Source organism: Castellaniella sp. (assembly GCF_047971665.1).
Classification (GTDB): Bacteria; Pseudomonadota; Gammaproteobacteria; order Burkholderiales; family Burkholderiaceae_B; genus Castellaniella.
Map to the genome: position 1 here is coordinate 1 of NZ_JBKEAA010000030.1, position 44,561 is coordinate 44,561.

Annotated in this window: 51 protein-coding genes, 2 tRNA genes and 1 pseudogene; 24 read left to right on the plus strand and 30 right to left on the minus strand. The window is 62.8% G+C overall.

The features are described from left to right. From ACK5JE_RS11705 to ACK5JE_RS11790, 18 genes and pseudogenes are all read left to right on the plus strand, one after another. Window positions 1–208: pseudogene (locus ACK5JE_RS11705) on the plus strand (GntR family transcriptional regulator); the annotation flags it as partial. A 269-nt stretch (window positions 209–477) separates the two neighbouring features. Then, on the plus strand, window positions 478–1,896 hold the full coding sequence (locus ACK5JE_RS11710; protein WP_416801888.1) for a tyrosine-type recombinase/integrase: 1,419 nt from the start codon (window positions 478–480) through the stop codon (window positions 1,894–1,896). A gap of 510 nt (window positions 1,897–2,406) precedes the next feature. Beyond that, complete coding sequence (locus ACK5JE_RS11715) at window positions 2,407–2,619, plus strand: helix-turn-helix transcriptional regulator (RefSeq protein WP_416801889.1); 213 nt, start codon at window positions 2,407–2,409, stop codon at window positions 2,617–2,619. A 10-nt stretch (window positions 2,620–2,629) separates the two neighbouring features. Further along, window positions 2,630–2,893, plus strand: coding sequence for a hypothetical protein (locus ACK5JE_RS11720; protein WP_416801890.1), 264 nt, complete (start codon window positions 2,630–2,632; stop codon window positions 2,891–2,893). Further along, window positions 2,886–3,197 carry a hypothetical protein gene (locus ACK5JE_RS11725; RefSeq protein WP_416801891.1) on the plus strand — a complete coding sequence of 104 codons (312 nt, stop codon included), beginning with the start codon at window positions 2,886–2,888 and terminating at the stop codon, window positions 3,195–3,197. The genes ACK5JE_RS11720 and ACK5JE_RS11725 overlap by 8 nt, the downstream gene beginning before the upstream one ends. After that, a complete protein-coding gene (locus tag ACK5JE_RS11730; protein ID WP_416801892.1) occupies window positions 3,190–3,396 on the plus strand; it encodes a hypothetical protein in 207 nt (68 codons plus the stop codon). Before ACK5JE_RS11725 ends, ACK5JE_RS11730 begins: the two co-directional genes overlap by 8 nt. Beyond that, complete coding sequence (locus tag ACK5JE_RS11735) at window positions 3,393–3,611, plus strand: hypothetical protein (RefSeq protein ID WP_416801893.1); 219 nt, start codon at window positions 3,393–3,395, stop codon at window positions 3,609–3,611. The genes ACK5JE_RS11730 and ACK5JE_RS11735 overlap by 4 nt, the downstream gene beginning before the upstream one ends. Window positions 3,612–3,622: 11 nt before the next feature. Then, window positions 3,623–3,820 carry a Lar family restriction alleviation protein gene (locus tag ACK5JE_RS11740; protein WP_416801933.1) on the plus strand — a complete coding sequence of 66 codons (198 nt, stop codon included), beginning with the start codon at window positions 3,623–3,625 and terminating at the stop codon, window positions 3,818–3,820. Then, window positions 3,807–4,319, plus strand: coding sequence for a hypothetical protein (locus ACK5JE_RS11745; RefSeq protein ID WP_416801894.1), 513 nt, complete (start codon window positions 3,807–3,809; stop codon window positions 4,317–4,319). Before ACK5JE_RS11740 ends, ACK5JE_RS11745 begins: the two co-directional genes overlap by 14 nt. Window positions 4,320–4,606: 287 nt before the next feature. Then, window positions 4,607–5,830: a phage major capsid protein gene (locus tag ACK5JE_RS11750; RefSeq protein WP_416801895.1), complete on the plus strand. Its 1,224-nt coding sequence runs from the start codon at window positions 4,607–4,609 to the stop codon at window positions 5,828–5,830. Beyond that, window positions 5,830–6,378 carry an HK97 family phage prohead protease gene (locus tag ACK5JE_RS11755; protein WP_416801896.1) on the plus strand — a complete coding sequence of 183 codons (549 nt, stop codon included), beginning with the start codon at window positions 5,830–5,832 and terminating at the stop codon, window positions 6,376–6,378. The genes ACK5JE_RS11750 and ACK5JE_RS11755 overlap by 1 nt, the downstream gene beginning before the upstream one ends. Then, entirely contained in the window at window positions 6,375–7,565 is a 1,191-nt protein-coding gene (locus tag ACK5JE_RS11760; RefSeq protein ID WP_416801897.1) for a phage portal protein, read from the plus strand. The genes ACK5JE_RS11755 and ACK5JE_RS11760 overlap by 4 nt, the downstream gene beginning before the upstream one ends. Continuing rightward, the gene (locus ACK5JE_RS11765) at window positions 7,562–7,990 is read left to right on the plus strand and encodes an HNH endonuclease (RefSeq protein WP_416801898.1); all 429 of its coding nucleotides are present in this window, start codon (window positions 7,562–7,564) and stop codon (window positions 7,988–7,990) included. The genes ACK5JE_RS11760 and ACK5JE_RS11765 overlap by 4 nt, the downstream gene beginning before the upstream one ends. Window positions 7,991–7,998: 8 nt before the next feature. Next, a complete protein-coding gene (locus ACK5JE_RS11770; protein WP_416801899.1) occupies window positions 7,999–8,460 on the plus strand; it encodes a TerS protein in 462 nt (153 codons plus the stop codon). Next, window positions 8,457–9,956: a terminase large subunit gene (locus ACK5JE_RS11775; protein WP_416801900.1), complete on the plus strand. Its 1,500-nt coding sequence runs from the start codon at window positions 8,457–8,459 to the stop codon at window positions 9,954–9,956. The genes ACK5JE_RS11770 and ACK5JE_RS11775 overlap by 4 nt, the downstream gene beginning before the upstream one ends. 212 nt (window positions 9,957–10,168) lie before the next feature. Continuing rightward, window positions 10,169–10,480, plus strand: a complete 312-nt coding sequence (locus tag ACK5JE_RS11780; RefSeq protein WP_416801901.1) for a phage head closure protein — start codon at window positions 10,169–10,171, stop codon at window positions 10,478–10,480. Further along, complete coding sequence (locus ACK5JE_RS11785) at window positions 10,477–10,752, plus strand: head-tail connector protein (RefSeq protein WP_416801902.1); 276 nt, start codon at window positions 10,477–10,479, stop codon at window positions 10,750–10,752. The genes ACK5JE_RS11780 and ACK5JE_RS11785 overlap by 4 nt, the downstream gene beginning before the upstream one ends. A gap of 166 nt (window positions 10,753–10,918) precedes the next feature. Beyond that, window positions 10,919–11,161 carry a hypothetical protein gene (locus tag ACK5JE_RS11790; protein ID WP_416801903.1) on the plus strand — a complete coding sequence of 81 codons (243 nt, stop codon included), beginning with the start codon at window positions 10,919–10,921 and terminating at the stop codon, window positions 11,159–11,161. 90 nt (window positions 11,162–11,251) lie between these two features. Here ACK5JE_RS11790 and ACK5JE_RS11795 read toward each other — a convergent pair. The 9 genes from ACK5JE_RS11795 to ACK5JE_RS11835 all read right to left on the minus strand — a co-directional run bounded on the left by ACK5JE_RS11795 (window position 11,252) and on the right by ACK5JE_RS11835 (window position 19,686). Next, window positions 11,252–11,328: transfer RNA gene (locus ACK5JE_RS11795), tRNA-Pro, on the minus strand. A 94-nt stretch (window positions 11,329–11,422) separates the two neighbouring features. Next, window positions 11,423–11,983, minus strand: coding sequence for a putative Fe-S cluster assembly protein SufT (gene sufT / locus ACK5JE_RS11800; RefSeq protein ID WP_416801934.1), 561 nt, complete (start codon window positions 11,981–11,983; stop codon window positions 11,423–11,425). Between the two features lie 20 nt (window positions 11,984–12,003). Then, a complete protein-coding gene (gene sufU, locus ACK5JE_RS11805) occupies window positions 12,004–12,456 on the minus strand; it encodes a Fe-S cluster assembly sulfur transfer protein SufU (RefSeq protein ID WP_416801904.1) in 453 nt (150 codons plus the stop codon). 3 nt (window positions 12,457–12,459) lie between these two features. Beyond that, the gene (locus ACK5JE_RS11810; RefSeq protein WP_416801905.1) at window positions 12,460–13,737 is read right to left on the minus strand and encodes a cysteine desulfurase; all 1,278 of its coding nucleotides are present in this window, start codon (window positions 13,735–13,737) and stop codon (window positions 12,460–12,462) included. Further along, window positions 13,734–15,083 carry a Fe-S cluster assembly protein SufD gene (sufD, locus tag ACK5JE_RS11815; protein WP_416801906.1) on the minus strand — a complete coding sequence of 450 codons (1,350 nt, stop codon included), beginning with the start codon at window positions 15,081–15,083 and terminating at the stop codon, window positions 13,734–13,736. Before sufD ends, ACK5JE_RS11810 begins: the two co-directional genes overlap by 4 nt. Continuing rightward, a complete protein-coding gene (gene sufC / locus ACK5JE_RS11820) occupies window positions 15,080–15,865 on the minus strand; it encodes a Fe-S cluster assembly ATPase SufC (protein WP_416801907.1) in 786 nt (261 codons plus the stop codon). Before sufC ends, sufD begins: the two co-directional genes overlap by 4 nt. A gap of 11 nt (window positions 15,866–15,876) precedes the next feature. Further along, window positions 15,877–17,325 carry a Fe-S cluster assembly protein SufB gene (sufB, locus tag ACK5JE_RS11825; protein ID WP_416801908.1) on the minus strand — a complete coding sequence of 483 codons (1,449 nt, stop codon included), beginning with the start codon at window positions 17,323–17,325 and terminating at the stop codon, window positions 15,877–15,879. Next, window positions 17,322–17,834: an SUF system Fe-S cluster assembly regulator gene (locus ACK5JE_RS11830; RefSeq protein WP_416801909.1), complete on the minus strand. Its 513-nt coding sequence runs from the start codon at window positions 17,832–17,834 to the stop codon at window positions 17,322–17,324. The genes sufB and ACK5JE_RS11830 overlap by 4 nt, the downstream gene beginning before the upstream one ends. A gap of 58 nt (window positions 17,835–17,892) precedes the next feature. Continuing rightward, window positions 17,893–19,686, minus strand: a complete 1,794-nt coding sequence (locus ACK5JE_RS11835) for an ABCB family ABC transporter ATP-binding protein/permease (RefSeq protein WP_416801910.1) — start codon at window positions 19,684–19,686, stop codon at window positions 17,893–17,895. A 132-nt stretch (window positions 19,687–19,818) separates the two neighbouring features. On the opposite strand from ACK5JE_RS11835, the gene ACK5JE_RS11840 reads away from it, so the two are divergent. Next, window positions 19,819–20,346, plus strand: coding sequence for a sigma factor (locus tag ACK5JE_RS11840; RefSeq protein WP_416801911.1), 528 nt, complete (start codon window positions 19,819–19,821; stop codon window positions 20,344–20,346). Next, the gene (locus ACK5JE_RS11845; RefSeq protein WP_416801912.1) at window positions 20,343–20,813 is read left to right on the plus strand and encodes a hypothetical protein; all 471 of its coding nucleotides are present in this window, start codon (window positions 20,343–20,345) and stop codon (window positions 20,811–20,813) included. Before ACK5JE_RS11840 ends, ACK5JE_RS11845 begins: the two co-directional genes overlap by 4 nt. Window positions 20,814–20,881: 68 nt before the next feature. Here ACK5JE_RS11845 and ACK5JE_RS11850 read toward each other — a convergent pair whose 3' ends face one another. The 9 genes from ACK5JE_RS11850 to ACK5JE_RS11890 form a co-directional block, all read right to left on the minus strand. Further along, window positions 20,882–21,304: a MerR family transcriptional regulator gene (locus ACK5JE_RS11850; protein WP_416801913.1), complete on the minus strand. Its 423-nt coding sequence runs from the start codon at window positions 21,302–21,304 to the stop codon at window positions 20,882–20,884. Next, window positions 21,301–21,609 (minus strand): integration host factor subunit alpha, encoded by a 309-nt coding sequence (locus ACK5JE_RS11855; RefSeq protein WP_416801914.1) that lies wholly within the window; start codon window positions 21,607–21,609, stop codon window positions 21,301–21,303. The genes ACK5JE_RS11850 and ACK5JE_RS11855 overlap by 4 nt, the downstream gene beginning before the upstream one ends. Window positions 21,610–21,621: 12 nt before the next feature. Further along, a complete protein-coding gene (gene pheT, locus ACK5JE_RS11860; RefSeq protein WP_416801915.1) occupies window positions 21,622–24,027 on the minus strand; it encodes a phenylalanine--tRNA ligase subunit beta in 2,406 nt (801 codons plus the stop codon). A 38-nt stretch (window positions 24,028–24,065) separates the two neighbouring features. Next, window positions 24,066–25,088, minus strand: a complete 1,023-nt coding sequence (pheS, locus tag ACK5JE_RS11865; RefSeq protein WP_416801916.1) for a phenylalanine--tRNA ligase subunit alpha — start codon at window positions 25,086–25,088, stop codon at window positions 24,066–24,068. 78 nt (window positions 25,089–25,166) lie between these two features. Beyond that, entirely contained in the window at window positions 25,167–25,526 is a 360-nt protein-coding gene (rplT, locus tag ACK5JE_RS11870; RefSeq protein ID WP_043682169.1) for a 50S ribosomal protein L20, read from the minus strand. Between the two features lie 13 nt (window positions 25,527–25,539). After that, window positions 25,540–25,737, minus strand: a complete 198-nt coding sequence (gene rpmI, locus ACK5JE_RS11875; protein ID WP_043682165.1) for a 50S ribosomal protein L35 — start codon at window positions 25,735–25,737, stop codon at window positions 25,540–25,542. Window positions 25,738–26,155: 418 nt separating this feature from the next. Beyond that, entirely contained in the window at window positions 26,156–26,389 is a 234-nt protein-coding gene (locus tag ACK5JE_RS11880) for an accessory factor UbiK family protein (protein WP_416801917.1), read from the minus strand. A 95-nt stretch (window positions 26,390–26,484) separates the two neighbouring features. Then, the gene (locus ACK5JE_RS11885; RefSeq protein WP_416801918.1) at window positions 26,485–28,002 is read right to left on the minus strand and encodes a YifB family Mg chelatase-like AAA ATPase; all 1,518 of its coding nucleotides are present in this window, start codon (window positions 28,000–28,002) and stop codon (window positions 26,485–26,487) included. Window positions 28,003–28,168: 166 nt separating this feature from the next. Continuing rightward, the gene (locus ACK5JE_RS11890; RefSeq protein WP_416801919.1) at window positions 28,169–28,624 is read right to left on the minus strand and encodes a hypothetical protein; all 456 of its coding nucleotides are present in this window, start codon (window positions 28,622–28,624) and stop codon (window positions 28,169–28,171) included. Window positions 28,625–29,113: 489 nt separating this feature from the next. Between ACK5JE_RS11890 and ACK5JE_RS11895 the strand changes: the two genes are divergently transcribed. Both ACK5JE_RS11895 and ACK5JE_RS11900 read left to right on the plus strand, forming a co-directional pair. Beyond that, window positions 29,114–29,452: a P-II family nitrogen regulator gene (locus tag ACK5JE_RS11895; protein ID WP_416801920.1), complete on the plus strand. Its 339-nt coding sequence runs from the start codon at window positions 29,114–29,116 to the stop codon at window positions 29,450–29,452. A 26-nt stretch (window positions 29,453–29,478) separates the two neighbouring features. After that, complete coding sequence (locus ACK5JE_RS11900; RefSeq protein WP_416801921.1) at window positions 29,479–30,708, plus strand: ammonium transporter; 1,230 nt, start codon at window positions 29,479–29,481, stop codon at window positions 30,706–30,708. Between the two features lie 42 nt (window positions 30,709–30,750). Here the strand turns inward: ACK5JE_RS11900 and ptsP are convergent, their stop codons facing one another. The 12 genes from ptsP to ACK5JE_RS11960 all read right to left on the minus strand — a co-directional run bounded on the left by ptsP (window position 30,751) and on the right by ACK5JE_RS11960 (window position 40,709). After that, window positions 30,751–32,442 carry a phosphoenolpyruvate--protein phosphotransferase gene (gene ptsP, locus ACK5JE_RS11905; protein ID WP_416801935.1) on the minus strand — a complete coding sequence of 564 codons (1,692 nt, stop codon included), beginning with the start codon at window positions 32,440–32,442 and terminating at the stop codon, window positions 30,751–30,753. Window positions 32,443–32,519: 77 nt separating this feature from the next. Next, on the minus strand, window positions 32,520–32,789 hold the full coding sequence (locus ACK5JE_RS11910) for an HPr family phosphocarrier protein (protein WP_416801922.1): 270 nt from the start codon (window positions 32,787–32,789) through the stop codon (window positions 32,520–32,522). A 12-nt stretch (window positions 32,790–32,801) separates the two neighbouring features. After that, window positions 32,802–33,215: a PTS sugar transporter subunit IIA gene (locus ACK5JE_RS11915; RefSeq protein ID WP_416801923.1), complete on the minus strand. Its 414-nt coding sequence runs from the start codon at window positions 33,213–33,215 to the stop codon at window positions 32,802–32,804. After that, window positions 33,212–34,183 carry a glutathione synthase gene (gene gshB / locus ACK5JE_RS11920; protein WP_416801924.1) on the minus strand — a complete coding sequence of 324 codons (972 nt, stop codon included), beginning with the start codon at window positions 34,181–34,183 and terminating at the stop codon, window positions 33,212–33,214. The genes ACK5JE_RS11915 and gshB overlap by 4 nt, the downstream gene beginning before the upstream one ends. A gap of 132 nt (window positions 34,184–34,315) precedes the next feature. Beyond that, on the minus strand, window positions 34,316–34,840 hold the full coding sequence (gene infC / locus ACK5JE_RS11925; protein WP_416801936.1) for a translation initiation factor IF-3: 525 nt from the start codon (window positions 34,838–34,840) through the stop codon (window positions 34,316–34,318). Between the two features lie 35 nt (window positions 34,841–34,875). Further along, on the minus strand, window positions 34,876–36,822 hold the full coding sequence (gene thrS, locus ACK5JE_RS11930) for a threonine--tRNA ligase (RefSeq protein WP_416801925.1): 1,947 nt from the start codon (window positions 36,820–36,822) through the stop codon (window positions 34,876–34,878). A gap of 228 nt (window positions 36,823–37,050) precedes the next feature. Continuing rightward, on the minus strand, window positions 37,051–37,302 hold the full coding sequence (locus tag ACK5JE_RS11935; RefSeq protein ID WP_416801926.1) for a hypothetical protein: 252 nt from the start codon (window positions 37,300–37,302) through the stop codon (window positions 37,051–37,053). Window positions 37,303–37,459: 157 nt separating this feature from the next. Beyond that, window positions 37,460–37,536: transfer RNA gene (locus tag ACK5JE_RS11940), tRNA-Val, on the minus strand. A gap of 40 nt (window positions 37,537–37,576) precedes the next feature. Next, window positions 37,577–38,347 carry a spermidine synthase gene (locus ACK5JE_RS11945; RefSeq protein ID WP_416801927.1) on the minus strand — a complete coding sequence of 257 codons (771 nt, stop codon included), beginning with the start codon at window positions 38,345–38,347 and terminating at the stop codon, window positions 37,577–37,579. Between the two features lie 3 nt (window positions 38,348–38,350). Further along, window positions 38,351–39,532 carry an acetyl-CoA C-acyltransferase family protein gene (locus ACK5JE_RS11950; protein WP_416801928.1) on the minus strand — a complete coding sequence of 394 codons (1,182 nt, stop codon included), beginning with the start codon at window positions 39,530–39,532 and terminating at the stop codon, window positions 38,351–38,353. Window positions 39,533–39,672: 140 nt separating this feature from the next. Continuing rightward, window positions 39,673–40,212: a YcnI family protein gene (locus ACK5JE_RS11955; RefSeq protein WP_416801929.1), complete on the minus strand. Its 540-nt coding sequence runs from the start codon at window positions 40,210–40,212 to the stop codon at window positions 39,673–39,675. A gap of 11 nt (window positions 40,213–40,223) precedes the next feature. After that, window positions 40,224–40,709 (minus strand): DUF2946 family protein, encoded by a 486-nt coding sequence (locus ACK5JE_RS11960; RefSeq protein ID WP_416801930.1) that lies wholly within the window; start codon window positions 40,707–40,709, stop codon window positions 40,224–40,226. Window positions 40,710–40,814: 105 nt separating this feature from the next. Between ACK5JE_RS11960 and ACK5JE_RS11965 the strand changes: the two genes are divergently transcribed. Together ACK5JE_RS11965 and ACK5JE_RS11970 are read left to right on the plus strand one after the other, a co-directional pair. Then, window positions 40,815–41,213 (plus strand): ACT domain-containing protein, encoded by a 399-nt coding sequence (locus ACK5JE_RS11965; RefSeq protein WP_416801931.1) that lies wholly within the window; start codon window positions 40,815–40,817, stop codon window positions 41,211–41,213. A 501-nt stretch (window positions 41,214–41,714) separates the two neighbouring features. After that, window positions 41,715–44,561, plus strand: a 2,847-nt coding sequence (locus tag ACK5JE_RS11970) for an autotransporter outer membrane beta-barrel domain-containing protein (protein ID WP_416801932.1), incomplete at its 3' end; no start/stop codon positions are given.

Sequence of the window (44,561 nt, forward strand, 5' to 3'; positions counted from 1 at the left end):
GATCGGCCCGATCCTGAACTACGACTTGCGTTCGGGGTCCGTCAGAACCCAGAAAAAGGTGGCTGTCGTCTACCACGAGGCCCTGATCAATGCCCTCGAATCAAAAGACATCGCAGCCGCGCGCCAAGCGTTGCAAGAGGATATCAAGACCTCATACAACTACATCGTGAGCCAGCGCTACGCCCCCCGGGCGGCATCCGGCCACTGAGCCCCAAGAACAAGGGCCCGCAGAGAAAACTCTGCAGGCCCTCGATAATGCTGGTCGGGACGGCGGGATTCGAACTCGCTACCCCTTGCACCCCATGCGCTTAAATACTGGATTCCAACGGACGATAAAAAACCACTGCGGAACAATTAAAACCTAGTATTCATGCGGCTTTACGGCTATCATAGCGTCCATATTCATCCTTTACTGTCCGCCAACAGCCAGCAAATCCGGTGGGGTAAAAGTGGGGTAAAAATGGAAATGAGGGTGCCATGAGCAAGATTACCGTCAAGGAACTGGAAGCCCTGAGCGCCGCTGACGATGGCAAAATTCTGCGTGAAGAAGGCGGTATCGTGGGCCGCGTGCGTGCGGGAGCCAGGGGCATAACGGTATGGTTCCGCTATGACGCCAAGCTGAACGGGATAAAGCGGGATTATTCTTTAGGCACTTGGCCCAAAAAGTCCCTTGCTGACATCCGTGCCGAGCGCGACCGCATACGCGTGTTGGTGGCCGATGGGATTGACCCGAACGCCGCCAAAAAGGCCGAACGCATCCAGAAGCAGCAAGCCATCGAGGAAACCATCCGGCAGGCCGAGCAGGAACGCATCGAGAACCAGACTGTCAAAGACCTGTTTGATACCTGGATCGCGGATGGCGTGGCACGGCAGGATGGAAACGCCGAACTCAAGCGCCTGTTCAGCAAGGACGTGCTGCCCGTCATCGGCAAAAAACCGCTGCGCGAACTGAGTGATAAAGACATCCTGACCATGCTGCGCCGGATGCTCAAGCGTGGCGTCACACGTCAGGCCGTCATTGCCTACAACGATGTCAATCAGATGCTGGCCTGGGGCGAAAAGCGCCAGCCGTGGCGTGGCCTGCTGATCGACGGCAACCCCTGCGATCTGGTGGACGTGGGCAAGCTCCTGCCCGCCGACTACGAGGAAGAACGCGACCGCATCCTGTCACCTGCCGAGATCCGCGAACTGAGAGACATTTACGAGCGCATGGATACTGACTACGCGGCTGCGACCAACAAGCGCAGTGCAACCCGGCCTGTGGATCCGCGAACCCGCATAGCCCTGTGGCTGTGCCTGGGGACAATCTGCCGCATCGGTGAACTGCTGATGGCCCGCTGGGAGCATGTGGACCTGGATGCTGGCGTCTGGTTTATCCCGCGTGAGAACGTGAAAGGCCATCGAGGGAAAAAGCAGGAACACTTCGTTTTCCTGAACGATTTCAGCAAGCGCCAGTTTCAGGCATTGAAAGAACTTACAGGCGAATCAGCGTGGTGCTTTCCGGCGAAAAACCGCAAGAGTGAAGAAACCCATGTGTGCCTGAAATCCGTCTCGAAACAGTGCGGTGATCGACAGGTGCGATTCAAAAACCGCAGCAAGCCATTGAAGGGCCGCGCCTTCGATAATTCCCTGGTGCTGGCCGGTGGTGCCAATGACGAATGGACACCCCACGATCTGAGGCGCACGGGGGCCAGCATGATGCAGGGGCTTGGCGTATCGCTGGATGTGATTGATCGGTGCCAGAATCACCTGCTGGCGGGCAAGGTGCGCCGTGTATACCTACGCCACGACTATGAGGCCGAAAAGACCGAGGCATGGCGCAAGCTGGGCAACAGACTGGAAGCGATCTTGGCCGGGGGCGCTGAGATAATCGAGATTCGAGCGACGGCGCAATAAAAGAAAATGGAAACTAGGTGTAACTTTTTTCTGAATGAGCGACTAAATTATCAAGTCAGTACTATCACCTAAACGATATCAAAATCACCGAAAGCGGTGGTTTCTATTGGACAATATGAGACGCCGATGGACTGTAACGGATTGATATGGAAGGAGATTACGTCCCGAGAGTGACGGACTGAAAATCCGTTGCATGGGCGAAAACCCTAGCGCGATTCGAGATATTGCACTTCTTTGAACTTGTCCGCGATAATTAGACCAGCCGCGACACTGTATGAATCCATAGTTGTTTTGGTGTGGCGGTAGGTGCTGGGAAAAGGGCGGCAACCCTTCCCCCAGCGAGTTTTGTAGCAGAGCAGCTACACCCCGAAGGGTAACGCGCGTTACGCGCGTAACGCTATGGTAGGCGTTATCACGATAACCAGTCAACAAATAGTTTAGCTGATAGCTAGACCTGCCTACCGAAGCGCCACCTCGACGGGTGTTGCATTTTTGTATGGAGCAATCCACATGCAACCCCAGCAACAAAATCAACAAATCACCCTTCTCCGCCTGCCCGCCGTCATGGCTCGCATCGGCTATGGCCGGTCCAAAGTCTACGACATGATCGGCAAGGGCGAATTCCCCCCGCCCATCAAGATGGGAGCGCGTACCGTCGCATGGCCGTCTGACCAAATCGACACTTGGATTGCCGAACGCATCCAGTCCGCCCAAAACGCGTAAGGGGGCGATCATGAACGAGAAAGATTTGATCGAGGCCACGAAAGTGCCCCATTGTCTCGCCGACTTCCCCCTGACCGCTCAAGAGGCGCGGCATTCCATGACCTTGTGGCTGTCCGGCAATACCGGCATGTCGCTGGTGGACTGGCTGGATCATCGGTTCTGGTGCCATCTGGCGGGCCTGGATGTGACCACGGCGGCGGACCGCTGGATCGTGTTCAAGGACGCGTTCGAGCGGTCGCTAGCGGAACATATCGCGGGGGTGAATCATGGCTAAGAACACATTTTCTCCGCGTGACCTCACGCCGTATGAGCTGGACGACGTGGTGACGCATGTTCTGGGTGATGGCCCAGAGGATGTGGCAGGCCACCTGAAGCAGGCCGCCGATATGTTCGAGTGGCTGGACCTTCTCAGCGAACTGGTCGGTAATTTTGCCGGAACCGGGGATACACACAAGGCCAGGAAACTGACGGAAATCATCCGCTATCTGAGCCAGGATCACATCAATTACTTGTCCGCCGTGGCCGAGCAAATGGAGGCGAAGACCAAGGCGGCGATGAAAGGGGGTGAAGATGAATAAGATCGACAACGCTATCACAGCCTTTGTGGCCAATGAAATCGTCCCCACGATGGACGACTTCGCGGAACGATCGGGCTGCAACCCGCTGGAAATCGCGCTGGCTGTGGCGCTGGCCTGCGCGGGGTTCCTCGTCAGCAACGGCATTGATGAGGACATGCTGGCCGCCACCATCAAGGCGACCAAGGGGAGCCTGCAATGACGACCAAGAAGGAAATGATCCTGCAGGAGCTGCGGCTGCGGTCCCTGAATCGCTTCGAGGCATCGAGGCTGGGCGACACCTGCCTGAATACCACTGTCGCGCAACTGCGGGCTGATGGCCACGTCCTGTATGCGGCCTTTGAGGACGTACCTACGCGATTCGGCAAGACGGTTCGCGTCAAGCGATACAGCCTGCTGCGGGAGGCCCGACCGTGAAAGCGGCCAGCATGAACGGCTTGCAGTCGGGATTGCTGGCCTGCCCCCATTGCGGGGGCGCGGCCAAGCTCGCCCCAATGCCCGGCACCAATGGCAACTGGTGGCGTGTTCAGTGCCAGGATTTCCATTGTGGCGGCACCACCTGGGCATTTCCCGATCCCGATCAGGCCGCAACTGCCTGGAATCGGAGGCAGGATGGCGAAACATGATTACCAGAAAGGAGGTATGCCCTACCCGTTCGCGGCGGTTCCCCTGGACATTTTGCGCAGCCCCGAATACATCGGCCTGGGTGACGCTGCAAAGGCGCTGATGCTGGATCTGTGCGAACAGTACACGGGTGGCAACAACGGTCGCCTGACGCCATCCTGGACCGCCATGCAGCGCCGAGGATGGAAGTCCAAGGAAACGCTGTCAAAAGCCAAAAACGCGCTGCTGGAAACGTCCTTCTGTATCCAGACTCGAAAAGGTAAGCCCCCGCAGACCGCCGGATGGGTGGGGTTCACCTGGTGGAAGATCAACTACGACCGCACGATGGACATAGACCCGAAGGCGTGGCCGTACCTGAACTTCATGACGGTGGACAAGGCACGAATTGATCCCAATGTCGGACGGGAGAAATTAAATCCTGTGGTACGAAAACCGTACCGATTGGATTTCTCTGGTGGTACGAAAACCGTACCGATGGAGCGTGAGGAAATCGCCCTATGAGTACGAAAACCGTACCGATGCCCATAGGTAATCGCAGTTTTTCCTATCGGTACGGAAATCGTACATGGTTTAGATCTATGCCATCTATGGGGCCTCAACCTGGGGCCTCATTTCTGTCTGAGAACTGTGGGCGGCCCCTTTGAGTGGCTGGAAAACCACGGCGGCAAAAATATTTCGTGTTCAGTTAGTCCGCTGAAATCCAAGCCTCGAAACGGGGCTTTTTCTTTGCGCATCAACATGTTATTTACTGGTTATCTGTACAGTAATTTCCTATAGGAACCAGACACATGAAACTCCACGAAATCCGCGAATCCCGCGCCGCCAAAGTCCAAGAGGCCCGCGCCCTGCTGGACGGCAACAAGATCCTCTCTACTGAACAGCAAGCCCGGTTCGACGCCTTGAAGGGCGAGATCCAAAGCCTGGAGCAGCAAGAGGCCCGCCAACAGTTTGTTGACGACATGGAGCGCCGCGCCGCGGGTGAGCCGGTGGATCGCGGCATGGCGGATCTGGAAAGCCGGGTGACGCTGACCGAGGCCATCATGGCTCAAGTCGAGAACCGAGCGACGACCGGTGCGCTGGCCGAGTTCAATGCCGAACAGGCCCGCCAGGGTGTGATGGCTCGCCGTGGCGGCGTCCTGGTGCCTACCAGCGTGTTTGAGCAACGCGCAACGCAAACCACGACCAGCCAGGCCAGCATCGCCTCCGACGATTTCCGGCCCGACCAGTTTGTGGGCCTGTTGCGTAACGCGATGGTGATGCGCAGCCTGGGGGCGCGTGTCCTGACCGGCCTGCGTGGCGATACCGTGATCCCGAAGCAAACGGGTTCCACGACCGCCTACTGGGTCTCCGAGGGCGAGTCCCTGACCGAATCCGCGCCGACCTTCTCCACGATCAAGCTGCAACCGCGCCACGTCGGGGCGCTGTCGAGCATTTCGCGGCAACTGCTGCAACAGGCCAACCCCAGCATCGAGCAACTGATCCGCGACGACTTCGTACAAGTCGTGGGGCTGGCCATTGACAAGGCGATGATCCACGGCGACGCGCTCAACGACGAGCCGGTGGGCATCCTGAATGTGTCGGGCATCCAGACGGGCAGCCTTGCAACCCTGGACTGGGACGCCATCGTGGCGCTGCTGGAAAAGCTGGCCCTCAAGAACGTGACGGCCAACGCGATCCTCACGCATCCGAAGGCCGCCAGCAAGCTGCAAACGACGCTCAAGGAAACCGGCCTGCCCGGATACCTGATGCAGGATGGCAAGGTGGCCGGGATCAGCACTTACGTCACCAACCAACTGGACGCCAAGACCGGCACCCCCGCAACGGGCCGGGTTCTCGCTGGCGACTTCTCTCAACTGATCGTCGGCCAGTGGGGCAGCGCCGAGATCCTCGCCAATCCGTATGCCGCCGGGTACTACGAGAAGGGCGATATTCAACTGCGCATCATGGCCACGATGGACATGGTGTGCCGTGAGCCGAACGCCTTTGTTCTGGCCGATGACGTGGCGCTGTGATGGAAATCCGGTCAAGCGGTGATCTGGCGCTGGCTGGCCCTGGACGTGTCCGGGGCTATGCCGCTGTATTCGGTGCTGCGGCGCACCTGGGCGGTTTCGATGAAATCGTTCTGCCCGGTGCCTTCGCGGATTCTCTGGCGTCTGGCCAGGCGATCCGGGCGCTTTACCACCATCAAGGTGATGCCTTACTGGGGTCCACCAAGTCGGGCACCCTGCAACTGCGTGAGGACGATCATGGCCTTCAATTCGAGCTGGCTTTACCTGATACCACTCATGGCCGCGATCTTGCCGTCCTGATCCAGCGCGGCGACGTGGCCGGATGTTCCTTCGGGTTCACGGTGCCTGACGGTGGCGACCGCTGGGAACAGCGATCTGGCACGTTCCTGCGTGAACTGCTGCGGGTGGATCTGCGCGAAATCACGCTGACCAGCGACCCGGCCTATACCGATACCACGGTGGCGCTGCGCAGCCTGGACGAACAGAACTTCTTTGCCGCCATCCGCGACCCGATCATCATCGGGCGGCGCTGGCTGGAGACCTGCCGATGATCTGGCCCTTCAAACGCTCCGAGACCCGCGCCGCGCCTGATCCGTCCTGGGACAATATGCGGGCGCTGGTCCCCAGCGGCCCGATCAACAGCACGACCGCGCAAGGTGTGGCCGCTGTCTACGCTTGCGTGGCGGCGATCAGCGAGACCGTCAGCACCTTGCCGTTGCACCTGTTCCGCGATACCGACGGCACCCGCGAAAAGGCCCGCGCTCATCCTCTGTACAAGGTGATCCACGACACGCCGAACCCCGAGCAGACCGCGATGGAGTTCAGGGAACTGATGACCGCATCGGTGCTGCTGACCGGCAACGCCTTTGCACGCATCGTGCGGGGCAGTGATGGCCAGGTGCGCGAACTTTGGCCGATCAACGATGTTTCGGTGCTGCGCTTGAGCAATGACCGACTCGCCTACGAGTACACCGACCGGGGCGTGGTGCGCCGCCTGCTGGATCATGAGGTCTTGCACCTGCGTCATCGGATCGGCCCTGATGGTGTGCTGGGGATTTCTCCGATCAGCGTGGCGCGTGGCGTCGTCGAATTGGCTCAAAGCGAACAGGACCATGGTGTATCGACGTTCAGGAACGGTGCCCGCCTGTCGGGCGTGCTGGAGACTGCGCAAGTCCTGAAACCCGAGCAGAAGACGGCGCTCAAGGATTCCTGGTCGGCACAGTATGGAGGTGCGTCCAATTCTGGACGGACCGCCGTGCTGGAAGCTGGCCTGACCTACAAGCCCATGGCCATGAGCCTGGAAGATGCCGAATGGATCGAGGCCCGCAAGTTCAACGTGTACGAGGTCTGCCGACTGTTTCGCGTGCCGCCCGTCATCGTGGGCGCGATGGAGTCCGCGAACTATTCCAACAGCGTGGAACTGAACCGGCAATTCGTCACCCTGACACTGCGCCGCTGGCTGACCATGTGGGAGCAAGGCATCGAGGCTAAATGCCTGACCGAAGCAGGACGCCGGATCTACTTTGCTGAGCATTCCGTGGAGGGGCTGCTGCGTGGCGACAGTACCGCCCGCGCTTCGTTCTACGCTTCGGGCATTTCCGCTGGGTGGCTCAGGCGCTCTGAAGCCAGGGAGCTGGAGAACCTGCCGCCCGTGGATGGGATCGACGATCAACCCACGGCAGGCACGGCCCCCACGGCCCCGACCAAGCCATACCCGAGCAAGGAGGCTGGACAATGACCAAGGCCAACCAGTCAGGCCGCGATGCTGACCCACGGCGCACGATTCCCCTGAATAGTCAGGCGTGGCGGAAACTCCGGGCCAGTGTGCTGGATCGTGAACCGCTGTGCCGTCACTGTGCGGCCAGGGGCATTACCACGGTGGCAACAGACGTTGACCATATCTCAGGCAATCCGAGCGACAACAGCATGGGCAACCTTCAAAGCCTGTGCCACGAATGCCATTCCCTGAAGACCGCCCGCGACCACGGCAAGAAGGTCTATCTGGGCTGCGATCTGAACGGGATGCCGCTGGACCCTTCGCACCCCTGGTATCGCCCGTCTGACGCCGTTCTGGCAAGCCAGCAAGCCATCGAGCGCCAGAAATCACGAGCAACCGGTGGGACTAGACCGGCCGCTTCCCCTTCTTTTAACGCTGACTGCTGAATCCGACCATGAAAACGACTGAAAAACGTGCTCGAACGGATACCGCCAAAGCCGCTGTACAGGCCGCTCAGAACGCCGCACTGCCGCCCATTGACCCGCCCGCGTGCGTTTCCTTGCGCCCCGGTGATCGGCCCTTCTGGGAGCGCATCATCACGAGTAAGGCCCGCGACAACTGGACTGATGTGGATCTGGTGACGGCGGCGCAACTGGCGCGTGCTCAGGCTGACATCGAGGCACTGCAAGGCCAGGTGGACGCTGAAGGCTATGTGATCGACGGCAAGATCAATCCGGCAGCGCAAATGCAAGAAACCCTGATCAAGCGGTCGGCGGCGCTCACCCGCCTGCTGCAAGTTCACGCCATTGCCACGGTGGGCCGGTCTACCGATACCCGCGATGCTGCAACCCTGGAGCGCCAGGCACGGCAACAAGCCGATGATGAGCTGATCCCGCGTCTACGGATTGCAAAATGACCCGAGCCGAAGCCGTCATTGCCTTCATCGAGCGGTACTGCCGGGTGCCGGAAGGTGCGCTGGTGGGCCAGCCGATGGTGCTTGCCGACTTCCAGAAAGAGTTCATCCGCGCCGTGTATGACAACGAGCACGGCACCCGACGCGGGTACCTGAGCATTGCCCGAAAGAACGGCAAGTCCGGCCTGGTGGCTGGCCTACTGCTGGCGCACCTGGTCGGCCCCGAGGCCAAGCAGAACAGTCAGATCGTCTCCGGTGCCACGTCGCGGGATCAGGCAAGTTTAGTGTTCGCGCTGGCCAGCAAGATGGTGCAACAGTCCCCGACGCTCTCCGAACTGGTGAAGATCATCCCCAGCGGCAAACGCCTGATCGGCCTGCCCCTGAACGTCGAGTACCGGGCGCTCGCCGCCGATGGCAAGACGGCCCACGGTCTTTCGCCTGTGCTGGCGATCCTGGATGAAATCGGCCAGGTGCGCGGGCCGCAGTCTGACTTCATCGACGCCATCGTGACCAGCCAGGGAGCGCATGAAGCCCCGCTCTTGCTGGCCATATCGACGCAAGCCGCCAGTGATGCCGACCTGTTTTCCCTGTGGCTGGATGATGCCGAACGATCCGATGATCCGCGCATCGTCTCGCGCCTGTATGCAGCCCCTGATGATTGCGCCCTGATGGATGAAGACGCCTGGAAGGCCGCGAACCCGGCCCTGGGCCTGTTCCGGTCGCTGGACGATCTGCGCGAACAGGCCAAGCAAGCCGAGCGGATGCCATCGGTGGCAAACACGTTCAGAAACCTGATCCTCAATCAGCGCGTGAGCCTGGATAGTCCCTTCGTTTCGCCGGATGTATGGAAGTCGTGCGGTGGGGGTGTCCTGAGTTTTGCGGATACCGTCGTCTACGCCGGCTTGGACCTGTCGGCCCGCACCGACCTGACGGCCCTGGTTCTGGTCGGCCAAGTGGACGGCGTCTGGCAGGTGCAGCCCTACTTCTGGACACCACAAGCGGGCCTACAGGATCGAGAACGCCGCGACCGGGCACCTTATACCGCCTGGGCACAGCAAGGGCTGCTGCGCGTCTGTGAGGGTTCCGCGATCAATTACGAGCAGGTGGCCAATGAGATGGCCGAGATCCTGGGCGATGTGGACATTGCGGCCGTGGCCTTTGACCGCTGGCGTATCGACGTGCTCAAGCGGGAGCTGGAACGCCTGGGGCTGGATCTGCCGCTGGTGGAGTGGGGCCAAGGCTTCCGCGACATGTCCCCGGCCCTGGACGCGCTGGAGGCGGCGCTGCTGAACGGTGAGCTGGCCCACGGCAATCACCCGGTGCTGACCATGTGCGCGGCGAACGCCACGGTGACGCGCGACCCGTCGAACAACCGCAAGCTGGACAAATCGCGGCCCACGGGACGCATTGACGGCATTCAGGCGCTGGCCATGGCGATGGGCGCAGCGGCCCGCGCCGAACAGGTAGCGGTGGTGCCCGATGAGATTTTCTTTGTTTGAGTGGGTGGGCTTCGGCCCGCTTGTTCAGGTACCCCTGCCACCGGGGCCGGTTCGCCGGATGTGGTGGACGTGGATTGGACGGCGAGTGCCACGTTTCAGCAAAACCCCGTCAGGCGGCGCGGTATCCGTTCAGGGGCCGGTGGCCGCCACCTACAGCAAAGTGAGGTGGGGTCACTTTGACCACCCCCTTTTGAAACGCGGATGGACACGACATGCAAGCAGGACAGCTAGATCAACGCATCGGCATCTGGAAGCGGGTGCAAGGCCAGGATGAGGTGGGCCAGCCTATCGACACCTGGGAGCTGGTGCGAATGGTGTGGGGCAACGTCAAGTTCCTGTCGGGCATCGAGACTGTGAAATCCAGCGTCGTGGCGTCCGAGGTCAAGGCATCGGTGCGCATCCGGCGAACGCCTGGAATCGACGCGGCAATGATTGCCCGCATCGGAGGCGAAGGCTACGACATCGAGGCCGTGTTACCCGCCAGCCGCGTTTACATTGACCTGATCGTTACGAGGACGACATGACGACACTGCAACAAGCCAAAGACCATCTGCGCGTGGATGGCGACGACGAAGACGAATTGATCCAGCGCATGATTGATGCGGCCACGACAGCCGCCCTGGACTATCTGAACCTGGAGGCCATGCCTGACCCGGTACCGGCTCCGATTGACGCGGCCATCCTGTTGCAGGTGGGCGACTTGTACGCCAACCGGGAGCGCCAGGCCGATAGCCAGTACTTCGCCAATGAGACCTATGAGCGCCTGCTGGCACCGTACCGGGTGATGGGGGTTTGATCCGTCCGTGCTATGCTGGACACAAATCTACCCAACACTGAGCAGCTCGCCAGCCTGCGTAAGTGAGTCGAGGTAGTCAGAACACTATTCTGGTCGAGGCAAGGCGTGGCACACAAGCCTAGCGCCAATGGCAAGGCGCCCCAATCCCTAGTTTTGGAGCACCATCATGAGCATTACCGAAAACGCGCTACTCAAGCGCATCAATCGCAAGCTGTCGCACGACTTGCAACAACTTCATCGTTCCCGAATCCTAGCCAGCGGCTGGCCAAGCCACGAACTTGGCGGGTTCTATCTGCGAGACGCAAACCTGAACACCATCATTGCAACCCATGTCGATATTGAGGACTTGGCAAACGAGCTTGGTGTATTGAGGTCGGGCGAACGGTTGGATGAGAATCCGGTGGGGTAAAAAGTGGGGTAAAAATCGGCCCCCCCGACAAGAAAGCACAAGGGCTTACAACGATTATGCTGTAAGCCCTTGTTTTTACTGCTAAATAAATGGTCGGGACGGCGGGATTCGAACTCGCGACCCCTTGCACCCCATGCAAGTGCGCTACCAGGCTGCGCTACGCCCCGAAAGACCGAAATTCTAGCATAGAAAATTTTACGTCGCTTGCCCCGCCCTGCTCAGGACACAGGACCCACGCCGAAAAAATTCCCGAGCCCGAACTTACAGCAACCCGAGCTGCAACCGCGCGGGTTCACTGATCATTTCGCGGCTCCAGGGAGGATCCCACACCAGATCGACCGTGGCCTCGTCCACGCCCTCGATGTTGAGCAGCTTGTTGCGCGCCTCGTCGGCGATCATGGTGCCCATGCCGCAACCCGCCGCCGTCAAGGTCATCTTGATCTCGATGCGGAAACGATCCGCCGTGCTGGCCGGCAGGACATTGCATTCGTACACCAGTCCCAGATTGACGATATCGACGGGGATTTCCGGGTCATAGCAGGTCGACAGCATGGCCCAGGCGGCCTCCTCGACGGACTCCGCCGTGGCGGGGCCCTGGTGGACGTGCCGGACCTCCTCGATCGGCTCGAAACCCAGCGCGTCGCCGTCCTTGCCTTCGATGCGATAGAGATTGCCCTCGACCATGACGGTGTAGGTGCCGCCCAGCTGCTGGGTGATGACAGCCTCGCAGCCGGCCTCGATGGTGACGGGCGAGCCATAGGGGACGGTGACCGCCGGGCAATCTCGGTTGACGATCACTTCCTGACGATTGAAGCTCATGATGTTACCTTTGATTTCTCACGTTATTCGGTCACGGCCGTATCGCTCGCCCGGGTGATGGCGTTATGCAGGGTATGCCACGCCAGCGTGGCGCATTTCACCCGGGACGGGAACTCGCGCACCCCCGACAGCACCTCGAGCTTGCCCAGATCGCAATCCGGATGCGCCTCGGTCAGCATGGCGTGGATGTGGCGAAACAGCGTCTCGACCTGCTCGACCGGCTGGCCACGCACCGCCTCGGTCATCAGCGATGCGGACGCCGTGGAAATGGCGCAGCCGTGGCCGATGAAACTGACCTCCTGGACAATGCCGTCGCTGACGCGGGCGTAGACAGTCAACTGATCGCCACAAAGCGGGTTGTGCCCGTCGGCGCGGTGCGACGCATCGTCCATCGCATGAAAATTGCGCGGCTTGCGGTTGTGATCGAAGATCACCTCCTGATAGAGGTCGCGCAGGCCGTCATCGTTATCCCTCATCGGCTATACCCCAAACAGTTTCTGCGCCTTTCGCACACCCGCGACCAGCGCATCGATGTCGCGCCCGTCGTTGTACAGCGCAAACGACGCGCGCGCCGTGCCCGGAATGCCGAAACGGGTCATCAGAGGCATGGCGCAGTGGTGACCGGCGCGGATGGCCACGCCTTCGGTATCCAGGATCGTGCCCAGATCGTGGGGATGGATGCCGTCCACCAGGAACGACAGGATGCCCGCCTTGTGAGCCGCCGTGCCGATCAGGCGCACGCCGGGCAGTTCCCGCATGCGCTCAGTGGCCTCGGCCAGCAGCGCGGCCTCGTGCGCGGCGATGCGATCCAATCCGATGGCCAGGACATAGTCGATGGCGGCGCCCATGGCGATCGATCCGGCGATGTTCGGCGTTCCCGCCTCGAGCCGCTGCGGACCCGATGCCCAGGTGCTGCCCTCGAAACTGACGGTGCGGATCATATCGCCGCCGCCCTGCCAGGGCGGCAGATCAGCCAGGATCGATCCCCGCACGTAGAGCGCGCCGATCCCGGTCGGCCCATAGAGCTTGTGGCCGGAAAAAGCATAAAAATCGCAATCCAGGGCCTGCATGTCCACAGCTGCATGGGCCACGGCCTGCGCTCCGTCGATCAGCACCTGGGCGCCGGCCTCGTGCGCCAGACGCGTCAGGTCGGCGACGGGATTGACCGTGCCCAGCGCATTCGAGACATGGGCCAGGCCCACCAGGCGCGTGCGCGGATTCAATTGAGCGCGGAAATCGTCCAGATCCAGTTCGCCGGTGTCGGTGATGCGCGCGTGGCGCAGCACGGCGCCGGTGCGCGCGCACAGCAACTGCCAGGGCACGATATTGGAATGGTGCTCCATTCCCGTCACCAGAATCTCGTCGCCAGCGCGCAGCGACTGGCCCCAGGTCTGGGCGACAAGATTGATCGATGCAGTGGTGCCGCCCGTAAAGACGACATGCTGACTATCCGGCGCATTCAGCAACAGGCGCACCCGCTCGCGGGCCTGCTCGTACAGGTCGGTGGCATGCTGGGACAGCCAGTGCACGCCGCGATGAATATTGGCATTGGACTGTTCGTAGAACGTATCCAGCGCCTGGATCACGGCGCGCGGCTTCTGTGTGGTGGCGCCGTTGTCCAGGTAGGCCAGGCGACGATTGCGCACCGGACGCGCCAGGATCGGAAAATCGGCCGCCCAGGGCGATGCGAGAGGACCAGCCTCGGCGGGGTCGGCAGCCAGCTGGCTGCTCTGGTCCATGGTCAGCGGAGCGTTCATGCGGCTTCCTCCAGGGCGGCGCCGCCCGGCAGCAGCGCGCGCACGGCGCGTTCCACCCGACGCCGCAGCGGATCGGACCCGATGCGAGAGACGCTGGCGGCGGCAAAGGCATAAATCAGGATATCCCGCGCATGGGATTCTTCCAGGCCGCGCGAACGCAGATAGAACAGGCTGTCGGCGTCGATCTGGCCGACCGTGGCGCCATGCGCGCATTTCACATCGTCGGCGTAGATCTCCAATTCGGGACGGGCATCGGACTTGGCCAGACGTGACAGCAGCAGGCTGTCGTTGCGCTGAACCGCATCAGTGCCATCGGCGCCGGGAGCCACCAGGATGCGGCCGCTGAACACGCCGTGCGAGGCATCGGCCATGATGCCGCGATAGGATTCGTGGCTGACGCAGCGCGGCCGGTCATGATCGATCAGAGTGTGGTGATCGACGTGGCGGCGCTGATCGACGTAGTACAGACCATTCAACAGCGTCTCGCAGCGCTCATCGGCAAAATGCGTGGTGATGTCGTGGCGCGCGAGTCTGGCACCCAGAGAGACCGAATGCGACACGAAGGTCGAGCCCCGCCCCTGGGTGGCATCGATCTCGCCCAGGTGCCAGGCCTGTTCGGACTCCTGTTGCAGCTTGAGGTGCGTGATGCGCGCGTCCTGGTCCAGCCGCAGACGGGTCGCGGCATGGCGGAAATTGGCCGCGCCTGGAACGCCGACATAGTGTTCGACCACTGTCGCCTGGGAGCCGGCCTCGGCCTGGACCAGGTGACGCAGAAAATGCGCCGCGCGCGGCGAAGCGGCCGCACAGACCAGGTGAATGGGCTGTTCGACGGCCACGCCGCGGCCCAGCCGGACCCAGGCGCCATCGCCGGCCAGCGCCAGATTCAAGGCGCTGGTGCTGTGGCCGTCGGCGGCCTCGCCATAGGCGGCGCGGAGGGCCTCGGCGTGGCCGGACCAGGCCTGCGACAAAGGCAGGACCGTGGCGCCGTCCGGCAACGCGCCGACCTCGGACAAGGCGGGCTCGAAAGCGCCATCGACGAAAACCAGCCAATGGCCCGGTTCGGCGGCCTTGAGCGCGGCCACTTGTTCGGCCACGGACTGCACCCCGTCATCGTCAAATGTGGCCGCAGCCAATGGCGCCAGAGACGTGTGGCGCCAAGCCTCGATCCGAGGGGTGGGCCAGCCTTCGCTCATGAACCGGTCCAGGGCCTGGCGGCGGACATCGGCCAGCCAGGGCACGCCGGCGCCAGGCAGGTTGCCGGCGCGCCGGCTGAACACCTCGGCCCAGGCTTGCAGCCCTGGATTCACGGGACGGTTTCCGTGAGCGGACAATTCCGGCGCATTCATGCCGTGGCTCCCGGGGCGGTGGGTTTGACACGGGCGGCGGGCGCGGCCTCAATCCAGCCATAGCCTTTTTCTTCGAGCTCGAGCGCCAGCTCGCGGCCGCCCGAGCGCACGATCCGGCCCTGGGCCAGCACGTGCACATAATCGGGCACGATGTAATCCAGCAGGCGCTGATAGTGCGTGATGACGATCATGGAGCGCTCGGGCGAGCGCAGCCGGTTGACACCATCGGCGACCGTTTTCAGCGCATCGATGTCAAGCCCCGAATCGGTTTCGTCCAGGATCGCCAGCTTGGGTTCCAGCAGCGCCATCTGCAGGACTTCGTTGCGTTTTTTCTCGCCGCCGGAAAAGCCCTCGTTGACCGAGCGGTACAGGAATTCATCGCGCATGCCCACGAGTTTCATCTCGGCCTTGGCCTTCTTGACGAAGTCCATGGCATCCAGTTCGGGCAGCCCGCGCTCGCGCCGCATGGCATTGACCGAGGCGCGCATGAAATAGGCGTTGGACACGCCCGGAATCTCGATCGGATACTGGAAGGCCAGGAAAATCCCGGCGCGGGCGCGCTCTTCGACGCTCAGTTCCAGCAGGTCGCGGCCCTCGAATTCGATGGTGCCGGCGGTGACGTTGTAGGCCTCGCGGCCGGTCAGCACCTGGGAAAGTGTGCTCTTGCCGGCCCCGTTGGGCCCCATGATGGCGTGAACCTCGCCCGGCTTGATATCCAGGCTCAGGCCCTTGAGGATTTCCTTGTCCTCGATCGAGGCGTGCAGATTGTCGATTTTCAGCATGAGAGGGCTCCTTAACCTACGCTGCCTTCCAGGCTCACGCCGAGCAGATTCTGTGCTTCGACGGCGAACTCCATGGGCAATTCCTTGAAGACTTCCTTGCAGAAGCCATTGACGATCATCGATACCGCATCCTCGGCCGACAGGCCGCGCTGCATGGCGTAGAACAGCTGGTCCTCGGCGATGCGCGAGGCGGTGGCTTCGTGCTCGACATTGGCGCTGGGATGCTGGACTTCCATGGTGGGGAACGTGTGCGCGGCGCACTTGCTGCCGATCAGCAACGAATCGCACTGCGTGTAGTTGCGCGCGTTCTCGGCCTTGGGCGTCATGCGCACCAGGCTGCGGAAAGTATTGCTGCCGTGGCCGGCGGAGATACCCTTGGAGATGATGGTGCTGCGCGTATTGCGCCCCATGTGGATCATCTTGGTGCCGGTATCGGCCTGCTGACGATGGTTCGACAGCGCCACGGAATAGAATTCACCGGTGGACTCGTCGCCGCGCAGAATGACGCTGGGGTACTTCCAGGTGATGGCCGAGCCGGTCTCCACCTGCGTCCAGGAGATCCGCGAGCGTGGCCCGCGACAGTCCCCGCGCTTGGTGACAAAGTTGTAGATGCCGCCGACTCCGTTCTCGTCGCCGGGATACCAGTTCTGCACCGTGGAGTATTTGATCTTGGCATCATCCAGGGCGACGAGCTCCACCACGGCGGCGTGCAGCTGGTTCTCGTCGCGCATGGGTGCCGTACAGCCTTCGAGGTAGCTGACACTGGCCCCCTCGTCGGCGATGATCAACGTGCGCTCGAACTGGCCGGTGTCGGCGCTGTTGATGCGGAAATAGGTCGACAGCTCCATCGGGCATTTCACGCCCTTGGGGATATAGACGAACGAACCATCGGAAAACACGGCGGAATTCAGCGCCGCGTAGAAATTGTCGCTGGGCGGCACGACCGTGCCCATGTATTTCTGCACCAGATCCGGGTGCGAGCGCACAGCCTCGGAGAACGAACAGAAGATGATGCCGACGTCAGCCAGCTGCTTGCGAAAGGTCGTGGCCACGGAAACCGAGTCGAACACGGCATCCACCGCCACGCCGGCCAGTCTGGCGCGCTCGTGCAGCGGCACGCCGAGTTTTTCGTAGGTGCGCAGCAACTCGGGATCGACCTCGTCGAGACTCTTGGGGCCGTCCTTTTTGGACTTGGGCGCCGAGTAATAGCTGATATCCTGGAAATCGGGATCCGGATAATGCACCTTGGCCCATTTGGGCAGGCGCATCTCGAGCCAGGCGCGATAGGCCTTCAGGCGCCATTCAAGCATGAACTCGGGCTCGCCCTTGATGGCCGAGAGGCGACGGATCACATTTTCATCGAGCCCCTTGGGGAAGGTCTCGGACTCGATCTGCGTAACGAAGCCGGCCTCGTAGTCGCGATCGAGAAAAGTATCGAGCTTGTCGTTGACAGTGCTCATTTGGACAGACTCCAGTTCGTGATATTCGGGACCGCCCGGTGCGCGCCGGCCGAGGGGGCGGGCACCCGCGCGGAAGAAACAGGCGCGGCGGACACGCGGGTATCCTCCCCGTCAAGCATGTCGGCCACGGTGACGGATTCGAGCGTGCGGCGCACGATGCGGTTGATGCGCTGCCAGTGGGAACGGATGTGACAGGCGCCTTCGACGTTACAGGCGCCCGGCAGCGCCGTGCACTCCGTCAGCCCGAAAGGCTGCTCTTCGAGCGCATCGATGATCTCGGCGATGTTGATCTGGTTGGCCTCGCGCTCCAGCCGGTAGCCGCCGTGAGCGCCCCGGGTGCTGGCGACCAAGCCATGCTGGGCGAGCAATTTGAGGACCTTGCTGACGACGGGCTGGCCCAGGCCCAGGTCGCCCGCCAGCTCGGCCGCGCTGCAGACGTGCGTCGGACGGGAGGCCATGTGCGTGAGCACGAGGATTCCGTAATCGACGATCTTGCTGATCCGCAGCATCGGAAGTTCCAGGGTCGGACGTTGAAGATGAAATAGTACCTCTTTGGTACGATATAGGTCAAACCCTAATGCCCGATTCGGGCTCGGATTGCTGCAGATCCCACATGCGGGCATAGCGCCCGTCCAGCGCCAGCAGCGCCGCATGCGTGCCCTGCTCGACCACACGGCCCGACTCCATGACCAGAATGTGATCGGCATGGACGATCGTCGACAGGCGATGCGCGATGATGAGCGTCGTGCGCCCCTGGGCGATCCGCTCCAGTTGCGCCTGGATGGCGCGTTCGGTCCGGGTATCCAGGGCGCTGGTCGCCTCATCGAAGACCAGGATCGGCGGCGATTTGAGCAGCGCGCGGGCAATCGCCACACGCTGTTTCTCGCCACCGGACAATTTTAACCCGCGCTCACCGACCTGGGTATCGTAGCCTTGCGGCAGCGACATGACGAAATCATGGATGTGCGCGGCACGGGCCGCCTGCTGGACATCGTCCGGCGTGGCGTCCGGGCGGCCATAGGCAATGTTGTAGCCATTCGTGTCGTTGAACAGCACCGTGTCCTGGGGCACGATGCCGATATGCGCGCGCAGACTGTCCTGGGTGTAGTCCCGGATATCACGGCCATTGACCCGCACACAGCCTCCGGTGGGATCGTAAAAGCGAAACAGCAGGCGCGACAGCGTCGATTTACCCGCTCCCGAGGCCCCGACAACGGCCAGCGAACCACCGGCCGGGACGTGGAAACCGACTTGATGCAGAATGGGCCGGTCCGGCTGATAGGCAAAATCCACGGCCTCGAAACTCAGACAGGCCCGAGCCGCCTGCAATGCCACGGCGTCCGAGCGGTCGGCCACCTCTTGACGATTGCCCAGCAAGTCGAACATGCGCTCCATGTCGGCCAGCGCGTGCTTGATCTCGCGGTAGACGAAACCGAGAAAATTCAGGGGCGCGTACAACTGGGTCAGATAGGCCGAGACCAGCACCACATCGCCCACGGTCATGCGTCCCTGCACCACGCCGCTGGCCGACTGCCACAGCAACGCCGTCATGCCCAGGGTGATGATGACACCCTGGCCCATGTTCAGCAGATTGAGCGACACCTGATTGCGCACGGCCGAATCGACCCACTGGCTCATGTCGGCATCGTACCGGCGGCTTTCGTACTGCTCATTGCCGAAATATTTGACCGTCTCGTAGTTCAGCAACGCATCGACCGCCCGGCCGTTGGCCTGGCTGTCCAGCGTATTCATTGTGCGGCGATAGACCATGCGGCGTTCCGTGACCTTCAGCGTGAAGAGCACATAGGCCAGGATGGTGCCCAGGGTCAGCGCCGCGAAAATCCAGTCGTAGCGCCACAGCAGCACGCCCGTGACCATGGCGATCTCCAGCAGCGTGGGCGCGATATTGAAGACCATGAAATTGAGCAGGAACCCGATGCCCTTGGTGCCGCGTTCGATATCGCGTGTCAGGCCGCCGGTGCGCCGGCCCATGTGAAAGCGCAGCGACAGCGCCAGCAGATGGCGAAAGACCTGGCTGGCCACCCTCTGAATGGCCCCCTGGGTCACGCGCGCGAACAAGGCATCGCGCAGCTCGCCGAACACCGAGGTCGACAGCCGCGCCAGCCCGTACCCCAGCAGCGCTGCCAGCGGCACGGCCAGCAGCGAGGGCGCCACGCCCAGGGCATCGACGATCTGCTTGAGCCAGACCGGCGTGATGACATTGGCGACCTTGGCCGCCACCAGACAGGCAAAGGCCAGGATCACCCGTCCCCGGAAAACCCAGACGTAGGGCCACAGGGTCTTGAGGGTCAGCCAGTCATCGCGCCGCTCGGAGGCCGGACCGGTATGAGAAGGACGCATGGAAATATCCTGAAATCAGGCGCGCGGGCACGGGCGGAATATGCGCCGACAGGTGCGCATACAATAATGTCATGCCTGAAGGACGCGCCGCTTGAATGACGCGTCCGAGACCCGGCGAACGGGAAAGATTGTATGACTGTTTCAGTTTTCGATTTCGAGACCGAGCTGAGCGCCTGCGCAGCAGGCGACCGCACAGCCTTTCTGGCGCTGTACCGCCATGAGTCTCCGGCCATGCGCGCCCTGGCCCTGGCCATGCTGGACGATCCGGACGCGGCCGATGCCGCACTGCACGAGACTTTCGTCCTGATCTGGCGCAACGCGGCTGGCTACAGCCCCGCCATCGGCACGGCACGCGCCTGGATCTACAGCATCCTGCGCTATCGCGTCTCGGCCCACGCGCGGCAGATGGGCGCCGAGGGCCGTCACCCCGCCGAACACACACCCCTGCCCCGACTCGATCTGCCGGCCGATGCGCACGCCGGGACAGTGGCGGGCGCGCTGGCCGCCCTGCCCGGCCCACAGCTCGACGCCTTGCTTCAGGCCTATCTGCGCGGCGGAGATCCGGCCCGCATTGCCTCACGGCTGGATCGCACCGAGCCCGACATCGAGGCTTCTCTGGACGCCGCGCTGGCCCACATCGGAGAGGCGGTCCGCGCATGAGCACCAGACCCGCCGCCTACTCCGACGCCGAGATCGCCCGCTACGTGCTGGGCCTGCACACGCCCGAGCGCGTGGCGGACATCCAGTCGCGGCTGGCCTGCGACAACGCGGCGGCCGCCCGGGCCCTCAAATGGGAAGCCTACTTTCTGGGAATCGTCGATGCCCTGCCCCCCGAACCGGTGCCCGATGCCGTGCTGAGCCGCATCTGCCAGAGCCTGGGCATGGACATGGAGGCCGCCTCCGTCATGGGCGAAACCCGGCCGGGCGCCGTTGCGCAGCGCTCCGTCCTGAGAGACAGCCCCCCACGCCGCCCGCGGCGCGGCCCCCGGCTGCGGCGCGGCCGTGTCGCGCTGGCGCTGGGTCTCGCCATCGCGCTGGGTCTGGCGGCGCTGGTGCTGTGGGCCAGCCTGCAACCCGCGCCCGTCGGCACTGTCGTGCAGCATCCGGTCGAACTGGAAAACCGTTGAGAGATGACTGCGGCCTCATGCAAAACGCCGGCGGAAGCCGGCGTTTTGCATGAGGGTCTCGCGAGAGATCAGAGATCCAGCAATCCTGCGGTCTGATGCGTCTGGCGGTTGCTGTCCAGAGCCTGCGCCAGACGATCCCGCGCGGCTTGCAGCTCGGCGCGCAGCGTTTGCAGCTCGGTGCCGCTCAGGCGCACAGCGGCGTCCTGGTCGTGCGGGGTATCGCCGCTGTCGCCCAGCCGGTTGCGCGCGCCGGCGATGGTGAACCCCTGCTCGTAGAGCAGATCGCGGATGCGGCGCACCAGCAGGACCTCATGGTGCTGATAGTAGCGCCGGTTGCCCCGTCGTTTGACCGGTTTGAGCTGAGCGAATTCCTGTTCCCAATAGCGCAGGATGTGCGGCTTGACCCCGCACAGGTCGGAGACCTCGCCGATGGTGAAATAACGCTTGGCGGGAATGGGCGGCAGCGCAGTGGCGGGCGTGACGGACGTCATGCGGCATCTCCGTCGATATCCACGCCGTCCTTGAGTTTCTGACTGGCATGAAAGGTGACCACCCGGCGCGCGGCGATCGGAATGACCTCGCCGGTCTTGGGATTGCGGCCCGGCCGCGGCGGTTTGTTGCGCACCTGAAAACTGCCGAATCCCGACAGCTTGACCTCGGTCCCCTGGACCAGGGCGTCGCGGACTTCGGAGAAGAACGTATCCACGACATCCTTGGCTTCGCGTTTGTTCAGGCCCACACGCTCGAACAGCAGTTCGGCCAGATGGGCTTTGGTGAGCGTCCGATCCGTATTCACCAGCGATTTCTCCTATGAGCGCAAACGCGCGCCATGTGTCTCGGTCAGGGCATCGAGCAGGCTTTGCACGCATTGCTCGACCTGACGGTCTTCCAGTGTCGTGTCGCGGCCCTGGAACCAGAGCCGCAACGCCAAGCTGCGTTGCCGGGCAGCCTCGGCCTCGCGCCATATGTCGAATAGTTTAATGTCTTTGACCACGGAGAGGGCATCATCGGCCGCGATCCGCTGTTGCAGTGTATCAAGCAGCGACTGCCAGGGCACATCCGCATCCACCCAGATCGCCAGATCCCGCACCACCACGGGCTGCCTGGACTGCTCTTGCGGATGGGGGAAGATACGTTCGGATACGGCTTCGGCATCGAGTTCAAAGACGACCGGCGCATGCGGCAGATCCAGGGCCTGGGCCCAGCGCGGATGAACCTCGCCCAGCCAGCCGATCGCCTGCCCGTCCAGCAGCAGGCGGGCGCTGCGCCCCGGATGCAGCGCGGGATGGGCGGCCGCCTCGCAGCGCAGATCCGCCGCGCGCGCGCCGATCAGGGCCTCGAGATCGCGTTTGACGTCAAAGAAATCCACGGAGCGCACCGGCTCGCCCCATTGCTCGGCCAGGGCGGGCCCCCAGGCAGCCGCCGCCAGATAGGTGGGCTGCGCCACGCCGGCCACGGTCAGGCCGTCGTCCTTGGCGGCGCCGTCCTTGGCGAACACACGGCCCAGTTCGAAGATCCGCACGCGCGTCTGACGGCGCTTGGCATTGTGGGCGATATTGGCCAGCAAGCCGCCGATCAGGCTGGAACGCATCACCGCCAATTGACTGGCGATGGGGTTGAGCAGGCGGATGGGATCGGCATTGCCGTTGTAGTCCCGCTCCCAGGCCCCCTCGACGAAAGAGAAATTGATGACCTCCTGGTAGTCCCGCGCCGCCAGCACGGCGCGCAGCGCATGCGGGCCGGCATGGGTCTCGGGCATCGCGCGCATCACGGCCGGCGCCACCGGAGGGTGATCGGGGATGCGGTCGAATCCGTAGATACGGGCGACCTCCTCGATGAGGTCTTCCTCGATCGTCAGGTCGAAACGCGCAGCCGGTGGCGTGACGATGAAATCATCGTCGCGGCGTTCGAACACGAACCCCAGGCGGGTGAAGACCGCCTCGACGTCCTGACCTTCGAGTGGAATGCCCAGCACGCGGGCGCAACGCGTCAGACGCATGCGCACCGGTTCGCGCGCAGGCAGATTGACGATCTGATCGTCCAGCGGACCGGCTTGGCCGCCGCAGATCGACAGGATCAGGGCCGTCATGCGTTCCAGATGTTCCGGAATGGTGGCGAAATCCACGCCGCGTTCGAAGCGGTGACCGGCTTCGGAATTGAGCTTGTAGCGGCGTGGACGGCCCATGATGGCCTCCGGCCACCAGAAGGCGGCTTCGAGGTAGACATCGGTCGTGTCCAGCGTCACGGCCGAGGCCAGCCCGCCCATGATGCCGGCCATGCTTTCCAGCGCGCCGCCGGCCTCGATGACGCCGACGTCGGCGGCCAGATCGACCGTCTGGTCATTGAGCAGTTCCAGCCGTTCGCCCGCACGCGCCCAGCGCACCGTGAGGCCGCCCTGGATTCGTGCGAGGTCGAAAACATGGGTGGGACGACCCAGTTCCAGCATGACGTAATTGGAGATGTCCACCAGCGCCGACACGGGCCGCTGCCCGGCGCGTTCCAGACGCGACTTGATCCAGTCCGGCGTGGCCGCGCGCGCATTCACGCCGCGCACGATCCGGCCAGCGAAGCGGCCGCACAGGTCGGGCGCCTGCACCGTCACGGGCAGGCGGTCGTCGAGAGTGACCTCGACCTGGGAGACGTCCACGGTCCGCAGCGCGCACCCGGTCAGCGCCGAGACCTCGCGCGCCACGCCCAGGATGGACAGGCAGTCCGCCCGGTTGGGGGTCAGTTTGAGGGTATAGATCGTGTCGTTCAGATCCAGGGCCTGGCGCAGATCCTGCCCCGGCCGCAGGCCAGCGGACAGTTCGAGCAGGCCGGCATGATCCTGGGACAGACCCAGTTCGCGGGCCGAGCACAACATGCCGTGCGACTCGACGCCTCGCATCTTGACGGGGCCGATGCGCATACCGCCCGGCAATTCGGCGCCGACGCGCGCCAGGGGCACCACCAGTCCGGCTGCGGCATTGGGCGCGCCACAAACGATCTGCAGCAGCGCACCCGAGCCATCATTGACCTGGCAGACGCGCAGCTTGTCGGCATTGGGATGCGGCTCGGCCGATTCGATGCGCGCGACCACCACGCCGGAAAACGGCGGTGCATAGGGATCGGCGTCCTCGACCTCGAGGCCGGCCATGGTCAGCCGATGGGCCAGCGTCTGACTGTCGATATCAGGATCGGCCCAGGCGCGCAGCCATGATTCAGGAAATTGCATGATTCGGATTCCGTGTCGCTGATCAGGGTGAACAGGCCCTAGTCGTTGAACTGGCGCAGGAAGCGCAGATCGCCTTCGAAGAACTGGCGCAGATCGTCCACGCCGTAGCGCAGCATGGTCAGGCGCTCCAGCCCGGAGCCGAAGGCAAAGCCAATATAGCGTTCCGGGTCCAACCCGAAATTGCGCACGACCTGGGGATGGACCTGTCCCGAACCGGAGATTTCCAGCCAGCGGCCCTGATTGGGCCCGGAGGTGAACATCATGTCGATCTCGGCCGAAGGCTCGGTGAACGGGAAGAACGAGGGCCGGAAACGCAGGGTCAGTTCATCGGTCTCGAAAAAGGCCCGCAGAAAATTGGTATAGACGCCCTTGAGGTCGGCAAACGAGATGTCCTCGGCGATCCACAGGCCCTCGACCTGATGGAACATGGGCGAATGGGTGGCGTCGCTGTCGACGCGATAAGTGCGCCCGGGGGCAATGACCTTGATGGGCGGCTTGTGCATGCGCGCGTAACGCACCTGCATGGGGCTGGTATGGGTGCGCAGCACCAGCGGCAACCCGCCCTCGTCTTTCATGTCCACGTAAAACGTGTCCTGCATGGAACGTGCCGGATGATTTTCCGGATTGTTCAATGCCGTGAAATTGGTCCAGTCGTTCTCGATCTCGGGGCCGTCGGCCACATCGAAACCGATGGAGCGAAAGATCTGTTCGACACGCTGCCAGGTGCGGATGACCGGATGAATGCCCCCCACGCCACGCCCTCGTCCCGGCAGCGTGACGTCGATGGTCTCGGCCGCCAGGCGCTGATCCAGCACGGCCTGGGCCAGCTCGGCGCGCCGCGCATTCAGCAGCGTCTCGACCTGCTGCTTGGCCTGGTTGATCTGCGCGCCTCGCGCGCGTTTTTCCTCGCCCTGCAAAGCCGCGAGCCCCTTGAGCAGGGCCGTCAGCGACCCTTGCTTGCCCAGGAAGGCTGCTTTTTCGTTTTCCAGCGTGGCCGTATCCCCAGCTTGGGCAAAGCGGTCACGGGCCTGGGCGATCAGTTCGTCGAGCGATGAGTCCATGGTGCATTCCAAAACACAAACGGAGCCCGATCGAGCTCCGTTTGCGATGATACAGAATCGAAAACGAAACTGTGTCGATCAGGCGGCCAGCGCGGATTTCGCCTGGGCCACGACAGCGGCGAAGCCCGCCTTGTCGTGCACGGCCATGTCGGCGAGGACCTTGCGATCAAGCTCGATCGAGGCCTTTTTCAGACCGGCGATGAAGACGCTGTAGGTCACGCCGAGTTCACGGCAGCCCGCATTGATGCGGGTGATCCACAGGGCGCGGAAAGTGCGCTTTTTATTGCGACGATCGCGATAGGCGTACTGGCCGGCACGCATGACCGCCTGCTTGGCGATCCGGAATACGTTGCCGCGGCGGCCGCGGTAGCCTTTGGCGGCCTTGATGACTTTTTTATGGCGTGCACGAGCAGTGACGCCGCGTTTGACGCGAGGCATGTGAAATCTCCGATCAGGCGAAAGGCAGCATCGCCTTCACGGAGGCGACGTTCGTTTCATGGACAGCAGCCGAACCACGCAGCTGGCGTTTGTTCTTTGTGGTTTTCTTGGTCAGGATATGACGCTTGAAAGCCTGGCCGCGCTTGATGGAACCACTGCCGCGCACCTTGAAGCGCTTGGAAGCGCCTTTTTTGCTCTTCATTTTGGGCATGACGATACTCTGTTGGCTTGGCAAACCCAGGTGACCCGGGATTCGGGCACTTGTCAGACCTGGCATTCGCGAACATTCGGACCCGGCATGCGCAACCTGCATGCGCGAATCCTGCTTGATTTCCACAACCTCTCCGGGGCATCCGGCCATCCAGAACCGCCAGACGACACAACGCCAAGACGACTCATCCAGGACCCGGCCGGATCAAGACCCATCCGTCCGGGACCGGACACACAGATCAGAAAAACCCGAAAGAAATTGGAAAAAGCCCTTGATTATAGGGTGATTTGGCTGGATTTGTCCAATGCCCAGGCAAGCCATCCCTGGCCTGCCCGTCCGGCGGGCATGGGGCGGCCGGCAAAGCGGCCGGTTTCTCCCGCGACAGGCCAGGCCACGAGAGAGCCGCCTGCGCGCGCGATCATTCCTGCTCCAGGGCCTGGACGCGGGCCTCGAGGGATTCGACACGCTCCAGCGCACGGGCCAGCAGGTCGGCCTGGATGTCGAATTCTTCTCGAGTGACCAGATCCATGCGGGCAAACGTCTGGGCCATGAACGCCTTCATGTTGCGTTCGATGTCGGCAGCCGGCGTCTTGGCCAGCAGTTCGGACATGTTCTTCTGGAAGTCATCGAACCATTGATTGGGGGCGATCATCGCGGCCTCCTGGAATCGGAAAAGGTGAAAAAATCATTTTAACCGCCCCGCCCGGCGGAGCGCGCAAGCCTCCGGCATGGCGCATGCGGCACGCCTCATCCAGCACGCTCGGCCCGGTACTGGACTGCCTGGGCGACATGGCCGGCCTCGACCGGGTCGCTGCCGGCCAGATCGGCCAGGGTCCGCGCCACGCGCTGAGCCCGGCGCGTGGCGCGCGCCGACCAGCCCCAGGCCGCCGCCGCGCGCGCCAGCAAGGCCCTGCCTTCGGCATCGACCCGGCCATGGAGATCCAGGGCCTCGCCCTCCAATTCAGCGTTCAGGCAGCCCTGGCGGGCCGATTGCCGGTCGCGGGCGGCCAGGACCCGCGACCGCACCAGCGCCGAGGCCTCGCCCGGCGGCGCATCCAGCCAGGCCGCCTCCACGCTCAGATTGACATGCAAGTCGATCCGGTCCAGCAACGGCCTCGAAATCCGCGCCCGATAACGGTCCATGACTTCCTCGGAGCAGCGGCATGCCCGCCGCGGATGGGGATGGCCGTGCCAGCCGCATGGGCAGGGATTCATGGCTGCGATGAGCTGAAAGCGCGCCGGGAAGGTGCAGCTCCCGGCGACCCGGGCAACCGTGATCTGGCCAGTTTCCAGCGGCTCGCGCAGCGATTCCAGCGCCTGACGACCGAACTCGGGCAATTCATCCAGAAACAGTACGCCGTGATGCGCCAGGCTGATTTCCCCGGGCCGAGGGCGTACGCCTCCGCCCACCAAGGCAGGCATGGACACCCCATGATGCGGCGCACGGAAAGGCGGCACCCGGGACAGGCTGATCAGGGATCTGGCCAGCCCGTGTACCGCGGCAACCTCGAGAGCCTGAGCGGGGCTCAACTGCGGCAGCAGACCCGGCAGGCGCTGCGCCAGCATGCTCTTGCCCACGCCGGGACAGCCACTGAGCAGCAGCCCATGGCCGCCGGCCGCTGCCAGCTCCAGGGCGCGCCGGGCGGCCATCTGCCCTCGGACGTCGGACAGGCAAGGCATGGCGGTTTCGTCGGCCGCCTCTTCCTGCGCCGGCGCGGCGACCGGCAGGTCGGCCCGGCCGGCGAAATGCGCCACGACCTCGTCCAGGCCGGCCGCCGCCAGCACCCGCAGACCGGGCACCCGCGCGGCCACCTGCGCGGCGGCGGGCGCCATGATCAGGACTGCCTGCGGATCATGACGGGCAACCGAAAGCGCAATCGCCAGCGCAGCATCCGCCGGCACTACACTGCCGGTCAGCGAGAGTTCGCCCGCCAGCACATAATGCCGCACATCCAGCGTCCGGCCCCTGGCATCGGCCACCTGCCCCGACGCCAGGAGAACCCCGAGCGCAATCGGCAGATCGAAACGACCAGAGTCCTTGGGCAGATCGGCGGGCGCCAGATTGGCGGTGATGCGGCCGGCCGGGAATTCGAAACCGCTGCTGAGCAGCGCTGAACGGACCCGCTCGCGGCTCTCGCGTACGCCCGTGCCTGGCAGACCGACAATGGAAAAAGACGGCAGGCCGGGGCCCACATGGACCTCGACCTGCACGGGCCGGACCTGCAGCCCGAACAGGGCCCGGCTGGATAGCACAGCAAGCGACATCGGCTTCTCCCGCATCATGCCTCTCCACTATAGAGGGGGCATCCCGATCACGGGTGGCACACGGGACGAATTTGTCTCATCACGCAAACGGCCGGGACGAGGCCGGGCGCCGCGTCGCTTCGGCCGGCCGTTCAGAGAGACAGAACGGCCAGCCAGGAACGCCGGTTTATTTCGTACCGCCAGCCGGATTCGTCCCACTGTCCGAATTCGACGCACCATCCGAACTGCCGATGGCGCCCTGGATGGTGGCATCGGCCTTGGCCGCGCCGGCTTCCACGGATTCCCGGGCATCGTTGGCGACCTCGCCCGCTTTATCGGCCAGCTCACCGGCCTTGTCGGACATGGCCTGTCCCATCTCTTCCGCCTTGTCGGACATCGCCTGCCCCATCTCGCCAGCCTTGTCGGACATGGCTTGTCCCATTCCGGAGGCCTTGTCCTTGGCGTCGGAGAGAGACTCCTCGAGCTTGTCCTGCATGGACTGCTGTTCGGCCGGAGCGCTTTGGCTTTCCTGGGGCGCCGCTGCAGCGGGCGCGGGGTCGTCATTACTTTTCGAGCAGGCCGTCAGCAGGCTCAACGATGCCGCCATGGCGAGCAGCGTCAGCGTTTTACGCGTCGTGTTCATGATCTTCCTTATAGAAAATTCCGCTTTGTGGCATGCGGATCATCTCGGATGGCCGAGTCCGTTACAACTGGCTCGGTTACGATTCTAATGGGCCTTCAATTCGGGTAAACCCTTAATCGTAATGATAAGTATCTAATCATTAGAGCATGGGATGTCTTTTCAAGCTCCTGTCACGCCGGAGAAAGCCAGCCAGGCCGGGGCATGCGCACCCGCCTCCCTGCCAACAACTGGACACAAAGCCGACAGACGACAGACACCGGCTGGTCCGTCCATCGCATCGACAGGCGCTGCGGTTCTTGCCCATCCCGCTCTGCTCCTCTGAGCGCACCATTCAAGCGCAGACACGCACCTGTCCGGTGCGCGCCAGCCAGACGCATCGTGAAATGCGACCGATCCTTGTCCTGTGTCCAGAGGGATCCGCCCGCATGGACAAAGTTGGCACACCTCTTGCTTGAGTCCTGGGTGAACGCACACCGCAAAGGAGCACGCATGAAACTCGTCACCGCACTCATCAAGCCATTCAAGCTGGAGGAGGTCCATGCCGCCCTGGAAGGCGCAGGCATCCAGGGCATGACCGTCACAGAAGCCAAGGGATTCGGCCGGCAAAAAGGCCATACCGAACTCTACCGGGGAGCCGAATACCAGGTTGATTTCCTGCCCAAGCTGCAGGTCCAGATCGCCGTGCCCGATGACCGGGTCGAAATGGTTGTCGAGTGCCTGTGCCAGGCCGCGCACACCGGCAAGATCGGCGACGGCAAGGTCTTTGTCACCCCGCTCGAACATGCCGTGCGCATCCGCACCGGTGAAACCGGTGAAGCCGCCCTCTGACCCTCTCACGAAAAGGAGTTTCCATCATGGACAAAAGCGATCTGGTCTGGATCATGACATCGACCCTGCTGGTCTGGCTGATGTGCGTGCCGGGTCTGGCACTGTTTTATGGCGGACTGGCGCGCAAGCGCCACGCGCTGTCGGTCATGACACAGACGCTGGCCGCTTGCTCGCTGGCCACGGCGCTGTGGTTCGCCTACGGTTATTCCCTGGTATTTACCGAGGGATTCGGTGTCCTGGGCGGCCTGACGCGCCTGGGGTTGTCCGGTCTGTACCAGGCAGGAGAAACCACCACACTGCCGCTGCTAGGCACGATTCCGGAACTGCTGTTTGCCTTGTTCCAGGCGACGTTCGCCGCCATCACCTGCGGGCTGATCACCGGCAGCATGGCCGAGCGCACCCGCTTCGGCGCCGCGCTGGCCTACAGCGGGCTGTGGTTCACCCTGGGCTACCTGCCGATCGCGCACATGGTCTGGGGCAGCGATGGCTGGCTGCACCTGCGCGGCGCCCTGGACTTTGCCGGCGGCACTGTCGTGCACATCAGCGCGGGCGCGGCCGGCCTGGTGGGCGCTTACTGGGTCGGCCCCCGGCTGGGCTACGGTCGCGAGGCCATGCTGCCCCACAGCCTGCCCCTGAACCTGACCGGTGCAGCGCTGCTCTGGGTCGGCTGGTTCGGATTCAACGGCGGATCGGCGCTGGCGGCCAGTGAACAGGCCGTTCTGGCCATTGCCAATACCTTGCTGGCCGCCGCCTGCGGCGTGCTGGCCTGGGCACTGGCGGAACGGGTCCTGAAGGGACGCGCCTCGCTGCTGGGCGCCGCCTCCGGCGCCATTGCCGGACTGGTGGGGATCACCCCGGCTGCGGGCCTGGTGGCGCCGGGCGCGGCGCTCGTCATCGGCACGCTGGCTTCGTGGGCAGCGCTCTGGGGCGTCGGCGGCCTGAAGCGCGCGCTAGGAATCGACGATGCGTTCGATGTCTTCGGCATCCATGCCGTGGGCGGTATCGTCGGCGCCCTCCTGACGGGCGTCTTCTATTCCGCCGATCTCGGCGGCCCGGGGCCGGAAGGGCTGGACGCGCTCCTGTATCAGGTCTGGTTGCAGGCCGAGGCGGTGCTGGTCAGCCTGGCCTGGGCGGCAGTCAGCGCGGCCATCTGCGCCCTGCTGGTCAATCGTCTGATGGGGCTGCGCGCCACACCCGACGACGAACGTCAGGGCCTGGACGCCACGGAACACGGCGAGACCGCCTATCCGGACTGAGTCCCGCGCTCGTCGGGCGGCCCTTCGGGGCGGCCCGGCAGCCTAGGCGCTCAGAGTCGACAGGTCGATACGCTCGGCCCGATTCAGCGCCGAGGCCACCTTGACCCGCAAGGCGTTGGAATGCGCCTTGCGGATTTCTTTTTTGACATCCAGCAACTGCTGCGGGTGCATGGAGAACCCGGTCAGGCCCAGCCCCAGCAGCATGCGGGTGACGCGCACATCGCCGGCCATCTCGCCGCAAATGGAGACGGGCTTGCCGACCCGCTCGCCGGCATTGATGGTACGCGCGATCAGACGCAGCACGGCCGGATGCATCGGGTCATAGAGCGAGGCCACATCGGTGTCGCCCCGGTCGATCGCCAGCACGTACTGGATCAGGTCGTTGGTGCCGATGGACAAGAAATCCAGCGCCTCGGCAAAAGGTTCGATGGCGATGGCGATCGCGGGGATCTCGACCATGGCGCCCACTTGCACTTCAGCATTGTGCGCCAGGCCCTCGGCGCGCAGTTCCTCGGCCGCCCGCGCGAGCGCGCGGCGGGCCGCATGGATCTCATGCATGTGCGACACCATGGGGAACAGCACCCGGATCGGCCCGTGCGCGGCGGCCCGCAGCAAAGCGCGCAACTGAGTGTTGAACATCTCCGGATTGGCCAGGCAGTAGCGAATGGCGCGCAGCCCCAGGGCCGGATTCGTGGCCACCGTCACCTCGCCATCGAGCGTCTTGTCGGCCCCCAGATCCAGGGTGCGGATGGTCACCGGCCTGCCCGCCATGGCACGCACGACGGCGGCATAGGCCTCGTACTGATCTTCTTCGGTCGGCAGATCGGCGCGTCCCATGAACAGGAATTCGCTGCGAAACAGTCCGATGCCCTCGGCGCCCGCGGCCAGCGCATCGGCGGCCTCTTCAGGCAACTCGATATTGGCCTCCATGCGGATCTGAATGCCGTCGAGCGTCACGGCTGGCGCGAAACGCAGCGCCTTGAGCTCGTCGCGCTCGCGCAGAAAAGCCGCCTGTCGCTCCTGGTATTCGGCCAGCACGGCATCCGAAGGGTTGACCAGCACCAGCCCGTTCAGGCCATCGACGATCAGCCGGTCGCCGTCCCTGACCAGCGCCCTCACCTGCCCCATGCCGACCACGGCCGGCACATTCATGCTGCGCGCCACGATGGCGGTATGCGAGGTGGCTCCGCCCAGGTCGGTCAGAAAAGCGCCAAAGCGTCCACCGCGCAGGCGCATCATGTCCGCCGGCGAGATATCGCGCGCCACAACGATCAGGCTTTTGTCGTCCCCGACGGCATCGAGGTTCGGCAGCCAGTGCCTGGAGCCGGACAGCACCCGCAGGACGCGCTCGATCACCTGGCGTACGTCCCCGCCACGTTCACGCAGATATTCGTCCTCCATCAGGGAGAACTGTTCGACCAGGATCTGGCCCTGGGTCGTCAGCGCCCATTCCGCGTTGTACTGGCGCTCCGCGATCAACTGGCAGACGGCCTGCACCAGCATGGGGTCTTGCAGCAGCATGGCATGCACCGACAGCAGCACACCCAGTTCACGCGGCGCATCGGGCGGCAGATCCTCGGCCATCTGGTCCAGATCGTGCACAGTTTCGTCCACCGCCCCGATGAAGCGGCGCTGCTCGGATTCGATATTCTCGTCGGCGATCCGGTAGTGAGCGACCTCGAGCGAGGCCGCGCTCATGACCACGGCCCGACCAATGGCGTAGCCGCGCACCACGCCCTGACCGTACAGGCACAAGGTGGAAGCGATCGCGGATGAAACAGGTTCCGGTGACGTCATGCGAGGCGGGATCCCTATTCGGCTTCGCCGAAACGGCCCTCGAACAAGGCGCGGATGTCGGCCAGGGCCTGGGCCTCGTCCTCTCCCCGGGCGTCGATCTTGACGGTCACCCCCAGACCGGCGGCCAGCATCATCACACCCATGATGCTCTTGGCGTTGACGCGCTGCGCGCCCCGGGAGATGAAAATGTCGCTGCGATAACGACCCGCCAGTTGAGTCAGCTTGGCCGCCGCGCGCGCATGCAATCCCAGCTTGTTCGAAATCATCAGATCGATGGAAGGCATGGGCACGGGCTCCTAGCAGTCACATGGGGGTTCCGTATTCACGATACCGCGCAGCGCCCCCTGACGCACGCGTTCACTGAGAGATTCGGGGTTTTCCTGCTGATCTGTCAAGGCCTTCAACACCATGCAGGCATTGGTCCCGGTCAGCAGATGCACGATATGACCATCTTCCTGCGCCTGACGCTGCGCCTCGACGGCGATATTGAACGGCGTCGCTCCGTACAGGTCGCACAGGACGAGAATCGGCTCGTCGGATCCGCGCGTATGCACCCAGTCCAGGATCCGTCCCGTCTGGACGGGCGGATCGGCATCGGGCGCGATATCGAACACGGCAAGGTCCGGCTCCCGGCCCAATACGTGTCGGGCACAGGCCTGGAAGGCCGAGCCCAGCGGATCATGCATGACCAGCGCGATACGGGTGCTCATGATGAGGTCCCGCCCTCCACGGCCTGGACCAGCGCCTCGACAAAGCGGCCGGCCACATCGAAGCCGGTCTGCTCGGTGATTTCCACGAAACAGGTCGGACTGGTGACGTTGATTTCGGTGATGTAGTCACCGATCACGTCCAGGCCGATCAACAGCAGGCCGCGCCCCGCCAGCCGCCGCCCGACCGCCTGCGCCAGCTCGGCATCACGGTCTGAAAGCGGTTGCGCCTGGCCTCGACCGCCGGCGGCCAGGTTGCCGCGGGTCTCGCCCTGGAGCGGAATGCGCGCCAGCGCGAACGGCACAGGTTCGCCGCCGATGATCAGGATGCGTTTGTCGCCTTCGCGGATCTCGGGAATATAGCGCTGCGCCATGATGGTGCGTTCGCCCATGCCGGTCAGCGCTTCCAGAATCGAGCCCAGGTTCGGCTCATCGGGCCGCATGCGGAAAATGCCGCTGCCACCCATGCCATCCAGCGGTTTGACGATGACATCACCATGGCGCGCGTGAAATTCCCGCAGCCGCGCCATGTCCCGGCTGACCAGCGTGGGCGCCGTGTATTGCGCGAACTCGGTGATGGCCAGTTTTTCCGGATGGTTGCGGATGGCGGCCCCGGCATTGAACACGCGCGCGCCCTGAGACACCGCATAATCGAACAGGTGCGTCGCGTAGACGTACTCCATGTCGAAAGGCGGGTCCTTGCGCATCAGCACGGCATCGAAATCGGCCAAGGCGCATTCACGCGGCGCGACGTCCTGCTGCCACCAGTCGTGGCCGTGCCAGTCGGCATCCGGGCGCAGGCGCATCGTGGTGGCCGAGACCCGCACCTGGCCTTCCAGGACATACAGATCGCCCATCGTGGCGAAGCTGAATGCATGGCCACGGGCCGTCAGGCTGCGCATGATGGCAACGGAGGAATCCTTCCAGGCCTTCAGAGAAGGCAGTGGATCGATGACGAACAGAAAATGCATAAATGCCTCTGTAATACTGCTGATGTCCTGCCGGGACTTCTCCAACCGGGGCAACGGGCCACCTCGCCGCTTGCAAGCGGCCCGGATGAGATCGGCATGAAATGGTCCCTGTGGACCATTTCATGCCCGATCTCATCCCGCTTTCTTGCGGGGAGCGAGAACCATCACCATCTGACGGCCTTCGAGCTTGGGCATGGCTTCGACCAGCACCGTTTCGCCCAGATCGTCGCGCACCCGTTCGAGTACGCGCATGCCGAGTTCCTGGTGGGCCATTTCGCGGCCGCGGAAACGCAGTGTGACCTTGGCCTTGTCGCCATCCTCGATGAAACGGCGCAGATTGCGCAGTTTGACCTGGTAGTCGCCTTCGTCAGTGCCCGGGCGGAACTTGACTTCCTTGACCTGGATGATCTTCTGGCGGGCACGGGCTTCTTGCTGGCGTTTCTGTTCCTGGTACTTGAACTTGCCGTAATCCATCAAACGACAGACCGGCGGGCTGGCCGTGGGAGCGATTTCGACCAGATCGACGTCGTTCTGTTCGGCCATGGCCTGGGCCTCCGCCGTGCGGACGATCCCCAGTTGCTCGCCGTCGACGCCGATCAGACGGACTTCATGAATGCGGATTTCACCGTTGACGCGGTGTTTCTTTTCGGTTGCGATGTCTAAAACTCCAGTGGTTAATCAAAAAGATCGAATCAGGCAGGAACCGGCTCGGCCTCCTGCTGTCGGGTCGAGATTTCGTGTTTCAGCCGGGCAGTGAAATCCGCCACCGGCATCGAACCGAGATCCAGGTTGCCACGTCCGCGCACGGAAACGGCGCCGGACTCGCGTTCTTTGTCACCAACGACCAGAATATAAGGGATTTTCTGCAGGCTATGTTCGCGGATTTTACGGGTGATCTTTTCACCCCGCACGTCGGCGGAAATCCGCAGGCCCTGCGCCTTCAGGTCCCGGGCCAGCTGCCCGGCATAGGCGGCGGAACTGTCGGAGATGCAGCAGACCACGGCATGCTGGGGCGCCAGCCAGGCCGGCAACGCCCCGGCGTGGTTTTCGATCAGCATGCCGATGAACCGCTCCAGAGAGCCCAGAATGGCCCGATGCAGCATCACGGGCGTGCGGCGCTGGTCCTGGGCGTCGACATATTCCGCCCCCAGACGCTGCGGCATGGAAAAATCCACCTGTATGGTACCGCATTGCCAGTGGCGACCGATCGCATCCTTGAGGGTGTATTCGATCTTCGGGCCGTAGAAGGCCCCCTCGCCCTCGGAGACCTCGTAGTCGCAGTGGGACAGGTCCAGGCTGTCCTTGAGGGCCTGTTCGGCCTTGTCCCAGACCTCGTCCGAGCCGATGCGCTTTTCGGGACGCGTGGCGACCTTGTACAGGATTTCGGTGAAGCCGAAATCGGCGTAGACCTTTTGCAGCAAGCGGGTAAAGACCGCACACTCGGCCTGGAGCTGATCCTCGGTGCAGAAGATGTGCCCATCGTCCTGCGTAAAGCCGCGCACCCGCATCATCCCGTGCAGCGAACCGGAAGGCTCATTGCGGTGGCATTGACCGAACTCGCCATAGCGCAGCGGCAACTCGCGGTAGGAATGCAGGCCGGCATTGAAGATCTGCACATGGCCCGGGCAGTTCATGGGCTTGAGGCCGTACACGCGGTTTTCGGACTCCGTCGTGAACATGTTTTCCTGGTAGTTGTCCCAGTGGCCGGTTTTTTTCCACAGAGACAGATCGAGGATCTGCGGCGCCTTGACTTCCTGGTAGCCGTTGTCCTGGTACACCTGACGCATGTACTGCTCGACCTGCTGCCAGACCGTCCAGCCTTTGGGGTGCCAGAAAATCAGGCCCGGGGCCTCGTCCTGGAAATGGAACAGGTCCAGCTCACGGCCGATGCGGCGGTGATCGCGCAGTTCGGCCTGTTCGAGCATGTGCAGGTAGGCGCTCTGGTCTTCCTTGCGGGCCCAGGCGGTGCCATAAATGCGTTGCAGCATTTCATTGTTGCTGTCGCCGCGCCAGTAGGCGCCCGCCACCTTCATCAGCTTGAAGACCTTGAGACGGCCCGTGGAAGGCACGTGCGGGCCGCGGCACAGGTCGATGAAATCACCCTCGCGGTACAGGCTGATCTTTTCGTTGGTGGGAATCGAGGCGATGATCTCGGCCTTGTAGGCCTCGCCGATCCCGCGAAAGAATTTCACGGCCTCATCGCGGTCCCATTCCTCGCGCGTCACGACCTCGTCGAGGCGGGCCAGTTCGGCCATCTTTTTCTCGATGGCCTCCAGATCCTCCGGCGTAAAGGGACGCTTGTACGAGAAATCGTAGTAAAAACCGTTATCGATCACCGGGCCGATGGTCACCTGCGCGTCGGGGAACAGGGTCTTGACCGCGTAGGCCAGCAGGTGCGCCGTGGAATGGCGGATCAGATCCAGGCCCTCGGCATCCTTGTCGGTGATGATGCTCAGGTCCGCATCGCGATCGATCACGTGACTGGTATCGACCAGCCGAGCAGGCTGGCCATCCACGGTCAGTCTGCCGGCCAGCGCGGCCTTGCCCAGCCCGGTCCCGATGGAGCGCGCGACCTCTTGCACGGAAACTGGCTGGTCGAATTCGCGCTGCGAACCGTCGGGAAGGGTGATGCAAACCATTTAAGCGTGTCCTGAAAATGCGAAACGCGGCCTGCGCCGCGTAGGTAAAAGTCTGAATTTGCCGTGCAGGAGGATATCCGCTCAAGTTTAGCAACCGGGCAGGCAACAATCAATTTGACGCAGAGCACACACCCGATTCCAGACGACCGGAGGCCCTTGGACGACAATATTTGTTGCATAACAGCAAAAATTGCGGATCGGCGCACCATCAGGACATCAGGGTCCGCCTCACAGGAAAAGCAGCCACCACAGGAATGCCGCCAACCCCCATTCACAAAGATTGGCCCGTTGGTGCCACAGCTTTCCTTGCGCTCCACCGCCCAGGACGAAGCAGATCCCCTTGTAATTGATGACCCCGAACCCGATGACCAGAACCGGCCATAAAGGCCAGAGAGGCACAAAGAACAGGAGCATCATGAACAGCTGCCATGCCAACATCAGCGTCGCCAAAGGCGAAAGTAAGGTCAGGAACTTTGCCATGCTGCCAGTCCATGATGGGAACGGCCCGGTTTTAAGGGGAACGGCTCGGTTTTATCATATCCGGCAAAGAAAAAGCCGCTGGATCCATGGATCGAGCGGCTTTCCGGCGACGGTTGCGCAACCACTTGATCGGGTTGCGCACCGCCGGGGAATTCTCTGGTAGGCAGTACTGGATTCGAACCAGCGACCTCTACGATGTCAACGTAGCGCTCTAACCAACTGAGCTAACCGCCTTCAGGAAAGAACGAGATTTTAGGGAGTATTTGAAATACTGTCAAACGCCTGAAGCGCCGACCAACAAGGAACGCGCCCAGCGTTTCGCCGGCAGGCCGGTGCGGGATTCCAGCCGCTGCGCGCGATCCAGGAGTTCCTGGCGCGACAGATTCAGCGCGTCGCCCTTGAAGGCCAGCGCCACCGTGTTGCCGGCATCGATTTCCGGCAGACACAACACACGCCCACCGAAGGCCGAGCGGATGCCTTGCAGATTTTCCTCGAAGCTCTCGTGCCGGCCAAAAAGATTCACGCTCATCACGCCCGGCGAGTCCAGGACCCGGTAACAGTCCCGATAGAACGCCGGATCGCCGCACACAGGCCCCTCGGCCCGACTGTCGTACAAATCCACCATCAGCGCCCGATAGCGTCCCGCCCTGTCCGGCCCGGCCACCCAATCGCGCGCATCGGCGTGTTCGACCACAGACCGCGCACTGCCCGGCAACCGGAAAAATGCCCGGCACATGGCCGTGACCGCCGGATTGCGCTCGACCGTGTCGACCGGAGACCGGGTATGGCGCAAGGTAAAGCGCAGCAACGAACCCGCGCCCAGCCCCAGAATGCCGACGCGGTCCCGCGCGCCAGACGGCGCGAACATCAGCCAGGCCATCATCTGCTGGGTATAGGCCAACACCAGCTCCGACGGCCGGGCGATGCGCATGGCCCCCTGGATCCACTGTGAATCGAAATGCAGGTAGCGGATGCCGTCCTCTTCGGAAAGCGTCGGCAGGTCGGCCTCGATGGCCGACCGCCGCAGGTCACGCGCACGCGCCACGGATTACAGCCGTTCGAAGATGGCGGCGATGCCCTGCCCCCCGCCGATGCACATGGTCACCAGCGCATGACGGCCCTGAACGCGCTGCAATTCATGCAGAGCCTTGACCGTGATCAGGGCGCCCGTGGCGCCGATCGGATGCCCCAGGCTGATGCCGCTGCCGTTGGGATTGACCTTGGCCGGATCGAAATCCAGCTCGCGCGCGACGGCGCAGGCCTGGGCGGCGAAGGCCTCATTGGCCTCGATCACATCGATCTGATCCAGCGTCATGCCGGCGCGTGCCAAGGCGGCGCGCGTGGCCGGCACCGGCCCGATCCCCATGTATTGCGGGTCCACGCCCGCATGACCGTAGGACACCAGGCGGGCCATGGGCTTCAGGCCCCGCGAGCGCGCGGCCTGCTCCGTCATCAGCAGCACGGCGGCCGCGCCATCGTTCAGCCCCGACGCATTGCCCGCCGTCACGGTCCCGTTTTCCTTGGCGAAAACCGGCTTGAGCTTGTTGAAGCTGTCCGGACTGGCGTCGAAACGGACATGTTCGTCCCGCTCGAACACGACCTCACCCCTGCGGGTCTTTTGAGTCACCGGCACGATCTGCGACTTGAAATAGCCCTGCTCGATGGCATGGGCCGCGCGCCGGTGCGATTCCAGTGCCAGCGCATCCTGGTCCTCGCGGCTGATGCCGTATTTCTGCGCCACGTTCTCGGCCGTCACGCCCATATGATATTTTTCGAACGGGCAGGACAGCGCCCCGGTCATCATGTCCACCAGCCGCGAATCGCCCATGCGCGATCCCCAGCGCTGGCCGACCGCCATGTAAGGCGCGCGGCTCATGCTTTCAGCGCCAGCGCCGATGGCGACCTCGGCATCACCGAGCATCAGCACCTGCGCCGCGGAGACGATGGCCTGCAGGCCGGAGCCGCACAGGCGGTTGACGTTGAAAGCCGGCACGGCTTGTGGAATGCCCGCGTTCAGTGTCGCCACGCGCGACAGATACATGTCGCGCGGCTCGGTGTTGATGACATGCCCAAAGACAACGTGACCGACGTCGTCCGCGGCCACGCCGGCGCGATCCAGGGCAGTGCGCGCCACGAGCGCCCCCAGATCGCAGGGGGGGGCGTCCTTGAGCCCCCCGCCGAAATCTCCGACGGCGGTACGGCAGGCTTGAACGATGACGATGTCTTGCATAATCCACTCCAGTGGTAAAAAAATCTCTGACCCATCGATTCTAAAGGAGGCCGCGCGGCGCCGCAGCACCACCGAGGTGTCATGCCGCGGCGCCGGGCAAAAGCCGGAATGAGGGCTTATTTCAAGGATAATGCCGGCAGTCAATGACGATGGTCATGACTGCCCCCGTGCCCCCTGGGCTCAGGCGCCTCGATGATCACCCCGGGCGCAGGTCCCTGCGCCCCCTGATGGCCCGACGTATCGATCCATTGCTCGGCTGCCTGACCGCATTCCTGAACGACCGGGAAATACACGGTCTGCCCGGCCCCGAGTGCCTTGGACAGATACACGCGGAACACGAACTCTTCGTAGTACGCGTCCGGCAGATTGCCGCTCCAGCTGATTTCGCGCACACCGCTTTTCACCAACGCGCCATGCAGGGTCTGGGGCTGCCCGTAGCTGCCCCGCGTCAGGTCCAGGGTCCAGCCCGCCTTGGGCTGCGGCTTGACCGCCAGCACGCCTTCGGGAATGCGTACGCGCAGCCGTGTCGTCGCAGCGCCATCGCAGCCATGGCCGACGCGCAGCACCGCTTTGTAGTCACTGCCGGCGAGGGCTCGAGGGGTTTCCAGGGTGACATGGGCCTGGGCAAGCGGCGCCAGGCCGGACAGGGCCATCAAGCCCGCAGCAAGAGAAAATTTCATGAAGATGCCTTTCAAATGAGTCGCAGTGAAGAAAAGAGACGATCAGATGAAAGACCAGGCGGCGCCCGAGGTCCCAGTGGCGCGCCGGGCACCTGCCGTCCGGCCACCGCCACCGAGAGACGGATCACGACAACGGCGGCCTGGATCGCAGGCAGCTTCCATGAGGCCATCGTGGCGGGCAACGGCGAGCCACCGGCCTGCTGAGCCAACAGGCACAGCGGGCAGGCATGGGACGACGGATGCTTGTCGGAGTGCGCATGCCCCGCCAGCGCCATGCCTGTCTGTTCGGGGCACAGCACCAGCCCCGGCATCAGGCCATGTCCGGCCTTGAGATCCAGCATCGTGCCGGCTGACACGAGCGCGCGCAGCGTCAGCGCCAGACACAGATACCAGGTCCAGGTCAGACTCAGGGGATGGAACGGCCGTCGTGATGCGGGGGGCTTCATGCCGGTGAAGTATAGGCTGCCGGCCATCACGCCACGGGTGACGCGGACCATGGTCGAATGCCTCGATCGCAGCGCGGCATGACCGCCGTATGATGGGGGATTGGATAGGCTTGGCCTGCCCTGTCCCCGTGAACATTTACCACGAGAAACGACGCCATGACCGGCGAGACCGATCCGAGCCGGCTGATCGCCGGGATGAAACCCGTCCTCCATGACGGCGAATACGTCTTTTGCACGCTCGGAGACCCCTCGGGCGCAAGCCTCGAAGAGGCCATCGGCTTCTTTCGCGAGGATGAAGGCATGACCCTCATCCTCGCCAGAGAAAAGGCCGATGCACTCGGCCTCGCATACGACTACATCGCCGCCTGGGTCAGCTTGACGATCCACTCGTCACTGAACGCCGTGGGGCTGACGGCGGCGATTTCCAGCGCCTTGAGCGAATCGGGCATCAGTTGCAATGTGGTGGCGGCGTACCACCACGACCATCTCTTTGTCGCCCGGGACGAGGCCGGTCGGGCAATGGCCGTGCTGAAGAGGCTTGCACGGGCCTCTTGAATCAGGCCCCACCGCTGAAGCGTTTTTTGTTGAATGAAACCGCCTTGAGACAAAACCAGAAAACAAAAACATTCAAATAATAATTTCTGGTTATTATCAATACAAATATCTGCTGTCACGATAATTAATAACAAATCAATTGAAGTCTATCAAACAATTGCGCCTGAATATTCAGATCCTTACGTGTATGGATCGGCACCGGATGAGATGAAGCCTTCCTGCCCTGGACAGATCAGCCAGAAAAATGGAACGATTTATTTTTATCTCATCAGCAATAAACTTAAAATGTTACAAAATAATCCATCCCTATCATGGAATTCAAAATAAAGTTAAAAATGGAAAATTAATGATATTTATTGATATTTATCAGATACACCAGTGAACGTATTGGTTCAAATCATGCTCGACATAAATACTCGCATGTCAGAACCATGCCTCGCGCAACAGCATCGTCCGCTTTAACGCACGGGGATAAAGAACTCGAAAATCATCCTGAACCCTATGCCCGAATCAAAACAGAACACAGCACGTCATGTTTTCACTACCGACGAAAATCCCGTCAACGGCAAAGCAGAAAATATCAGAGGAAACGCCTTTCTGGTCACGACCCTCACAGCGGCATTGATGTCGATATCATTCGGGGCGCAGGCAGGGTCATGCGCGCCCAGTCAGAATGGCACCTACACAGTCAATCAGGACGGCGGCCCCAATCCGGATGGATGCGAGATTTCCAGCATTGACCCGGAGATCGGGAACTCTTCCGAGTGGAGCCGTGGCTTCTATGTGTACAGCAAGAGCCAAGGCAGCGACATGATCATCACGAACGACCTGACGACAACGATAAAAGGCTATGCCGGCATCCGCGTCCGCCAGGAAAGACCCGATTCGATCTCTACATTTGATGCCGCCGGGAAAACCATCAATCTCACCATCAAAACGACGGATGGAAATAGCGGCAAACCAGAGGGAGACAACCTGGCGAAATTGGGCGTGAGCGTTCACGGCGGAGGTATCATCAACATCGGCACGCTGAACCTGACCATGAGGGACTTGCCGACCGGTGACGACGGCAGTAACTGGGGCTTGGGCAAGCAGTTTCAGCATTACGGCGTCGTGACAGGGTCGAGCGTCAATTCAGGAGAATCCGACGACACGACTTTCAATCAGTCGCAATCGAAAGCCATCTTCGACAACCTGAACATCGACATGCAAGCCGAGGCAAGTGGAGGATTTCTTTCGACACGGTATCCATTGCTGGTCGGCATCCGGGCTATCCAGGGCGCGGTCAAAGATTCAGGAAATGGCTCCGCCGGCTATGTCGAGGTCAAGAACGATCTGACCATCAATCTCGATGCGACCTCGAATGACGCCATCGGCATCTACGTCTCCGGAAGCGGCAATGATCTATACAACTCCGAAGTCCGCCTGAACAACAGCGACATCACCATCAAAAGCACTTCGATCAGAGCCAATGCCATCCGGCTCGGGAAAACCGAAGACATCGGCACCGGCGTCGGCAGTCTCTACTCGAGCGGCCACATGAATATCGACACCACGCAGGCCCTAAAAAGCCCCGCGATCGATCTGATCTGGCAAGGCGCGCTGCTGGACGCAGGCGCTGCCTCGGCCAGCACCACCATTCTGTCGGGCAACAGCGCCATCAGGATTTCCGGAGACAGCAGCCAGGCGACGGCAGAGAGCATCACGAACTTCAACAACCTGCGGGCCTCCACCACCTCGATCACGGCAAATCTGGTCGAAGTGGCCGAAGGGCAAAACCAATACACCCTCAATGTCACGGGCGCCGACAGCCTGCTGACAGCGGCCCAGGATGGATACCTGGTGAATGTCGCCGGGACCGCCGCTGCGCCAAGCACGATGACATTCAACCTGTCCGACGGCGCCATGTCGGGTCTGCTCGACAAGACAACCGACGCCACCCTGAACATCGACATGGCCCGCGGCGCCACCTGGAACCTCGTGGAAAAGGCCAGTGGCGCAACCACAAAATCAACCTTCAGTGCGTTGGATATGCAAAGCGGCTCAACCGTCAATGCCTTCAACAAGGCAGGCACATCGGCCTTCATTCTGCAAGGGGATGTGCGTTCAAACGCCTCGATCCTGAGCATGAGCGATGGAAAGATCGGCGACATATTGACCATTGACGGAAACTACACAGGCGATGAGGCCCGCCTGCTGGTGGACTCGAACTGGAACGATCCGGATGATCAACACAATGACCTGATGATCATCACGGGCACCGCCGACGGCAAGACCACGGTGTCCGCGCCCCATGGCATCATCGGCGATGTGACGCTGAGCGAGACGCCCAAGAACGGCCAGTGGCTCGCACCCGTGGTCACTGTGCAAGGTACCGACCTGAACAAGTCAGGCACCTTTGTCGGCGCCGCCGAGACGACCAATGCCGGCCAGGCGCAGCTCGTGCAGCGCGATAGCGCCGATGGCTCCAGCTATTACTGGACCCTGGCCGCCAAAACACCGAATCCCGACCCCGATCCGACGCCTGATCCTGATCCCAAGCCGGACCCCATCCCCATCTACACCCCAGGCACCTCGGGCTACGTGCAGATGTCGCGCATCGACCGCGAGACGGGCCTGGAACAACTGGGCAAGCTGCATGAGCGCGTGAGTGAACAGCAGACCGGAGACTCGAATGCCTCAGGCGCGACCGCGAACAACGATCCCCATCCGGTCTGGGGCCGCCTGAATGTCACCGACCTGAAAGAACAGGGCGAGGACCGCTTTGGCTACGCCACCAAGGACAGTTTCATCCAGTTCGGCACCGATCTGCGGGTGCGCACGGATGAGGAGCGCAATCACCAGCACCTCGGCGTAATGGTGACCTACAGCCGGGGTGATCACGACTTCTACGACAGGTACCGCGCCGAGAACGGCGTGGTCACCGACCGCAAGCATGTGGGCACAGGCACCACCGACATGTACTCGCTGGGGGCCTACAGCACTTGGTACAGCGCCAATGGCGCCTACCTGGATCTGGTGGGCAACCTCTCGGGTATCCACAACACCTACGACAGTGGCAGCGGTTCGGCCAGCCAGAACGGCTACGGGCTGGGCGTGTCGGTGGAAGTGGGCCATCCGTGGCAACTGGGTCGCAGCGCCTGGCAGATCGAGCCGCAGGCGCAGCTGTCCTATCAGTACGTGCACCTGAACGACTTCGATGACGATGTGCGCACGATCGACGACCAGAGCGGCGGCACCCTGCGCGGACGGCTCGGCGCGCGGCTGGCCTACAACAACGACAACGGCGAGCAGCGCACCCACACGTTCTACGTGACGGCCAATGTGCTGCATGACTTCACGGGCAAC

What these genes read in the sequence shown, in the direction of transcription:
- ACK5JE_RS11710 (WP_416801888.1), top strand. Translation starts at nt 478, where the DNA reads ATGAGCAAGATTACCGTCAAGGAACTGGAAGCCCTGAGCGCCGCTGAC.
- ACK5JE_RS11715 (WP_416801889.1), top strand. Translation starts at nt 2,407, where the DNA reads ATGCAACCCCAGCAACAAAATCAACAAATCACCCTTCTCCGCCTGCCC.
- ACK5JE_RS11720 (WP_416801890.1), top strand. Translation starts at nt 2,630, where the DNA reads ATGAACGAGAAAGATTTGATCGAGGCCACGAAAGTGCCCCATTGTCTC.
- ACK5JE_RS11725 (WP_416801891.1), top strand. Translation starts at nt 2,886, where the DNA reads ATGGCTAAGAACACATTTTCTCCGCGTGACCTCACGCCGTATGAGCTG.
- ACK5JE_RS11730 (WP_416801892.1), top strand. Translation starts at nt 3,190, where the DNA reads ATGAATAAGATCGACAACGCTATCACAGCCTTTGTGGCCAATGAAATC.
- ACK5JE_RS11735 (WP_416801893.1), top strand. Translation starts at nt 3,393, where the DNA reads ATGACGACCAAGAAGGAAATGATCCTGCAGGAGCTGCGGCTGCGGTCC.
- ACK5JE_RS11740 (WP_416801933.1), top strand. Translation starts at nt 3,623, where the DNA reads ATGAACGGCTTGCAGTCGGGATTGCTGGCCTGCCCCCATTGCGGGGGC.
- ACK5JE_RS11745 (WP_416801894.1), top strand. Translation starts at nt 3,807, where the DNA reads ATGGCGAAACATGATTACCAGAAAGGAGGTATGCCCTACCCGTTCGCG.
- ACK5JE_RS11750 (WP_416801895.1), top strand. Translation starts at nt 4,607, where the DNA reads ATGAAACTCCACGAAATCCGCGAATCCCGCGCCGCCAAAGTCCAAGAG.
- ACK5JE_RS11755 (WP_416801896.1), top strand. Translation starts at nt 5,830, where the DNA reads ATGGAAATCCGGTCAAGCGGTGATCTGGCGCTGGCTGGCCCTGGACGT.
- ACK5JE_RS11760 (WP_416801897.1), top strand. Translation starts at nt 6,375, where the DNA reads ATGATCTGGCCCTTCAAACGCTCCGAGACCCGCGCCGCGCCTGATCCG.
- ACK5JE_RS11765 (WP_416801898.1), top strand. Translation starts at nt 7,562, where the DNA reads ATGACCAAGGCCAACCAGTCAGGCCGCGATGCTGACCCACGGCGCACG.
- ACK5JE_RS11770 (WP_416801899.1), top strand. Translation starts at nt 7,999, where the DNA reads ATGAAAACGACTGAAAAACGTGCTCGAACGGATACCGCCAAAGCCGCT.
- ACK5JE_RS11775 (WP_416801900.1), top strand. Translation starts at nt 8,457, where the DNA reads ATGACCCGAGCCGAAGCCGTCATTGCCTTCATCGAGCGGTACTGCCGG.
- ACK5JE_RS11780 (WP_416801901.1), top strand. Translation starts at nt 10,169, where the DNA reads ATGCAAGCAGGACAGCTAGATCAACGCATCGGCATCTGGAAGCGGGTG.
- ACK5JE_RS11785 (WP_416801902.1), top strand. Translation starts at nt 10,477, where the DNA reads ATGACGACACTGCAACAAGCCAAAGACCATCTGCGCGTGGATGGCGAC.
- ACK5JE_RS11790 (WP_416801903.1), top strand. Translation starts at nt 10,919, where the DNA reads ATGAGCATTACCGAAAACGCGCTACTCAAGCGCATCAATCGCAAGCTG.
- sufU (WP_416801904.1), bottom strand. Translation starts at nt 12,456, where the DNA reads ATGAGGGATAACGATGACGGCCTGCGCGACCTCTATCAGGAGGTGATC.
- ACK5JE_RS11810 (WP_416801905.1), bottom strand. Translation starts at nt 13,737, where the DNA reads ATGAACGCTCCGCTGACCATGGACCAGAGCAGCCAGCTGGCTGCCGAC.
- sufD (WP_416801906.1), bottom strand. Translation starts at nt 15,083, where the DNA reads ATGAATGCGCCGGAATTGTCCGCTCACGGAAACCGTCCCGTGAATCCA.
- sufC (WP_416801907.1), bottom strand. Translation starts at nt 15,865, where the DNA reads ATGCTGAAAATCGACAATCTGCACGCCTCGATCGAGGACAAGGAAATC.
- sufB (WP_416801908.1), bottom strand. Translation starts at nt 17,325, where the DNA reads ATGAGCACTGTCAACGACAAGCTCGATACTTTTCTCGATCGCGACTAC.
- ACK5JE_RS11830 (WP_416801909.1), bottom strand. Translation starts at nt 17,834, where the DNA reads ATGCTGCGGATCAGCAAGATCGTCGATTACGGAATCCTCGTGCTCACG.
- ACK5JE_RS11835 (WP_416801910.1), bottom strand. Translation starts at nt 19,686, where the DNA reads ATGCGTCCTTCTCATACCGGTCCGGCCTCCGAGCGGCGCGATGACTGG.
- ACK5JE_RS11840 (WP_416801911.1), top strand. Translation starts at nt 19,819, where the DNA reads ATGACTGTTTCAGTTTTCGATTTCGAGACCGAGCTGAGCGCCTGCGCA.
- ACK5JE_RS11845 (WP_416801912.1), top strand. Translation starts at nt 20,343, where the DNA reads ATGAGCACCAGACCCGCCGCCTACTCCGACGCCGAGATCGCCCGCTAC.
- ACK5JE_RS11850 (WP_416801913.1), bottom strand. Translation starts at nt 21,304, where the DNA reads ATGACGTCCGTCACGCCCGCCACTGCGCTGCCGCCCATTCCCGCCAAG.
- pheT (WP_416801915.1), bottom strand. Translation starts at nt 24,027, where the DNA reads ATGCAATTTCCTGAATCATGGCTGCGCGCCTGGGCCGATCCTGATATC.
- pheS (WP_416801916.1), bottom strand. Translation starts at nt 25,088, where the DNA reads ATGGACTCATCGCTCGACGAACTGATCGCCCAGGCCCGTGACCGCTTT.
- rplT (WP_043682169.1), bottom strand. Translation starts at nt 25,526, where the DNA reads ATGCCTCGCGTCAAACGCGGCGTCACTGCTCGTGCACGCCATAAAAAA.
- rpmI (WP_043682165.1), bottom strand. Translation starts at nt 25,737, where the DNA reads ATGCCCAAAATGAAGAGCAAAAAAGGCGCTTCCAAGCGCTTCAAGGTG.
- ACK5JE_RS11880 (WP_416801917.1), bottom strand. Translation starts at nt 26,389, where the DNA reads ATGATCGCCCCCAATCAATGGTTCGATGACTTCCAGAAGAACATGTCC.
- ACK5JE_RS11885 (WP_416801918.1), bottom strand. Translation starts at nt 28,002, where the DNA reads ATGTCGCTTGCTGTGCTATCCAGCCGGGCCCTGTTCGGGCTGCAGGTC.
- ACK5JE_RS11890 (WP_416801919.1), bottom strand. Translation starts at nt 28,624, where the DNA reads ATGAACACGACGCGTAAAACGCTGACGCTGCTCGCCATGGCGGCATCG.
- ACK5JE_RS11895 (WP_416801920.1), top strand. Translation starts at nt 29,114, where the DNA reads ATGAAACTCGTCACCGCACTCATCAAGCCATTCAAGCTGGAGGAGGTC.
- ACK5JE_RS11900 (WP_416801921.1), top strand. Translation starts at nt 29,479, where the DNA reads ATGGACAAAAGCGATCTGGTCTGGATCATGACATCGACCCTGCTGGTC.
- ACK5JE_RS11910 (WP_416801922.1), bottom strand. Translation starts at nt 32,789, where the DNA reads ATGCCTTCCATCGATCTGATGATTTCGAACAAGCTGGGATTGCATGCG.
- ACK5JE_RS11915 (WP_416801923.1), bottom strand. Translation starts at nt 33,215, where the DNA reads ATGAGCACCCGTATCGCGCTGGTCATGCATGATCCGCTGGGCTCGGCC.
- gshB (WP_416801924.1), bottom strand. Translation starts at nt 34,183, where the DNA reads ATGCATTTTCTGTTCGTCATCGATCCACTGCCTTCTCTGAAGGCCTGG.
- thrS (WP_416801925.1), bottom strand. Translation starts at nt 36,822, where the DNA reads ATGGTTTGCATCACCCTTCCCGACGGTTCGCAGCGCGAATTCGACCAG.
- ACK5JE_RS11935 (WP_416801926.1), bottom strand. Translation starts at nt 37,302, where the DNA reads ATGGCAAAGTTCCTGACCTTACTTTCGCCTTTGGCGACGCTGATGTTG.
- ACK5JE_RS11950 (WP_416801928.1), bottom strand. Translation starts at nt 39,532, where the DNA reads ATGCAAGACATCGTCATCGTTCAAGCCTGCCGTACCGCCGTCGGAGAT.
- ACK5JE_RS11955 (WP_416801929.1), bottom strand. Translation starts at nt 40,212, where the DNA reads ATGAAATTTTCTCTTGCTGCGGGCTTGATGGCCCTGTCCGGCCTGGCG.
- ACK5JE_RS11960 (WP_416801930.1), bottom strand. Translation starts at nt 40,709, where the DNA reads ATGGTCCGCGTCACCCGTGGCGTGATGGCCGGCAGCCTATACTTCACC.
- ACK5JE_RS11965 (WP_416801931.1), top strand. Translation starts at nt 40,815, where the DNA reads ATGACCGGCGAGACCGATCCGAGCCGGCTGATCGCCGGGATGAAACCC.